At 63.9% G+C, this 57,204-nt stretch carries 49 protein-coding genes and 1 other RNA gene (1 of these 50 only partly in view); 22 read left to right on the top strand and 28 right to left on the bottom strand.

Going from position 1 to position 57,204, the window contains the following annotated elements; genetic code table 11:
• From AC1DS5_RS22985 to AC1DS5_RS22905, 17 genes are all read right to left on the bottom strand, one after another.
• Positions 1-411: the 5' portion of a cell division protein FtsQ/DivIB gene (locus tag AC1DS5_RS22985; RefSeq protein WP_477720570.1), read on the bottom strand. Its footprint begins 381 nt before the window's first position; the window shows 411 of its 792 coding nt (coding positions 1-411); the start codon lies at positions 409-411; its stop codon lies beyond the left edge, outside the window.
• Between the two features lie 8 nt (positions 412-419).
• The gene (locus AC1DS5_RS22980; RefSeq protein WP_477720569.1) at positions 420-1,436 is read right to left on the bottom strand and encodes a D-alanine--D-alanine ligase; all 1,017 of its coding nucleotides are present in this window, start codon (positions 1,434-1,436) and stop codon (positions 420-422) included.
• Positions 1,433-2,836 carry a UDP-N-acetylmuramate--L-alanine ligase gene (murC, locus tag AC1DS5_RS22975; RefSeq protein ID WP_477720568.1) on the bottom strand — a complete coding sequence of 468 codons (1,404 nt, stop codon included), beginning with the start codon at positions 2,834-2,836 and terminating at the stop codon, positions 1,433-1,435. The genes AC1DS5_RS22980 and murC overlap by 4 nt, the downstream gene beginning before the upstream one ends.
• Positions 2,833-3,915: an undecaprenyldiphospho-muramoylpentapeptide beta-N-acetylglucosaminyltransferase gene (murG, locus tag AC1DS5_RS22970; protein WP_477720567.1), complete on the bottom strand. Its 1,083-nt coding sequence runs from the start codon at positions 3,913-3,915 to the stop codon at positions 2,833-2,835. Before murG ends, murC begins: the two co-directional genes overlap by 4 nt.
• Complete coding sequence (gene ftsW / locus AC1DS5_RS22965) at positions 3,912-5,174, bottom strand: putative lipid II flippase FtsW (protein ID WP_477720566.1); 1,263 nt, start codon at positions 5,172-5,174, stop codon at positions 3,912-3,914. The genes murG and ftsW overlap by 4 nt, the downstream gene beginning before the upstream one ends.
• On the bottom strand, positions 5,171-6,946 hold the full coding sequence (gene murD, locus AC1DS5_RS22960; protein ID WP_477720565.1) for a UDP-N-acetylmuramoyl-L-alanine--D-glutamate ligase: 1,776 nt from the start codon (positions 6,944-6,946) through the stop codon (positions 5,171-5,173). The genes ftsW and murD overlap by 4 nt, the downstream gene beginning before the upstream one ends.
• Before the next feature lie 3 nt (positions 6,947-6,949).
• Complete coding sequence (gene mraY / locus AC1DS5_RS22955) at positions 6,950-8,128, bottom strand: phospho-N-acetylmuramoyl-pentapeptide-transferase (RefSeq protein ID WP_477720564.1); 1,179 nt, start codon at positions 8,126-8,128, stop codon at positions 6,950-6,952.
• A 51-nt stretch (positions 8,129-8,179) separates the two neighbouring features.
• On the bottom strand, positions 8,180-9,559 hold the full coding sequence (locus tag AC1DS5_RS22950) for a UDP-N-acetylmuramoyl-tripeptide--D-alanyl-D-alanine ligase (protein ID WP_477720563.1): 1,380 nt from the start codon (positions 9,557-9,559) through the stop codon (positions 8,180-8,182).
• The gene (locus AC1DS5_RS22945) at positions 9,556-11,061 is read right to left on the bottom strand and encodes a UDP-N-acetylmuramoyl-L-alanyl-D-glutamate--2,6-diaminopimelate ligase (RefSeq protein WP_477720562.1); all 1,506 of its coding nucleotides are present in this window, start codon (positions 11,059-11,061) and stop codon (positions 9,556-9,558) included. The genes AC1DS5_RS22950 and AC1DS5_RS22945 overlap by 4 nt, the downstream gene beginning before the upstream one ends.
• The gene (locus AC1DS5_RS22940; protein ID WP_477720561.1) at positions 11,058-12,791 is read right to left on the bottom strand and encodes a peptidoglycan D,D-transpeptidase FtsI family protein; all 1,734 of its coding nucleotides are present in this window, start codon (positions 12,789-12,791) and stop codon (positions 11,058-11,060) included. Before AC1DS5_RS22940 ends, AC1DS5_RS22945 begins: the two co-directional genes overlap by 4 nt.
• The gene (gene ftsL / locus AC1DS5_RS22935) at positions 12,784-13,077 is read right to left on the bottom strand and encodes a cell division protein FtsL (RefSeq protein WP_477720560.1); all 294 of its coding nucleotides are present in this window, start codon (positions 13,075-13,077) and stop codon (positions 12,784-12,786) included. Before ftsL ends, AC1DS5_RS22940 begins: the two co-directional genes overlap by 8 nt.
• A gap of 220 nt (positions 13,078-13,297) precedes the next feature.
• Positions 13,298-14,215: a 16S rRNA (cytosine(1402)-N(4))-methyltransferase RsmH gene (rsmH, locus tag AC1DS5_RS22930; RefSeq protein ID WP_477720559.1), complete on the bottom strand. Its 918-nt coding sequence runs from the start codon at positions 14,213-14,215 to the stop codon at positions 13,298-13,300.
• Between the two features lie 9 nt (positions 14,216-14,224).
• A complete protein-coding gene (mraZ, locus tag AC1DS5_RS22925) occupies positions 14,225-14,653 on the bottom strand; it encodes a division/cell wall cluster transcriptional repressor MraZ (protein WP_477720558.1) in 429 nt (142 codons plus the stop codon).
• 540 nt (positions 14,654-15,193) lie between these two features.
• On the bottom strand, positions 15,194-17,029 hold the full coding sequence (locus AC1DS5_RS22920; RefSeq protein WP_477720557.1) for an STAS domain-containing protein: 1,836 nt from the start codon (positions 17,027-17,029) through the stop codon (positions 15,194-15,196).
• A gap of 39 nt (positions 17,030-17,068) precedes the next feature.
• Positions 17,069-17,875 carry an RNA polymerase-binding protein DksA gene (gene dksA / locus AC1DS5_RS22915; protein WP_477720597.1) on the bottom strand — a complete coding sequence of 269 codons (807 nt, stop codon included), beginning with the start codon at positions 17,873-17,875 and terminating at the stop codon, positions 17,069-17,071.
• Positions 17,876-18,467: 592 nt separating this feature from the next.
• Positions 18,468-19,526: a CobW family GTP-binding protein gene (locus AC1DS5_RS22910; RefSeq protein ID WP_477720556.1), complete on the bottom strand. Its 1,059-nt coding sequence runs from the start codon at positions 19,524-19,526 to the stop codon at positions 18,468-18,470.
• 302 nt (positions 19,527-19,828) lie between these two features.
• On the bottom strand, positions 19,829-21,034 hold the full coding sequence (locus tag AC1DS5_RS22905) for a class I SAM-dependent rRNA methyltransferase (RefSeq protein WP_477720555.1): 1,206 nt from the start codon (positions 21,032-21,034) through the stop codon (positions 19,829-19,831).
• 255 nt (positions 21,035-21,289) lie between these two features.
• Between AC1DS5_RS22905 and AC1DS5_RS22900 the strand changes: the two genes are divergently transcribed.
• Positions 21,290-23,032, top strand: a complete 1,743-nt coding sequence (locus AC1DS5_RS22900; RefSeq protein WP_477720554.1) for a sensor domain-containing diguanylate cyclase — start codon at positions 21,290-21,292, stop codon at positions 23,030-23,032.
• An 89-nt stretch (positions 23,033-23,121) separates the two neighbouring features.
• Here the strand turns inward: AC1DS5_RS22900 and AC1DS5_RS22895 are convergent, their stop codons facing one another.
• The 3 genes from AC1DS5_RS22895 to dapF all read right to left on the bottom strand — a co-directional run bounded on the left by AC1DS5_RS22895 (position 23,122) and on the right by dapF (position 26,181).
• Positions 23,122-24,201: a tyrosine recombinase XerC gene (locus AC1DS5_RS22895; protein ID WP_477720553.1), complete on the bottom strand. Its 1,080-nt coding sequence runs from the start codon at positions 24,199-24,201 to the stop codon at positions 23,122-23,124.
• 9 nt (positions 24,202-24,210) lie between these two features.
• Complete coding sequence (locus AC1DS5_RS22890; protein WP_477720552.1) at positions 24,211-24,906, bottom strand: DUF484 family protein; 696 nt, start codon at positions 24,904-24,906, stop codon at positions 24,211-24,213.
• Between the two features lie 399 nt (positions 24,907-25,305).
• The gene (gene dapF, locus AC1DS5_RS22885; RefSeq protein ID WP_477720551.1) at positions 25,306-26,181 is read right to left on the bottom strand and encodes a diaminopimelate epimerase; all 876 of its coding nucleotides are present in this window, start codon (positions 26,179-26,181) and stop codon (positions 25,306-25,308) included.
• Positions 26,182-26,277: 96 nt separating this feature from the next.
• Here dapF and AC1DS5_RS22880 point away from each other — a divergent pair, with 96 nt between their 5' ends.
• The gene (locus AC1DS5_RS22880; protein ID WP_477720550.1) at positions 26,278-26,823 is read left to right on the top strand and encodes a carboxymuconolactone decarboxylase family protein; all 546 of its coding nucleotides are present in this window, start codon (positions 26,278-26,280) and stop codon (positions 26,821-26,823) included.
• 197 nt (positions 26,824-27,020) lie between these two features.
• Here AC1DS5_RS22880 and AC1DS5_RS22875 read toward each other — a convergent pair whose 3' ends face one another.
• Entirely contained in the window at positions 27,021-28,022 is a 1,002-nt protein-coding gene (locus tag AC1DS5_RS22875; RefSeq protein ID WP_477720549.1) for a tripartite tricarboxylate transporter substrate binding protein, read from the bottom strand.
• A gap of 187 nt (positions 28,023-28,209) precedes the next feature.
• Between AC1DS5_RS22875 and AC1DS5_RS22870 the strand changes: the two genes are divergently transcribed.
• Positions 28,210-29,862: an MBL fold metallo-hydrolase gene (locus AC1DS5_RS22870; RefSeq protein ID WP_477720548.1), complete on the top strand. Its 1,653-nt coding sequence runs from the start codon at positions 28,210-28,212 to the stop codon at positions 29,860-29,862.
• Here the strand turns inward: AC1DS5_RS22870 and AC1DS5_RS22865 are convergent.
• The gene (locus AC1DS5_RS22865) at positions 29,859-30,035 is read right to left on the bottom strand and encodes a hypothetical protein (RefSeq protein WP_477720547.1); all 177 of its coding nucleotides are present in this window, start codon (positions 30,033-30,035) and stop codon (positions 29,859-29,861) included. The two genes, AC1DS5_RS22870 and AC1DS5_RS22865, sit on opposite strands and share 4 nt — an antisense overlap.
• 486 nt (positions 30,036-30,521) lie before the next feature.
• Here AC1DS5_RS22865 and AC1DS5_RS22860 point away from each other — a divergent pair, with 486 nt between their 5' ends.
• From AC1DS5_RS22860 to AC1DS5_RS22845, 4 genes are all read left to right on the top strand, one after another.
• The gene (locus tag AC1DS5_RS22860) at positions 30,522-31,448 is read left to right on the top strand and encodes a polysaccharide deacetylase family protein (protein WP_477720546.1); all 927 of its coding nucleotides are present in this window, start codon (positions 30,522-30,524) and stop codon (positions 31,446-31,448) included.
• Positions 31,445-32,191: a GntR family transcriptional regulator gene (locus AC1DS5_RS22855; protein ID WP_477720545.1), complete on the top strand. Its 747-nt coding sequence runs from the start codon at positions 31,445-31,447 to the stop codon at positions 32,189-32,191. The genes AC1DS5_RS22860 and AC1DS5_RS22855 overlap by 4 nt, the downstream gene beginning before the upstream one ends.
• Positions 32,192-32,311: 120 nt before the next feature.
• The gene (locus AC1DS5_RS22850) at positions 32,312-32,953 is read left to right on the top strand and encodes a flavin reductase family protein (RefSeq protein ID WP_477720544.1); all 642 of its coding nucleotides are present in this window, start codon (positions 32,312-32,314) and stop codon (positions 32,951-32,953) included.
• 133 nt (positions 32,954-33,086) lie between these two features.
• Complete coding sequence (locus AC1DS5_RS22845; RefSeq protein WP_477720543.1) at positions 33,087-33,956, top strand: basic amino acid ABC transporter substrate-binding protein; 870 nt, start codon at positions 33,087-33,089, stop codon at positions 33,954-33,956.
• A 60-nt stretch (positions 33,957-34,016) separates the two neighbouring features.
• Here the strand turns inward: AC1DS5_RS22845 and rnpB are convergent.
• Positions 34,017-34,357: RNase P RNA component class A (gene rnpB / locus AC1DS5_RS22840), an RNA gene on the bottom strand.
• A gap of 86 nt (positions 34,358-34,443) precedes the next feature.
• On the opposite strand from rnpB, the gene AC1DS5_RS22835 reads away from it, so the two are divergent.
• From AC1DS5_RS22835 to AC1DS5_RS22785, 11 genes are all read left to right on the top strand, one after another.
• Positions 34,444-36,141, top strand: a complete 1,698-nt coding sequence (locus tag AC1DS5_RS22835) for an NAD(P)/FAD-dependent oxidoreductase (RefSeq protein WP_477720542.1) — start codon at positions 34,444-34,446, stop codon at positions 36,139-36,141.
• Positions 36,142-36,575: 434 nt separating this feature from the next.
• On the top strand, positions 36,576-37,544 hold the full coding sequence (locus tag AC1DS5_RS22830) for an ABC transporter substrate-binding protein (RefSeq protein WP_477720541.1): 969 nt from the start codon (positions 36,576-36,578) through the stop codon (positions 37,542-37,544).
• A gap of 16 nt (positions 37,545-37,560) precedes the next feature.
• Positions 37,561-38,397, top strand: coding sequence for an ABC transporter permease (locus AC1DS5_RS22825; protein WP_477720540.1), 837 nt, complete (start codon positions 37,561-37,563; stop codon positions 38,395-38,397).
• Positions 38,397-39,176 (top strand): ABC transporter ATP-binding protein, encoded by a 780-nt coding sequence (locus AC1DS5_RS22820; RefSeq protein ID WP_477720539.1) that lies wholly within the window; start codon positions 38,397-38,399, stop codon positions 39,174-39,176. The genes AC1DS5_RS22825 and AC1DS5_RS22820 overlap by 1 nt, the downstream gene beginning before the upstream one ends.
• Positions 39,177-39,213: 37 nt before the next feature.
• On the top strand, positions 39,214-40,023 hold the full coding sequence (hutC, locus tag AC1DS5_RS22815; protein ID WP_477720538.1) for a histidine utilization repressor: 810 nt from the start codon (positions 39,214-39,216) through the stop codon (positions 40,021-40,023).
• A gap of 98 nt (positions 40,024-40,121) precedes the next feature.
• On the top strand, positions 40,122-41,666 hold the full coding sequence (gene hutH / locus AC1DS5_RS22810) for a histidine ammonia-lyase (protein WP_477720537.1): 1,545 nt from the start codon (positions 40,122-40,124) through the stop codon (positions 41,664-41,666).
• Positions 41,667-41,730: 64 nt separating this feature from the next.
• Entirely contained in the window at positions 41,731-43,470 is a 1,740-nt protein-coding gene (gene hutU / locus AC1DS5_RS22805) for a urocanate hydratase (RefSeq protein ID WP_477720536.1), read from the top strand.
• Positions 43,471-43,474: 4 nt separating this feature from the next.
• Entirely contained in the window at positions 43,475-44,071 is a 597-nt protein-coding gene (locus tag AC1DS5_RS22800; protein WP_477720535.1) for a HutD/Ves family protein, read from the top strand.
• A gap of 133 nt (positions 44,072-44,204) precedes the next feature.
• Positions 44,205-45,482, top strand: coding sequence for an imidazolonepropionase (gene hutI / locus AC1DS5_RS22795; RefSeq protein WP_477720534.1), 1,278 nt, complete (start codon positions 44,205-44,207; stop codon positions 45,480-45,482).
• Positions 45,479-46,930: a formimidoylglutamate deiminase gene (locus AC1DS5_RS22790; protein WP_477720533.1), complete on the top strand. Its 1,452-nt coding sequence runs from the start codon at positions 45,479-45,481 to the stop codon at positions 46,928-46,930. Before hutI ends, AC1DS5_RS22790 begins: the two co-directional genes overlap by 4 nt.
• Positions 46,931-47,083: 153 nt before the next feature.
• A complete protein-coding gene (locus tag AC1DS5_RS22785; RefSeq protein WP_477720532.1) occupies positions 47,084-47,848 on the top strand; it encodes a ProQ/FINO family protein in 765 nt (254 codons plus the stop codon).
• Positions 47,849-47,941: 93 nt separating this feature from the next.
• On the opposite strand, the gene htpX is transcribed toward AC1DS5_RS22785, so the two are convergent.
• Positions 47,942-48,817 (bottom strand): protease HtpX, encoded by an 876-nt coding sequence (htpX, locus tag AC1DS5_RS22780; RefSeq protein ID WP_477720531.1) that lies wholly within the window; start codon positions 48,815-48,817, stop codon positions 47,942-47,944.
• 145 nt (positions 48,818-48,962) lie between these two features.
• On the bottom strand, positions 48,963-49,766 hold the full coding sequence (locus AC1DS5_RS22775) for a DUF3025 domain-containing protein (protein WP_477720530.1): 804 nt from the start codon (positions 49,764-49,766) through the stop codon (positions 48,963-48,965).
• 168 nt (positions 49,767-49,934) lie between these two features.
• Between AC1DS5_RS22775 and AC1DS5_RS22770 the strand changes: the two genes are divergently transcribed.
• From AC1DS5_RS22770 to AC1DS5_RS22760, 3 genes are read left to right on the top strand one after another with little or no spacing between them, the layout of a single operon-like run.
• Positions 49,935-50,648 (top strand): GntR family transcriptional regulator, encoded by a 714-nt coding sequence (locus AC1DS5_RS22770; protein ID WP_477720529.1) that lies wholly within the window; start codon positions 49,935-49,937, stop codon positions 50,646-50,648.
• Positions 50,649-50,687: 39 nt separating this feature from the next.
• Positions 50,688-51,551 (top strand): isocitrate lyase/PEP mutase family protein, encoded by an 864-nt coding sequence (locus AC1DS5_RS22765; RefSeq protein ID WP_477720528.1) that lies wholly within the window; start codon positions 50,688-50,690, stop codon positions 51,549-51,551.
• Positions 51,541-52,017, top strand: a complete 477-nt coding sequence (locus AC1DS5_RS22760) for an HIT family protein (RefSeq protein ID WP_477720527.1) — start codon at positions 51,541-51,543, stop codon at positions 52,015-52,017. The genes AC1DS5_RS22765 and AC1DS5_RS22760 overlap by 11 nt, the downstream gene beginning before the upstream one ends.
• Positions 52,018-52,254: 237 nt before the next feature.
• Here the strand turns inward: AC1DS5_RS22760 and AC1DS5_RS22755 are convergent, their stop codons facing one another.
• A complete protein-coding gene (locus tag AC1DS5_RS22755; RefSeq protein WP_477720526.1) occupies positions 52,255-53,409 on the bottom strand; it encodes an ABC transporter substrate-binding protein in 1,155 nt (384 codons plus the stop codon).
• A 126-nt stretch (positions 53,410-53,535) separates the two neighbouring features.
• Here AC1DS5_RS22755 and AC1DS5_RS22750 point away from each other — a divergent pair, with 126 nt between their 5' ends.
• A complete protein-coding gene (locus tag AC1DS5_RS22750; RefSeq protein ID WP_477720525.1) occupies positions 53,536-54,972 on the top strand; it encodes an FAD-binding oxidoreductase in 1,437 nt (478 codons plus the stop codon).
• A 45-nt stretch (positions 54,973-55,017) separates the two neighbouring features.
• Here AC1DS5_RS22750 and AC1DS5_RS22745 read toward each other — a convergent pair whose 3' ends face one another.
• Together AC1DS5_RS22745 and pyrC are read right to left on the bottom strand one after the other, a co-directional pair.
• The gene (locus tag AC1DS5_RS22745; protein ID WP_477720524.1) at positions 55,018-55,800 is read right to left on the bottom strand and encodes an NYN domain-containing protein; all 783 of its coding nucleotides are present in this window, start codon (positions 55,798-55,800) and stop codon (positions 55,018-55,020) included.
• Positions 55,800-56,867 (bottom strand): dihydroorotase, encoded by a 1,068-nt coding sequence (gene pyrC, locus AC1DS5_RS22740; protein WP_477720523.1) that lies wholly within the window; start codon positions 56,865-56,867, stop codon positions 55,800-55,802. Before pyrC ends, AC1DS5_RS22745 begins: the two co-directional genes overlap by 1 nt.
• Between the last annotated feature and the right edge of the window lie 337 nt (positions 56,868-57,204).

The raw sequence follows: 57,204 nt of genomic DNA, 5'->3' as shown, positions 1-57,204 counted from the left end.
GTTCGCTTCGAACACCTCGCCAAAACTGTTGACCAGGCGGGCCTCGCCTTCCGGGCCCCAATAGGCGATGGCCTTGTGCTCCTGCAGCACCACCTTGAGCCGGTTGGGAAACTCGCGCTGCACCAGCGCGCGGCGAACCCAGGGTACGGCTTCGAAGGCCGTCCGCGTATGGGCCAGGTCCACCGTGAAAAAATTGCCGCGCAACTTGGGCGCCACATTGGCGCGCAGGGTGACCGCGTTGTTGTGGGCCAGATCACCCTGCACGCGGATGCCGTTCAGGTTGAAAAGGGGCTGCCGCATCAGCCACGCCACGGCCAGCGCCAACACCATGGCCGCAAACACCAGGCCAAAAAGCACCGAAAAGGTGTTCATCAGCTTGATGTCCGCCGGCAGGGCGACTGGCATTGGCATGGTGCGGCTCAAGGGGTGCCTCCCCCTTGCGTTTGATGATCGAGCGCGGTGGTCTTCAGCACCTCGAGGCACAGGTCCTCATAGGAAATTCCGGCCGCCCGTGCCGACATGGGCACCAGCGAGTGGCCGGTCATGCCGGGCGAGGTATTGATTTCAAGCAGGTAGGGCTTGCGCGTTGCCTTGTCAATCATCACGTCGGCGCGCGCCCAGCCGCGGCAGTTGAGCGTGCGGTAAGCCTGCAGGACCAGCTGCTGGATGACGGCCTCTTCGCCTTCAGGCAGGCCGCAGGGCACCAGATACTGCGTAGTGTCGGTGAAGTATTTGTTCTGGTAGTCGTAATTGCCGTCGGGCGCAACGATGCGGATGACAGGCAGGGCGCGTGCCTCGCTGCCGGTTCCCAGTACCGGGCAGGTCACCTCGTCGCCACTGATGAACTGCTCGCACAGGATGTCGGCATCCAGCTTTTCAGCCTGCGCCACCGCATCTGCCATGCTGGCCCGCTCGGTCACCTTGGTCAACCCGATCGATGAGCCTTCCCGTGCGGGCTTGACAATCAGCGGCAAGCCCAGCTTGTCAGGGACGGCGCTCACGTCGGCGCTGCCATAGCTGCCCCGGCGCAACAGCACATAGGTGGGGGTCGGCAGGCCTTCGGCGAGCATGACCCGCTTGGTCATCACCTTGTCAATGGCCATGCTGGATGCCATAACGCCGGAGCCGGTATAGGGTATGCCCAGCAACTCCAATGCGCCCTGCACCGTGCCGTCTTCGCCGAACCGGCCATGCAGTGCGATGAAACAGCGCGCAAACCCGTCCTTTTTCAACTCGCTGATGTCGCGCTCGGCCGGGTCAAACGCATGGGCGTCCACACCGCGGGAACGTAACGCCTGCAACACGCCACGGCCCGACATCAGGGAGATCTCGCGCTCGGCCGACATGCCCCCCATGAGGACGGCGACCTTGCCAAACGTGGCCCCCGCGCTTGTCCCGGCGCTCACGGCCTGGGATGTGTCTGAGTTGCTACTCACTGCGCACCTTCCAGTTCCAACAATTTGCCGGGCACGAGCCCAATCGATCCGGCACCCATGCACATCACGACATCGCCTCCCAGTGCGTTATCCAGGATGGCTTGCGGCATCGCGTCGATCTCGCTCACAAATACCGGCTCCAGCTTGCCCGCCACGCGCAGCGCGCGCGCCAGCGAGCGGCCGTCAGCCGCCACGATGGGCGTCTCGCCGGCGGCATAGACTTCGGCCAGCAGCACGGCATCGGCCTGGCCGATGACCCTGACGAAGTCCTCAAAGCAGTCACGCGTACGGGTATAGCGGTGCGGCTGGAATGCCAGCACCAACCGTCTGCCCGGGAAGGCGCCGCGCGCAGCAGCCAGCGTCGCCGCGACCTCGACCGGATGGTGGCCGTAATCCTCGATGACCGTGAAATGGCCGCCGCCTTTGGCGGGCACATCGCCGTAGCTCTGGAAGCGCCGGCCCACGCCCCGGAATTCAGCCAGCGCTTTTTGCACCGCCGCATCCGGCACGTTGAGCTCCACCGCCACCGCAATGGCCGACAGGGCATTGAGCACGTTGTGCTCGCCAGCAAGGTTGAGCACCACCTCCAGGTCGGGCAGCGTGACACCGTTGCGGCGCTGCGCCGTGAAGTGCATTTGCGCGCCCACCGGCCGTACATTGACGGCCCGCACCTGTGCGTCTTCACCGAAGCCATAGCTGGTGATCGGGCAGGAGACATGCGGGACGATGTCGCGCACGGCGGGGTCGTCGGTACACAAAATCGCCGTGCCGTAAAAGGGCATGCGGTGCAGGAAATCGACAAAGGCCTTCTTCAGGTTGCCGAAATCGTGGCCGTAGGTTTCCATGTGGTCGGCGTCGATGTTGGTGACGACCGCCATCACGGGCAGCAGGTTCAGGAAGGAGGCATCCGATTCGTCGGCCTCGACCACGATGTAGTCGCCCGAGCCGAGCTTGGCATTCGCGCCGGCGCTGTTGAGCCGGCCGCCGATGACAAACGTCGGGTCCAGCCCGCCTTCGGCCAGCACACTGGCCACCAGGCTGGTGGTGGTGGTTTTGCCATGCGTGCCGGCAATCGCAATGCCCTGCTTCAGGCGCATCAGCTCGGCCAGCATCAGGGCACGGGGCACCACGGGAATGCGCTTTTCGCGCGCTGCCAGCACTTCGGGATTGTCGGGCTGCACGGCGGTGGAGGTCACCACCGCATCCACCATGGCCAGGTTGTCGGCGGCATGCCCGACAAAGGTCTTGATGCCGAGCCTGGCCAGCCGCTGCAGCGTGGCGCTGTCCGACAGGTCAGACCCCGAAATGACGTAGCCCAGGTTGTGCAGCACTTCGGCAATGCCTGACATGCCGGAGCCGCCCAACCCGATGAAGTGAATGTTTTTAATGGCGTGTTTCATCTTGCAAGCTCCTCGCAAGCGGCCACAACGCGCGTTGTGGCATCAGTTTTTTGCATGGTTTTGGCTTTTAGCGCGCATTGAAGCAGCGCGGATCGCTCAGTTTTTTGTAGCAAGTCGGCCAGTGCGGCGGCGCTCATGTCGCGCTGCTGCAGCAACCAGCCGCCCCCCTGGTCGACCAGGAACCGGGCATTCGTCGTCTGGTGGTCATCGACCGCGGAAGGAAAGGGCACAAACAGCGCTGCAGCCCCCACGGCGGCAATTTCAGTGACCGTGCTGGCGCCAGCGCGGCAAATGATGAGGTCGGCATCGGCAAATGCCTGTGCCGTGTCCTCAATGAAGGGCGTCAGTTCTGCCTGCACGCCGGCGGCTGCATAGTTGGCACGCAATTCGTCGATCTGGCGGATCCCGCTTTGATGCGTGACGTCGGGGCGCAGGGCTGGCGGCATCAGGGACAGGGCTTTGGGCACCAACTCATTCAGGGCCCTGGCCCCGAGGCTGCCACCGACCACCAGCAGCTTCAAGGGCCCTGCCCGGCCGGCAAATCGGGTTGCGGGATCCGGCTGGCGGGTGAAGGCGGGGCGCAGGGGGTTGCCGATCCATTCGGCTTTCCTGAACACGCCGGGGAAGGCCGTGAAGACGCGATCGGCCACGCCGGCCAGCACCTTGTTGACCATGCCCGCCACGGAGTTCTGTTCATGCAGCACCAGCGGCTTGCCCAGCAGCACGCTCATCATGCCGGCCGGAAAGGCGATGTAGCCGCCCAGCCCGACCACCACATCAGGCTTGACACGCCGCACAACCTGGATGCTCTGCCAAAAGGCCTTGAGCAGGCGCAGCGGCAGGAACACCAGGGTGACCGGGCCCTTGCCGCGCACGCCGGAGAAATCGATTGACTCGAAAGCGAAGCCGCGTGGTGGCACCAGCTGGCTTTCCATGCTGGGGTGGCCCGCATTGCCCCGGCCGCCCAGCCAGTGCACCCGCCAGCCGCGCTCGCGCAAGGCCTCGGCCACGGCGAGGCCCGGAAAAATATGGCCCCCGGTTCCGCCGGCCATCACCAAGGCGCAGTGTTGCTTGCTCATGCCCGGCCTCCGCGCATCAACAGTCGATTCTCATAATCGATTCTTAACACCACGGCCAAGGCAATCAGGTTCATCAAAATGGCCGAGCCGCCATAGCTCATCAGCGGCAGGGTCAGGCCCTTGGTGGGCAAGGCACCGAGGTTCACGCCGATGTTGATGAAGGTCTGGAAGCCCATCCAGATGCCGACACCTTGTGCCACCAGCCCGGCAAACAGACGGTCCAGTGCGATCGACTGGCGGCCGATGTGCATGATGCGGCGGGTCATCCACATGAACAGGCCAATCACCACGAGCACACCCAGCAGGCCGAACTCTTCGCCGATCACGGCCATCAGGAAGTCGGTGTGCGCCTCGGGCAGCCAGTGCAGCTTCTCGATGCTGCCGCCCAGGCCCACGCCAAAAATCTCGCCGCGCCCGAAAGCGATCAGCGAATGCGACAGCTGGTAGCCCTTGCCCATGGAGTACTTGTCGCTCCAGGGATCCAGGTAGGCAAAAATCCGCTCGCGGCGCCATTCGCTGAGCATCACCATCAGGCCAAATGCGACCACCACCACGGCCGCAATCACGAAGAACATGCGCGCATTGACGCCGCCGAGAAAGAGGATTCCCATCGCGATGACCGAGATCACCATGAAAGCGCCCATGTCAGGCTCGGCCAGCAGCAGCAGGCCCACGATGCCAATCGCCACCGCCATGGGCAACACAGCGCGAAAGAAGCGCTCCTTCACTTCCATCTTGCGAACCATGTAATCCGCGGCGTAGAGCAGCACCGCAAACTTCGCCAGCTCCGAGGGCTGGAAATTCATGAAGCCCATTGAAATCCAGCGCCGCGCGCCATTGACGCCCTTGCCGATAAAGGGCAGCAGTACCAGCATCAGCAGCAGCAGGGACAGCACAAACAGCCAGGGAGCCAGCTTTTCCCAGGTCGCCATGGGAACCTGAAACGCCAGATACGCCACGATGAAAGCCACCACCAGTGACAACACATGACGCAGCAGGAAATGCGTGTGCGCATAGCGGGAAAACTTGGGGTTGTCGGGCATCGCCACCGATGCCGAATACACCATGACCAAGCCCCACATCAGCAAGGCCACCGTCACCCAGACCAGCGCCTGGTCAAACCCCGCCATGCGAACAGGCGCAGCCGGGCTTCGGGACAGGCTCTGCCGACCGAGGCGAACGGGCAGCACATCCGCAGCGACCGCGCCGACGCCGCCGAGACCGGAAAGCCAACCCCAAAGGCGTGCAGCCACGGTCACAACACCACCCCCTGTTCCTGGGCCAGCGCCTGCACCGCATCACAAAAGACCTGGGCGCGGTGTTCGTAGTTGTCAAACATGTCAAAACTGGCGCAGGCGGGCGACATCAGGACAGCGTCACCGGTATGGGCCTGCGCGGCCGCCAGGCTCACCGCCTCCTGCATCGACGCGGCGTCCAGCAGCGCCACCTGGCTGGCCTGCAGGGCAGACCGGATGAGGGGCGCGTCCTTGCCGATCAGCACCACGGCGCGGGCATGGCGCGACACGGGCTCGGCCAGCGGCGAAAAATCCTGCCCCTTGCCTTCGCCGCCCAGAATCACCACCAGCTTGCGTTCGGCCCCCAGACCCACCAGTGCCGCCGCGGTGGCGCCGACATTGGTGCCCTTGCTGTCGTCGAAATATTCGACATCGTTCACCACCGCGATGGATTCCACGCGGTGCGGCTCGCCCCGGTACTCGCGCAGACCATGCAGCATGGGCGCAAGGCTGCAACCGGCCGCGACGGCCAGCCCGAGCGCCGCCAGCGCATTGGTGGCGTTGTGGCGGCCGCGAATGCGCAGGGCATCCAGCGGCATCAGGCGCTGGATGTGCAGCTCCACTTCTTCACCCTTGCGGCGCTTGATGGTTTCATCGGCTTCCGCGGCGCGCACCAGCCACGCCATGCCATTGACGGTTTCGATGCCGTAGTCACCGGGTCGCTGGGGCTCCCCGGCGCCAAAAGTCGAATGCGGGCGAACCTGCGGAGGCCGCAGGCGTACCTTGACGGGCGGCGGAAGCATCTCCATCACCCGGGGATCGTCACGGTTAAGCAGCATGAAGGTGCTGCGTCCAAATATCCGGGCCTTGGCCGCGACGTAAGCATCCATGTCGCCGTGCCAGTCCAGATGATCCTGGGTCACATTCAACACCACGGCAGCCGTCGGCTCAAAGTCCTGCGCATCCGCGAGCTGGAAGCTGGACAGTTCCAGCACCCACACCTGCGGCAGGGTGTCCGCGTCAAGACGCGCAGACAGCGTATCGAGCAGCGTCGGGCCGATATTGCCTGCAACGGCAACAGTTTTTCCGGCCCGTTGCACCAGTTGGCCGACCAGGGAAGTCACCGTGGTTTTGCCGTTGGTTCCCGTGATGGCCAGCACCACCGGCCTGTAGCCAGCGGGCTGTTCGGCCGGCGCGGGGGCGAGCAGAGCGGGCAACGCAGCGTCTTCGCCGGCATCTTCCGAGGCAGGCGCGCTTTCCGCAGCATCTGGCGCGGGCATCTCTTCCAAGTCGCCGGAGGAATCAGTCACCACAGCGGCTTCGCCCTCAAGCGAGCCGGCGGCATCCGTTACATCGGATACATCGGATACATCGGGCAATGGCGATTCAATCACCGGTTCAGGCGATTCAAGAGGCTGGGGATTTTCTTCCACCACCTCCGTTGTCAGCACCTCGCGGAGATCGGCCAGGGCCCGAGAGAACAGATCAAGTTCACCCCCGACAGGCAAGCCCATGGCACGCGCGGCATCGACCACAGGAGCGATCACGGCAGGCGCCAATCCTGGCGAACGATAGACTGCGCGCACGGCGCTACCCTGCACGAGGTCCGGCGTAAAAGCGCCTCTCACAAACTTCACCCCGGGAAGTTCCTGCCGAAGCGTCGCGAGCAATGCGGGCGCATCGCGTGTGTCAGCGACCGTCACCAATGCCCCATGGCGGACGCACCAGCGCGCCATGGCCAAGCCGGACGCGCCCAGGCCCAGGATCAGCACGGTTTGGTCTTGTAAATGCCTCATGCCTTACCTGAGCTTCAAGGTTGACAGGCCGACCAGGCACAGCAGCATGGTGATGATCCAGAAGCGGACGACCACTTGCGTTTCTTTCCAGCCGCTTTTCTCGAAGTGGTGGTGCAGCGGCGCCATCTTGAAGAGGCGCCGGCCTTCGCCGTAGCGCTTCTTGGTGTACTTGAACCAGGTCACCTGCATCATCACGGACAGGGCCTCGACGACAAAAATGCCGCCCATGATGGCCAGCACAATTTCCTGGCGCACGATGACGGCGATGGTGCCCAGCGCCGCCCCCAGCGCCAGTGCGCCGACGTCCCCCATGAACACCTGGGCCGGGTGCGTGTTGAACCACAGGAACGCCAGCCCGGCCCCCGCCATGGCCGAGCAAAAGATCAGCAGCTCACCGGAGCCGGGAATGTGCGGAAAGAAAAGGTATTTGGAGTAGACCGCGCTACCGGTCACATAGGCGAACACGCCCAGTGCAGACCCCACCATGACTACCGGCATGATGGCCAGCCCGTCCAGGCCGTCGGTCAGGTTGACGGCATTGCTTGAGCCAACGATTACCAGGTAGGTCAGAATCACAAAACCAAACACACCCAGCGGATAACTGATTTCCTTCACGAAGGGCACCAGCAGACCGGCCTTGGGCGGCAGGTTGACGTCAAATCCCGACTGCACCCAGCTGAAAAACAGTTCCAGCACGCGCAGGTTGGAACTCTCCGAGATGCTGAACACCAGGTACAGCGCCGCCACCAGGCCAATCAGCGATTGCCACAGGTATTTTTCACGCGATCGCATGCCTTCCGGATCTTTCAGCACCACCTTGCGCCAGTCGTCGGCCCAGCCGATGGCACCGAATCCCAGGGTGACGAGCAGCACAATCCACACGAAGCGGTTGGACAGGTCAAACCACAGCAGGGTCGAAATGCCGATGGACATCAGGATCAGCACGCCCCCCATGGTGGGCGTTCCGCTCTTGCTCAGGTGTGTCTGCATCGCATATTCGCGGATGGGCTGGCCGATCTTCAGCGAAATCAGCCGGCGAATGACAAACGGCCCGGCAAGCAGGCCGATCAGCAGCGCCGTGAGCGCGGCCATGACGGCACGGAATGTCAGGTACTGAAACACCCTGAACGACCCGAATTCAGGGGAAATCGACTGGAGCCACTGGGCCAGGCTAAGCAGCATGAAATGCCTCCTGCCGAGCCGCCGGCAGCGAACGCATGTAAGCGTGGGGGCTCATGTTTCTTCCTTGTAGTTTTGTGTGTTATCTGCAATGGCCTGGACCACCTGCTCCATCTTCATGAAGCGGGAGCCCTTCACCAGCACGCTGCCGGCCTGCGGCAATTCAGCCAACACGGCGGCGGCCAGATCAGCCATCTGGTTGAAATGGCGTCCCGCGCCGAAAGCGGTGCCCGCCCCTTGGGACTGGGCGCCCAGCGTGAAAAGCTGCTCGATGCCCCGCGCGCGAGCATACCGGCCGGCTTCTTCGTGGAACTGGGGGCCCTGGTCGCCCACCTCACCCATGTCGCCCATGACCAGCAGGCGCGGCGCCGGCAACTCGGCCAGCACCTCGATGGCCGCGCGCATGGAGTCGGGATTGGCGTTGTAGGTGTCGTCGATCAATGTCACCACACGATTCGCCAGGCGCACGGTCACGGCGCGGGAACGCCCCTTGACCGGGGCGAATTCCGGCAAACCCGCCGCGATGGCTGGCAGGGGAACGCCGGCGGCCAGCGCACAGGCGATGGCGGCCAGCGCATTCTTGACGTTGTGCCGGCCCGCAATATGCAGGGAAAAATCAAGCGGACCTGAGGGTGTCCGGGCCGCAACCTGCCAGCAGTCGCCGCTCCACTGCGCCTGGGCCGTGACATCGGCCGGACCCGTTTGTGCAAAAGTCAGCACGCGGCGCGCCCCCGCGAGGCCGCGCCAGATAGCGGTGTAGTCATCATCGGCAGGAAAAACGGCAATGCCATCCGTGCCGAGGGCCTGCAGGACGGAGCCGTTCTCCCGGGCGACGGCTTCCACCGTGGCCATGAATTCAAGGTGCTCGCGCTGGGCGTTATTGACCAGCGCCACGCCGGGCCTGACCAGTGCGGCGAGGTAGGCGATTTCTCCGGGATGGTTCATGCCCAGCTCCACCACGCCCACCTCATGGGAGGCACGAAGGCGCAACAACGTCAGGGGCACCCCAATATCGTTGTTGAGATTGCCTTCCGTGGCAAAAGCCTGCGTGGATTTCCAGGCCCGCAGGATAGCCGCGATCATCTGCGTCACCGTCGTTTTGCCGTTGCTTCCCGTCACCGCAATGAGGGGCAAGCTGAATTGCGAACGCCAGCCGGCCGCCAGCTGGCCGAGCGCCAGTTTCGAGTCAGCCACCTCCAGACCCGGCAGACCTGCCGCGGCCAGGCCATGGTGGGCAATCGCCGCCACGGCGCCCTGCGCCTTGGCCTGCGCCAGAAATTCATGGGCGTCAAAGCGCTCGCCCTTGAGCGCCACGAACAGGTCGCCGGCCTGCAGGCTGCGGGTATCGGTGTGCACGCGCAGAGGCTTCACGCTGCCATCACCCACCAGCCGGGCCGACGGCAACCAGCCCAGCGCCTGTTGCAAGGTCATCATGCGGAGCCTCCCCCGGCCTGGCGTGCCACGCGCGCCGCATTCAGGGCGAGGGCGGCTTGCGCCTGCGCCCTGTCGGAAAACGGAAGCTTCACGCCCTGGATCTCCTGATAACTTTCATGCCCCTTGCCCGCCAGCAGCACCACATCATGGGCTTGCGCCACGCTCAGCGCATGCGCAATCGCCGAACCCCGGTCTGCCTGCACGTGCACGGCGTCGCGGTGATTCAACCCCCTCAGCACCTGGTCGATGATGGCCAGTGGGTTCTCACTGCGCGGGTTGTCGCTGGTGACCACCACTTTGTCGGCATTTTTTTCCACCACCGCAGCCATCAGCGGACGCTTGCCGGCATCGCGGTCTCCGCCACAGCCAAAGACGCACCAGAGCTGGCCACCGCGGCTGCGCGCGACCGGCTGGAGCGCTGTGAGTACTTTTTCCAGGGCGTCGGGCGTGTGCGCGTAATCGATGACGACCAGCGGCAGGCCTTCTTCCGCCAGCGTGTCCATGCGCCCCGGCACCGGCAGCAGGTCGGCACACGCGCCCACCGCGTCGGCCAGCGGTATGCCCATGGCACGCAGGGCCGCGATGACGCCCAGCAGGTTGTACACGTTGTACTGGCCGACCAGCTTGCTGGACACTCGGTGCTGCTCCGCGCCTTCGACGACATCAAAACTCACGCCATTCATGCCGTGGTGGATTTTTTGTGCATGAATCCGGGCCGGCCCTGTGCAGGACAATGTCCAGACATCCAGGTCCGAGCCGGCCAGCGAAGCGCTCAACTCAAGGCCTTTGCCATCGTCCACGTTGATGACTGCCGCCTTCAGGCCAGGCCAGCTGAACAGCATTTTCTTGGCCTCCCAATAGGCCGGCATGGACGGGTGGTAGTCGAGATGGTCCTGCGTGAAGTTGGTGAAGATCGCGACCTGTATGGTGGTGGCATCCAGACGCCGCTCCACCAGCCCTATCGAGGAAGCCTCCAGGGCGCAGGCGGCGAAGCCCTCGTCCACAAAACGGCGCAGTTGCTGCTGGAGCAGCACAGGATCAGGTGTGGTCAACCCCGTGAAAACCACCGCACCGGGCTCCCCGATGCCCAGGGTTCCCACGACACCGCATTTGCGCCTCAGCCTGCCCAGCGCCTGGGCCAGCCACCATGTTGTCGATGTCTTGCCATTGGTGCCGGTGACGGCTGCGACCTGCAGGTGCCGGCTCGGCTCATCAAAATAGGCAGCGGCGATGGGGCCGGTTGCCGCCTTGAGTCCCGCGTAAGCGGCCACCCTTTCATCTTCCGGGCCACGGGGCTCAAAGCCCTGCAACTCCACCAGGCAGGCGCGAGCGCCCGAAGCCAGTGCGTCACCAAGATACTTCCGGCCATCCGTCGCAGCGCCGGGCCATGCAATGAATCCGTCACCGCCGCCCACCATGCGGCTGTCCGTCCGCAGGCTGCCGGTCACGCGCTCACGCAACCAGCGGGCCGCCTGCTCGGGGGTATGGAGCTGGGTTGTCAAAACGACTCCTCGACAGCCTGCGTCACGATTTGCGGCTTGACGCTCACGTCCGGCTGAACGCCCATCATGCGCAGCGTCTGCTGCACCACTTCACTGAAAACCGGCGCCGCCGCAACGCCGCCAAAATACTGGCCATCACTCGGCTCGTCGATCATCACCGCGACGATGATGCGCGGTGCCTCGATAGGCGCCATGCCGGTGAACCAGGCACGGTATTTGTTGCTCGCATAGCCCTTGCCGACCTGCTTGTGCGCCGTGCCCGACTTGCCGCCAACCGAATAGCCGACCGTCTGTGCCAGTTGGCCGGTGCCACCCGGTGCCGCAGCCATCTGGAGCATCCTTCGCACCGCATGCGCGTTCTCGGCAGAAAACACCCTGACGCCGACGGCGGGCTCAGTGCTCTTGAGCATGGTAACCGGAATGATCCGCCCATCGTGCGCAAACGAGGTATAGGAATGCGCCATCTGGAACAGCGAGGCCGAGAGCCCGTAGCCATAAGCCATGGTCGCCTGCTCAACAGGCCGCCAGCTTTTCCAGGGTCGCAGCCGGCCTGTCACGGCGCCGGGAAACTGGATCTGGGGCTTCTGCCCGTAACCGAGCGCGGTGTAGGTATCCCACATCTCGTGCGGACTCATTTTTTGCGCGATTTTCAACGCCCCGACGTTGCTCGACTTCTGGATCACGCCCTCGACGGTCAGCGTGCCGTAGTTGTGGGTATCGCTGATGGTGAAGCCGCCGATGCTGAAGCGGCCAGGCCCGGTTTCGACGAGGGTCTGCGGTTTGACCCGGCCGGCTTCCAGCGCCATGGCGACCGTGATCGGCTTCATCGTTGAACCGGGCTCGAAGGTGTCAGTCAGCGCGCGGTTGCGCAGTTGCTCGCCCGTGAGGTTCTGCCGCTTGTCAGGCACGTAGCTCGGGTAGTTGGCGAGCGCCAGCACCTCGCCGGTGATCGCATCAAGCACCACCACGCTGCCGGCCTTGGCCTTGCGCGCGGTCACGGCGTCGCGCAGCTTCTGGTAAGCGAAGAACTGCACCTTGCTGTCGACGCTTAACTGGATGTCTTTGCCCTCGATCGGCGGCACCTGCTCACCAACGCCCTCAACCACGCGACCGAGCCGGTCCTTGATGACACGCCGTGAGCCCGCCTTTCCGGCGAGCTCCTTGTTGAACGTGAGTTCGATGCCTTCCTGGCCGTTGTCTTCGACGTTGGTGAACCCAACCACATGGGCAGCCGCCTCGCCTTCAGGGTACTTGCGCTTGTATTCCCGGCGCGCATAGATCCCCTTGATGCCCATCGCATGGATTTGCTGGGCTATCGGCTCGTCGACCTGGCGCTTGAGCCAGACAAAAGTTTTGTCCTCGTTACCCAGTTTTTTCTTCAGATCAGCCTGCGGCATTTCCAGCAGCCTGGCGAGTTCTGCAAGCTGGGCCCTGCTCGCTTCGACGTCTTCCGGGATGGCCCAGATACTGGGAGCAGGCACGCTGGAAGCCAAAATCAGGCCATTGCGATCGAGAATACGGCCGCGATTGGCCGGCAACTCCAGCGTTCGGGCAAAGCGGACTTCACCCTGGCGCTGGAAAAATTCATTGCCGAAAACCTGGATGTACGCGGCCCGCCCCGCCAGCCCCACAAAAGCCAGGGCAATGGCCGCCACAATAAATTTGCTGCGCCAGACCGGCGTCTTGCTGGCCAGCAAGGGGCTGGAGCTGTAGAGAACGCTCCTACTCATGCGGCACCCCGGCAACCGCAGCATCCCGATAGGTCACATACTGCGTGATGGCCGGCGTTGCCGTGCGCATCTGCAGGCGATCCCTGGCGAGTTTCTCAACCCGAAGAGGCGTGGCCTGGGCACGCTTTTCAAGCTGCAGGCGTTCATTATCCGTTTCGATTTGCCGGCTGTGGGCGGTGGCCTTTTCAAGCTCCACATACAGGCGACGCGACTCGTACTGAGTGCTCACCAGATAAAGCGCACTGGCCAACACGGCCAGCAGCAGGACGAGGTTCAGGCGGAGCATCTGATGGCCCCCACGCTTGTCACTGCGTGTACTGCGCTGCCCCCCGAGGGGGCCGCTGCGCCTGCGGTCTGGCAAAGCCAGTCCCGCGGCCCCTGCTGGGATGAAGAGTCCCCACGCTTGCTCACTCCGTGTAGCTCCCGAGGCCCTGCAGGCCGCGGCTCGCGGGACGCTTCACCTCTGTCGTTCAACCCCCGAGGGGCTAGGAGCAGTTTTGCGGTATTCATGCGCTCACCTCGGTGCGCTCGGCCACCCGCATCACGGCGCTGCGGGAACGGGGGTTGGCGGCAATCTCCTCTTCGCTGGGCTTGATGCGGCCCAGGGCCTTGAGCCTCATGGCCTTGGGCGCGGCAAACGGGGCGCGGCGGTCAAACACTTCGCGCGACTGCCCGGCGATGAATTGCTTGACGATGCGGTCTTCGAGCGAATGAAAACTGATCACCACCAGACGGCCTCCCGGTTGGAGTACTTTCAGCGAAGCTTCTAACGCCTGTTGCAGCTCTTCAAGCTCGGCGTTGATGAAAATCCGAAGAGCCTGAAATGTGCGCGTTGCAGGGTCCTTGCCCGGCTCGCGGGTTTTGACCGCGCCAGCCACGACTTCGGCCAGCTCAGCGGTGGTTCGAAGAGGGCCCCGTTCCTGTCGGCGACGATCAATCGCCTTTGCAATCTGTTGAGCAAACCGTTCTTCGCCATATTCACGAATCACCTCCGCCATTGTTTCTATGGATGCGTCTGTCAGCCACTCGGCCACACTCTGGCCACGCGTCGTATCCATGCGCATGTCCAGAGGCCCCTCCGAACGAAAGGAAAAGCCGCGCAGCGGGTTGTCGATCTGGGGTGAGCTCACGCCAAGGTCCATCAGCACGCCCGCTGCGCTGGCAGCGGGCAGTTGACCCAGGTGCATGAAGCCTTCGTGGCGAATTGAAAAGCGCGGGTCGGCGATGGTTTGCGCTTCCGCGATGGCGTCGAGGTCCTTGTCGAAGGCCGTGAGACGCCCTTGCGGCGAAAGCCGGGACAGCAAGAGGCGCGAATGCCCGCCGCGACCGAAAGTCGCGTCGATGTAGTGGCCGTCCGGGTTGATGTGAAGCGCCGCTATGGCTTCGTTCAACAAGACGGTGCGATGTGTCCATGTGTCTTGCACCGTCTTCTTTCAGAATGAAAAGTCTCTGAAGACATCGGGCATTTCACCCTTCATCTGCTCGGCCTCCTGGGCGGCATACGTCGCAGCGTCCCAGAGTTCGAAGTAGCTACCCATGCCGAGCAGCACCGTATCCTTGCTGATGCCGGCAGCTTGCCGAAGTTCAGGCGAAACCAATACACGGCCAGTCGCATCCATGTCCACATCCATCGCATTACCCAGGAAAATCCGTTTCCACCATTGGGCCTGCATGGGCAGCGAGGCGATGCGGTCGCGGAATTTCTCCCATTCGTTGCGTGGGAAAATCATAAGGCAGCCGTGCGGATGTTTGGTGATGGTGAGCTGGCTGGAGGCAGTGGCGCTCAGCACGTCGCGATGCCGGGTCGGCACAGAGAGCCGCCCCTTGGTATCGAGAACTAGAGATGAAGCACCTTGAAACACCGTTACAAACCTTTAGAGAACACTTTTCACCACTAAATTGCACTTTTTCCCACTTTATCAGGAAACATTCCGCAAGCAAGAGGTTTGACACAAATTTTTTCAATGAAATCAAGGACTTAGAAGCATCTTCAGAAGTCATATGGAATTTAAAAAGTGTTCTAAATTAAGCACTTAGCAAAGCCAATGAAAGTGTTGCATTAAGGGACGCGCAGGACGGCATGCCAATGGATGGACTCCCAGGCCATGCCTGATGACGCCCCGGCGATGTCAAGACAGTGCGAAAGGTAAGTATCAGCAACGTTCCTGTTTTTTTGAAAACAGTCGGCAGGTCACTCACTCATGACGACCGGTCATAGCGAACGATATAAGCCGCAAGCAGGTCGCAAGCAATATGGTTTCCGGCCCGGGGCACGGGTGTGGACCCGGTCAAAGACAGAGGTAGCAAGGGGGCAGACAGGTTACGCGGGCTGCGGACAATCGTTTCGCAAGTGCCCCAGATGCAGAAGCACCCCTCGCAGGGCGGGACACGATGAGTGGACCTCAGTCAACTCGAGCAAGCACCCTGGCATGTTCCGTGATTCCGATCACATTGAAAAAAGCAACCACCAGGCGATTGACGTCCGAGAACTGTACGGAGCGGTTTTCAGTCTCGCGGGCCGACACCCAGTTAAGCAACGTTCCTGCGGCAGAAAAATCGACGCGTATGAGCTTGGCGCAGGAGATCAGCATCACGTCTGCCCCCATCAGCTTGGCCCCCAGCTTGTCCAGCACTTCAATGGCATCGCCCTGGATTTGCCCGGACAGTTCCACTGACGCCTGCTGGCTCATCACCGAGCTTTGTCCGTCGATCTGGGTATCCCCCTCCAGACTACTTATGCCGGAGTGTGTGGAGTCGCGAAACACCTCCCCAATGATGGCCTGCCCGCCCATCGAGCCGCCTTTTGTATCCAGCGGCTTGTACTTGCAACGTGCGGCGCCCCAGGCGGGCGGCGAAACCTCGTAAGTCACGCAAAAATCAAGGGCTGCGAGTTCAAAGTCGTCAGGCCGGTGCATGACACGCAGCGCCTCCAGGCGAAGGTGCCACCAGCTGTGAGCTGTATCACGACTGCCCGAAGGTGTGGCGTTTTGCAGGACGTTTAGCAATTTCGCATCGCCAATAAAACCCAGCTGAACAGGCTGTGCCGCCCAACTACTGAATACCCCGGTCAAAGGCCCGAGAGCAGCCAGTTCAATGGTTTTGAGGTTGCTCCAGTCCAGGCGCCACGGCATAGGCGCCTTGGCGGTGGCCGCCTTGAGGGCCGCAACGGTCTGGATGCCCAGCGCCGAAGGACATACCCAGTCGGCAGCAGGCGCGTTGCTTGCCTTGCCAGCCGGGGCACTGAGCTTTTTCACCATGTCCGGCATGGAGAACCACTGCGGAGCCGAACGGTCAAACCGCTCCACAAACTGGATCGCGGCCGTCTCGAATTTTTCCTGCTGACCCGTGGCACGGTACAAATCAAACAGCGCCAGCCATGTTTCAGTGTGCTCCGCGCGAACACCGCCCGGCCCCAATATCTCAAGCAGGCCCGCTTCGGCGCCGGCATCATCGCCATTGGCAAAGCGGATGGCGGCTTCTTCCAGTTCCGCATCGTGCACCCCGTGCCGGGCCCCGTCCTCCTCCACATCCACCGCTGTGAGCTTGGAAGGCGAAAAACCCGATGTACTGCCGTCGTAATCACCCCCAACGCCCGCGAGGCCGCCAATGGCATGGGGCTTCGCAGGAAGGCTGGCTGGCTGGGTAGGTGCGGAGGAGGCTGCAGGCACCGTGAGCAAGGCATCGGGCTGGGTCGGCATCAACTCCTGTGCTGACATTGGAGTTGCCGCTTTTTGGGCGGCAGACTCCAGTCCGTTGGGTTCCGTGGCCTTGTAGGCGGTAGGCAGGGCGTTATCCAGCAGCGAGGTCTGCGTCGCGGCAGGCTTGCCACGGGCCCCAAGGGGTCCTTGAGCAGAATTGCCCTGAACAGTGCCATTCTTGGTTTTCCACCACTGCATGGACATCTGCGCCTCGATCTCATCGATCTTTTTCAGCGTGGATGCACGGTCATCTGGCCTGGAAGGCATGCTGCTCTGGAAAAACGACGGTCGGCCGCCCGGGTCCTGGCCCACGCCCACCATGGCTTCGCGCTTGCGCATTTTGCGCAGCATGTCGAATTCGCGCTTGCGCACAAAGTCGTTGCGCCGCTTGCGCTCAATCATCTCCTTGAGCAATTGCTTGCTCATGGCTTCGTTCCGGTCTGACTGCGCGGAGTCCAGATCCGACCAGTTCGTCGCAGGATTGCGGACGAACTTCACCATCTTGGAGAGCAAGCCGGATTCGGTATCTTCTTTGGACATGACGGGACGGTTAAAAACGTTCAACCAGCAAACCGGCCGTTAGTCACCAAACATCTTTTGCTTGAGCTCACGGCGCTGCTGCGCTTCCAGCGACAAATTGGCGGTGGGACGCGCGATCAGCCGGCCCACACCGATCGGTTCACCGGTTTCGTCACAGTAGCCGTAGTCACCGGAATCGATGCGGGCGATCGACTGCTCGATCTTCTTCAGCAGCTTGCGTTCGCGGTCGCGGGTACGCAATTCAAGGGCATGCTCTTCTTCAATGGTGGCGCGGTCTGCCGGATCGGGCACGACAACGGTGTCTTCGCGCAGGTGTTCTGTGGTTTCACCGGCACTGTTGTGGATTTCCTGCTTGAGCACCGACAGCTTGTGGCGGAAAAATGCCATCTGCTTTTCGTTCATGTACTCGGAATCCGGCATAGCCTTGACTTCCTCGTCGGTCAACTGCTCTGCGGACTTGGTCTTCCAGTTGTTGGCAAGCTTGGGGTCTTTTTTGGCAGCCGCCTGAATGGGCGGCGCGATCACACGTTCGGTCATTATGGAGTAGCTGGCTTTGGCTGCGTCGGGCGCATGGGTTGGCACCATAGGTGCGGGCGGGGGTGATTGGGTCGCCGTCCGGGGGGAACTTCTTCGCCCCGGTTTCAGGGGCGGCGGGGCCCTCAGCACCGATTGCGGGGCAGGTGCCGGAGCAGGGGGAACAGGCATGGCCACAGGCGGTGCTTTCAGGGTGCCGGATACCTTGACGACGGTGTCGTCTTTGGCAACTGGCTTGGTGGGCGCTTTGGCAGCGGGCTTGGTAATCGATTTGGCCACGGGTTTGGAGGATTTGGCAGGCTTGGCGGCCACCTTGGTTTTGGCTAGCGGTTGGGCCACTACCTTTTTGCTGGCGACAGGGGCCGACTTTTTCGGGGACGACACCTTGGCGGACTTTTTGGCAACGGGCGAGGAAGCCGGCTTGGCTTTGGCAGCAGGTTTGACGGCTTTTTTCACGGCCCTGCCCACCGCCGTCGCTGCGGCCTTGGGCGCCGATTTGGCTTTCACCGCTGCTTTGGCAACTGCCTTGGCTGGCGCTTTGGACTTCTTCGCTGGGGCTTTCACAATATGTCTCCTCTCGGAAGCAGCCTTGGGAGAATCCCCGGACTGTCTCCTGGTCAAACTGCTGTCGGACAGTCCGGCCTTACCTTGTGCCGAACGACCCGTTGCCAGATCGCCCGGTTTGTCTGCCGCCTTGCCAGTTTGCACAGGAGCTACTTTAACGCTGCTTGCGGCCTGTTTTCTGCCTGGCTGGCCTCCCGATTCAGCTTTCCGGGTATTTTGGTCGGCGCGCGATTGTAGCGGCTCGCCGGCATGCTGTGACACCCTGAAACCAAATCGTTGGAGAATCGAGACAATCATGAATCCCTCCTGCTTTTTATAAGTTGCAGGAAAACAGCCTACCTCAAACCAGGCACTGCTCCAGGCCCTGCACGAAAATATCTTTGGGCAGATCGATTCCAATGAAGACCATCTTGCTGTTTTTCTGCTCGCCCTCAGCCCAGGCTGGACCCAGGTCACTGCCCATGAGTTGATGCACCCCCTGGAAAATCACCTTGCGGTCGGTCCCCTGCATATTGAGCACGCCCTTGTATCGCAACATGCGCGGGCCGTAGATATTCACGACGGCGCCCAGGAAGTCCTCCAGCTTGGCCGGGCTGAAGGCCTTGTCTGAACGGAACACAAAGCTTTTGACGTCGTCGTCATGGTGATGGTGGTGACCCTCGCCCCCTTCGTGTGCATGTGAGGGATGGTCGCAATGCTCGCCGTGCTCATGGTCGTGATGATCATGCGCCGCGTGCTCTTCGGCTGTGAGGAAGTCGGGATCGATATCGAGCTTGGCATTGAGATTGAAGCCGCGCAGGTCAAACACATCCGCAATCGCCACCTCTCCGAAATGCACGCTCTTCTGGGGCGCGCGGGGATTCATGTGCGTCAGGCGATGCATTAGCGCCTTCACCTCGCCTTCGGCCACGAGGTCGGACTTGCTGATGAATATCTGGTCGGCAAAACCAACCTGGCGGCGCGCTTCCTGGCGGTCATCGAGCTGGGCCTGGGCGTGCTTGGCATCGACCAGGGTCAGGATGGAATCCAGCAGGTACTGCTCGGCAATTTCTTCGTCCATGAAAAAGGTCTGGGCCACCGGCCCCGGGTCAGCCAGGCCGGTGGTTTCAATCACCACGCGATCAAAGTCGAGCAGCCCTTTGCGCTTCTTGGCGGCCAGCAACTGCAGCGTTTCGCGCAAATCCTCGCGGATCGAACAGCAAATGCAGCCGTTGTTCATCTGGATGATGTTTTCCCTGGTGTCATTGACCAGGATTTCGTTGTCGATGTTTTCCTCGCCGAACTCGTTCTCGATGACGGCGATTTTCTGCCCGTGCGCTTCGGTCAGCACACGCTTGAGCAAGGTGGTTTTGCCCGAGCCCAGGAAGCCGGTGAGGATGGTGACGGGGATCAAGCTCATGGTGTCTGCCTAAAAAACGGAGAAATGCAAAAAATGCGCAAAGCGGGAATAGAAACCAAGCTGGGGAGTTTAGCGGTCTGTTCAAGCCCCTGAAACGCTTCGGCCAATCCCACTTTGGCAGCAGTTACTTTACAGGCGGTGTCAAGCCTCCCCCGGGGCATTCGCGCGAGCCGGAATGCGGCTCCCTGCATTGCCAATTGCTACTATATTAGTAGCAAACTACGCTCCTGTCACATGGGCACATGGGAATAAGGGCACGAGGGCACGAGGGCAGCAAGCTGAATGATCCATTGCCGGACCGGTCAAACGGCCAGGCTAGGCTTTTTGACCAGCACCAGCCCCTTGAGGTATTCACCCTCCGGAAACGCCACCGTCATGGGGTGGTCGGGCGCGCCGCCCATGCGCTCGGAAATAAAGGCGTCCACACCCGCATCGGTGCCGGCCGAGGCGACGATCTTGTGAAACAGGTCTGCACTGATGCCACCGGAGCAGGAATAGGTGAACAGCACGCCACCAGGCTCCAGGATGGCCAGCGCCAGCCGGTTGATGTCTTTGTAAGCCCGCGCCGCGCGCTCGGCATGGGTCACCGTGGGCGCAAACTTGGGCGGGTCGAGCACGATGGCGTCAAAGGTTCGGCCTTCTTTCTGGTACTGGCGCAGCGAAGCGTTCACATCGGCATCCAGCATGGTGGTCCGGCTGGCCTCAAAACCGTTCAGGGCCACATTGGCCTTGGCACGGTCCAGGGCTGGCCCGGACGAGTCGATGGATGTCACATGCTTCGCGCCGCCCGCCAAAGCGGCCACGGTAAAACCGCCGGTATAGCAGTAGCAGTTGAGCACCCGCTCAAACTGCCGGCGCCGCGTGTACGCGGCAAACTTGTGCCGGCTGTCGCGCTGGTCGAGGTAAAAGCCGGTTTTGTGGCCCTGCGCCACATCCAGGCTCAGTTTCCAGTCATGTTCGGTGATGATGATTTCGGTGTCGCCCGGGGACGCTGATGGAGTCAGCCATCCCGTCGCCTCCGGCAGGCCTTCAAGCGAGCGCACGCTGGCATCTGATCGCTCATACAGGCGCGTCAGGCCGGTTTGCGCCAGCAGGGCATCCACAATCACGCTTTTCCAGCGCTCGGTACCGCAACTGGAGAACTGCGCCACCAGTGTGTCGGCATAACGGTCCACGACCAGACCGGGCAAGCCATCAGACTCCCCATGGACCAGGCGCCGGCCATCACTTTGAATGTCGAACAAGTCTCTGGCCTTGATGGCTTCAGCAATACGCGCTACAAAAAAAGAAGCGTCTATGCGCTGGTTTTCGTCAAAACTCCAGACCCGCGCCCGGATTTTGGAACTCGGACTGAAGGCAGCCCAGCCCAGGAACTGCCCGTCATGGCTTTCCACCCTGACTGTTTCACCAGCATCGCCGCCGCCTTTGGCGATGGCTCCGTCAAAAATCCACGGGTGGCGGCGCAGCAAAGACCGCTCTTTGCCTTCCTTCAGTCGAATTATTTTCATGACGCTATTGTCGCGGCTTGAAGGGGGAGCCCTGCGACCCACCGCGGCGGGCCGCAGGTCCGAAAACCACGCTGCACGCACTTTCTGCACTTTCCCCTCAATTCAGGGGATGTCGTTGTCGGGAAAATTTGCGACAATCGCCGGTTAATGATTTTTAATTACTTTTCAGAACAATTAAGGAATTGCAAGCCACTCCCGGGCTTCGCAAGCCGTCTTTTCACCCCGGCTGTTCGGGCCCGGCTGGCGGCTCTGGCATTGAGCCTGCTGGCGGGATCGCTGCTGGCGCTGACCTCCGTGGACGCGCACCCGCGCACCGTACTCGACCTGGACACGCAGACCCAGCCGGTTCCCCTGGCCGACTGGGGTGACTACTGGATAGACACCAGCGGCCGGTTCACGCCGGAACAAGTCTTCAATACCCCCGAGATTCCCTGGCGGCCGACAAACGGGGAGGCCATCTATCCGGTGACCAGCGACTCTCCCCTGTGGATCCGCTTCAACGTGCCGCCCGCACCGGACGCCGAGCGCTGGTACCTTGAAGTGCCCTACCCGTCCGTCAACCGCGCCTCGCTCTACACACTGGACAGCGCCGGCAAGTGGAACGAACAGCGGGCGGGCGATCTCGTGGCCGTGAACAAATGGCCGGTGCCGCACCGCCATCCGCTGCTGCCAATTGCCCTGTCTGCAGAAGTGCCCACCAAGTACCTGCTGCGCCTGGAAAACGGACACGCCCTGAGCGCCCCCCTGCGATTCATCAGCGAAGGACGCCTGAGCTACTCCGAGCAGCGCATCTCGCTGATCCTCGGCATCTTCTTCGGACTGACGGGTCTGGCTGCACTTGTCTCCCTGCTGAGCGCCATCTCGCTGCGTGACACGGCCTACGGCTTGTACGCACTGTGCGTCACGCTGATGGGCCTCACGCAAGCCACCCTGACCGGCATAGGCGGCCTGCACCTGTGGCCCCACTGGCCCTGGTGGAACGATGTGTCCACGTCGGTCCTGCCCATGCTGACGGCCTCGACCACGCTGCTTTTCATCTCGGCGACCGTGGCGCTGCCCGAGCGCTTGCCCCGGCTGCACTGGCTGATGGTCGGCCAGGCGGCGCTGGGCATGGCGGTCGCGGTGGTGCTGTCGCTGGTGCCAGCCGCATCGCGCATGGACTTGTTCATCCCTACTCTTTTGCTGCTGGAGTTCAGTGGCATGCTGGTCATGGCCTGGGCCTGGCGGCGTGGGGACCGGTTTGCGCCCTGGCTGATGCTCGCCTACCTGCCCGTGATTACTGCCGCCGGCTGGAGCGTGGCGCGCAATGCCGATCTGGTGCCCATAGGCTTTTTCACGCAGCACGGCATGCAGCTGGGCGTGGCCCTGCACCTGCCGATCGTCATGGTGCTGCTGATGTTGCGCAGCCAGCACCGACGCGAAAATACCCGCCGCATCCAGGGCCTGGACCGGGTCGACCCGGCGACCGGCCTGATCAATAACCATGTGTTTGGTGAAAGACTGATCCGCATGATTGCGCGCTCCGAGCGGCTGCAGCACCAGAGCGCCGTGATGCTGATTGACGTGATCAACGGCGCGCAGATTCAGGAAGATTTCGGACGCACGGCGGCCGATGAGCTGCCACTGCGCGTTGCCGAGCGGCTGCTGTCCGCCTCCCGCGAAATTGACAGCGCGGCGCGGCTTTCGGAGCAGCGCTTCGGCATGCTGGTGGAAGGCCCCATCAGCCCGGAAGACGCCGCCATTCTCGCCCAGCGCATCGTCGCGCGTTGCCTTATGCCCTACAAGGGGCTGCATGTGAACTGCGTGGCCCAGGTTCACGTGGCTTACGCCATCGTGCCTTCCCAGGGCTCGTACGCGCAGGGCCTGCTGACCCAGTTGCAGGAGCGGCTGGCCGCGGCGCCCGCGCAAAGCAAGCGTGCGGTTTTCCTGCTGGGTGAAACGCCGCCAGCGATGCCTGTGCGGCAAGCCTACAGCCGCAAAGTCGCCAAAGTCGCCTGACCTCGCAAGGGGGCAAATCACGGCAGGGGCGCGGGCAGTTCAGGGAGCTCGGGGGCTCATGGCTTGTCGGGCCCGCCCCCTCCCCTGGTTCACGGTTTGGACTTGACCTTCACCACCGCCGGGGCGGGAGCTGTTGCGGGCAGCGGGGCAGCCCGCGAAGCCACGCCGGCCGATGTGGCGCGCGGATGGGCGGCGTCATAGACCTTGGCCAGATGCTGGAAATCAAGCCGCGTGTAAACCTGCGTCGTCGTGATGTTGGCGTGGCCCAGCAACTCCTGCACCGCGCGCAAATCACCGCTGGACTGCAGCACATGGCTGGCAAACGAGTGGCGCAGCATGTGCGGATGCACGGGGGTTGCCAGCCCGGCCTTGAGCGAACGCCGCTTCAGGCGCAGGCGGATATGCTGTGGTGTCAGCCGCGCGCCGCGCCGGTTGATGAAAAGCGCCTCGCCGTCTGACCCCACGCCGGCGATGCCCTCGCCGGCCCAGTCGCTACGCAAGGCGAGCCAGCTGTTGAGCGCCTGCAGGGCCTGACGGCCGACCGGCACGCTGCGCCGCTTCGATCCCTTGCCCAACACATGGGCTTCAGCCGCCTCCATGTCGATCCAGCCCCGTGCCTGGCCGCTGGCCCGCACGTCCAGCCCCACCAGTTCGCCAATACGCAACCCGCAGCCGTACAGCAGCTCCGTGATGCACTGGTCTCGCGCTTCCAGGTGCGGATCGTCCTCATCATGGGACTGGTAACTGGCCAGCTGCACCGCCTCATCCACGCTCAAGGCCTTCGGCAGGGGCTTGGCGACTTTGGGCGAGCGCACATCCTGCACCGGGTTGGCCGCCACCAGGCCTTCACGGCCCAGCCAGGTATAAAAACCGCGCCAGCCCGACAAAATCAGCGCAATCCCGCGACCGCTGCGCCCCGCGCCATGCATCTGCGCGACCCAGCGCCGCATGTGGGTGTTGTGCACATCGGTCAGCGCGACACCGGCCTGGCGGACGTTGGCCTCCAGCTTTTGCAGGTCCAGCGCGTAGAGTTCCACGGTGCGCATCGCCAGGCGTTTTTCAACGCGCACATGCTCGAGGTAACGCTCCACCAGCGGATGCGACGCCACGGGCGCGGCCTCAGGCCTGGATTCAGGAACTCCGGACGCAATTGGCGGCGTCTGCGTCATGGGTTGTGTTCAGGCGGTGCTGGTCTGCTGCGCCCGCAAACGCGAGAGCGCGGCACCGGCCAGTTCGCCCAGGCGTTCCAGGAAGTCGGTGCCCATGCCGCTGTGAAAGCGCTCGGGATCGGGCGAGGCCAGCACCAGCAGGCCCGACGCCTGGGCGCCGGTAGCCGCGCGCAGCGGAATCAGGGCAATCGACAGCGCCATCGCAGGCTCGGGCAGCCAGTTGACGGATTCAAAACCGGAATTGACACCGCAGTAAGGCGTGGTCAATGAGGAGGCGAAGGTCTGGGCATCCTCGCTCACGCCAGTCGCAAAGCTTTCGTCCGAGAAAATGCCGTTCACGCCCCAGACCTTGATGGCGGCCTGCGGAATCTGGAACTCGGTGGTGATGCCTTCCACCATGGTGCCGGGCAGCTCGCGCGCCTGCGCCGTCTGCAGCAGCTTGCGGGTCCAGCGCTGCATCTTGTCGGCGATCAGCACATTGTCCTGGCCGTGGCGAATCATCTCGACCACCTTGGTCTCCAGGCCCTTGATCTTGTCGCGCAACATGCCAGCCTGGCGCTCCTGCAGGCTGACGGCACGGTTGCCGTGACCACTGGAGAGCTGCACCGATGCCAGCAGTTCCGCGTGACGCTCGAAAAAGTCGGGCGTGTTGGCCAGGAAATTGGCAATGTCGTCTTCGGTGATGGGATGTTCAGTTGGATTCATGTCGGCATTGTAGGGAAATAGCCGAGAAATAGGCCCCCACGGTCGTTCACTTCGTGTAACTCCCTGCCCCCCGAGGGGGCCGCCCGCCTGTGGCCCGGCAAAGCCGGTTCCACGGCTCAGACTGAAGCCCCCACAGTCATTCACTGCGTGTAACTCCTTGCCCCCGGGGGGGGCCGCCCGCCTGCGGCCCGGCAAAGCCGGTCCTGCGGCTCATGCTGGGTTGAAGAGTTCAGTGGACACACGAGTGGGGGCCGCGGAACCGGCTTTGCCAGACCGCAGGCGCCGCCCCCTAGAGGGGGGAACAAGCTACACGCAGTGAGCTTGGACGGGGGTGAGCCAATTTCTCCGCCCCCTGAGGGGGGAACAGGCTACACGCAGTGAGCCTGGACGGGGGTGGCTTTATAACTCGGGAACTTCAATCTCGGACTCGAACACCGTGGTGGCCGGGCCGGTCATCATGACCGGGGAATCCAGGCCGCCCGCCCATTCAATCGTCAGCTGGCCGCCGCGCGTCTGCACATCCACGCGCGCATCGAGCAGCCCCCAGCGTATGCCGGCCACGACCGCCGCACAGGCACCGGTGCCGCAGGCCAGGGTCTCGCCGGCGCCGCGCTCGTACACCCGAAGGCGGATGCGGCTGCGCGAGACGACCTGCATGAAGCCCGCATTGACGCGTTTGGGAAAGCGCACGTGACGCTCGATCAAGGGGCCGGTCTCCAGCACCGGCGCCGTATCCACGTCATCGACGAGCTGCACCGCGTGGGGATTGCCCATGGACAGTGCCGCTATAAAAACAGAAGCAGAAAGTGCCTTCTCTTCAAGGGCCAGAGGCCATTTTTCCCACGAACCAGAGGGCTGCGCCGTCAAGCCCGCGGCATCGAAGGGAATGCGCGCCAGCTCAAACACCGGCGCACCCATGTCCACCGTCACGCGGCCATCGGCCTGCATGCGCGGCTCGATCACGCCGCTCAGGGTTTTGACTTTTACGACGTCCTTGGTGGTGAGCCCCCGCTCGCGCACAAAACGCACAAAGCAGCGCGCGCCATTGCCGCACTGCTCGACTTCACCGCCATCGGCGTTGTGGATCACATATTCAAAATCAATGCCCTCCGCCGGGGAAGGCCGCACCGACAGGATCTGGTCGGCGCCAACACCGAAGTGCCGGTCGGCCAGAAAACGGTACTGTCCGGGCGACAGGTTCAGGCGCTCGCGGGTCTCGTCGAGCATCACAAAATCGTTGCCCGCACCCTGCATTTTTGTAAAACGGATTAGCATCGCCACATTATCCGCCGACGCTGCGCTTTGCCACCTCACCGCTTCACCGCTTTGCGGCGCCGTTCCTCGATCCATCAACCCGGCAGAAAGACAAGCATGCGCATTCCCGAATGGACTCCCAGCCTCAAGGCCCAGCCACAGGACCTGGTGGACGCCATCCTGGCGCGCCGGGGCGGTACCATGATCAACCTCGACAAGGCGCTGCTGTGGAGCGAGCCGTTGGCGCGGGCCTGGAATATCTATCTGGGTGCGGTGCGCACCGGGCTGCCGACCAGCCGCAAGCTCCGCGAACTGGGCATTTGCACCGTGGCACTGCTGACCGGTGCCGACTACGAATACCGTCACCATGCACCGGACTTCCTGGCCGCCGGCGGCAGCCAGTCCGAGCTGGACGCACTCCAGGCCCTGGTCAAAAACGATGCGCGCCAAACCACGGCGCACCCGGCGCTGGGTACAGTGGAGCAACTGGTGATCCAGTACGCCGCGCAGATGACGCTGGACGTCAAGGTCAGCGACCAGGTGTTCGCGGCACTGCGCGAGCATTTTGATAACACCGAACTGGTCGAACTGACCAGCGCGATTGCCACCTACAACATGGTGGCGCGTTTTCTGGTGGCGCTGGGCGTGTCGCCGGAGGAATGAGCCGGGTCACAGCGAGATACCAGGCCGCGCACACACTGAAAAGCGAAGGGCCCCTGGAGGGCAGAGAGCTACACCCAGCGACCGGGGGAGGTTCCCCACCCAGCAGGGGCCGCGGAACCGGCTTTGCCGGGCCGCAGGCGCAGCGGCCCCCTCGGGGGGCAGGGAGCTACACGCAGTGAGCGACCGTGGGGGCCAACCTAATCCGCTTTGATCCCATTCTCCTTGACAACCTTGGCCCAGATGTCGATCTGCTTGTCAATGAAGACACGGGCCGACTCCGGTGAGCCGCCGACGATGTCAATGCCTTGTGCACTGAGTTTTTTTGCAATCTCGGGGTTCTTCAAGGCCTTGTTCACTTCTTCATTCATGCGCTTGAGTACTTCGGGCGGCGTTTTGGCCGGCGCCACGATGGCCCACCAGGCCGGCGCATCAAACCCGGCAAAACCGCTTTCGGCCACGGTCGGTACATTGGGGAGATCAGGCGAGCGTTTGCTGGTCGTCACGGCCAGCGGGCGCAGGCGGCCGCTGTCAATGTGCGGTTTGGTCACAAACACCGAGCCAATGGACAAGGGCACATGGCCGGCCACCGCATCGGACATCAGCGGGCCGCCGCCCTTGTAGGGCACATGCTGCCAGTCGATGTTGCCGCTTTTGCTCAGCAGCGCCATCGCCAGGTGGCCGAGACTGCCCGAGCCGATGCTGCCGTAGTTCACATTCTTTTTGGCCTTGGCCGCTGCCACCACATCGCCAAAGGTCTTGTATTCGGACGCTGAAAAAGTCGCCAGCACCATGGCCGAGGTGCCAATCAGCGAGACCGGCGCCAGATCCTTGCGCGTGTCAAACGGCAAACCGGGAATCAGGCTGGGGTTGACGCCGTGGGTGTCGAACACCACCGCAAAGGTGTAACCATCCGCCGGGGCTGCGGCCACGGCCGCGGTACCGATGGAGCCCGACGCGCCGCCCTTGTTTTCCACAATGATGCTCTGGCCCAGTTGCTGCGACAGCGGCTGCGCCAGAATGCGCGCCACCTGATCGACCGAGCCGCCGGGCGGAAACACCGCCACGAACTTGATGGGCTGCCGGGACGGCCAGGCTTGCCCTGCGCCAGCCGGGGTGGTCTGCGCAAAGGCGCTGAGGCTGCAGGCACACAGCATGGTGGCGGCCAGCGCCAGTGCGGTCCTGAAAATGGGATGCGTCATGGTTGAAGCCTGCAAATTGAATGGGTGCCAGTATCGGCATCGCCCCGCCGCCGCGCCATTGCGGTTAACACTTAGCACGCTACCAATTCGAATTCCAATTTCAATTCCAATTGTCGAACGCCGCTGGCCGGACCCTATGTAAGCTGGCGGGACAGCGCCGCCCTCTCTTTCACTGCAAAATCAGGCCATGACCAGACCCTCCCAACTCCTTTACCCCCAGCGGGACCCCGTCCCCACCCGCCCGGCGGCCACGGTGCTGTTGCTGCGCGACACAGCGCAGGGCCTGGAAGTGCTGATGACACGGCGCTCGATGACCGCCAGCTTTGCCCCCGGCGCCTATGTGTTTCCGGGCGGCGGCATTGATGCGGCGGATGCCCAGGCGCATGGCCAGTCCACGCGGCGGCCCGGCCAGAGTGACCTGCACCTGACGCAGGCGATTGCCGCCATCCGGGAGAGCTTTGAAGAACTGGGCGTGCTGCTGGCGCGCCATGCCGACGGCCGCTACGCCAGCACGGCCGACATCGCGGCGCTGGACCGCAAGGCCCCGTTTGCCGCCCAGTGCGGCCAGCGCGGTCTCACGCTGGCCGGTGACCAGGTGTTTGTGCTGGCCCACTGGGTGACCGACCGCGATTTGCCGCGCCGCTTCGATGTGCCCTTTCTGGTGGCGCGCATGCCGGAGGGCCAGAGCCCGGTGGCAGACGAAACCGAGCAGTTCGAACCGGTCTGGGTGCGCCCCGCCGAGGCACTGGCCCGGCACCATGCCGGCGGCTTCTTCATGATCTTCCCGACCCTGCGCACGCTGGAAAGGCTGCAGCATTACCCCGATGTCGATGCGGTGCTCCAGGCCTGCGCGCTGGAGACGCCGCTGTGGACATCCTGCCCGCGCGCCGGCTTGCTGGCCGGCAAGGAGGCGCGGTACATGGAACACGAAGCGCCCTATGGCGAGCTGGCGCTCACCTCTCCCGACGGGCAGATCGTACACATGCTGGACTGGCAAACCGCGCAGCCCGTGATGCTGTTGAGAAACCTGATGCGCCTGACCGCACCCAACCCCGGCGTGATGACCGGCCCGGGCACCAACAGCTACCTCGTCGGCGAGCCCGCCACTGGCTACATCGCGATTGATCCGGGACCGGCCGATGCGGATCACCTGGACCGGCTGTACCGGGCGGCCGGCGGCGACATCCGCATGATTGTGTGCACCCATTCGCACCCCGACCACTCCCCGGGCGCGAAACCCCTGCAAGCCCTGTGCAACACCCGGCCCGCCATCCTCGGCTTGCCCTCCGAGCCCACCGCGCGCGCCCACAGCGCGTTCACGCCGGACCGGGCGCTGGAGCATCAGGAGTTGCTCGCGCTGGTGGCGCCTGGGCCCGAGGGCGACATAACGCATACCCTGAAAGTGCTGCACACCCCCGGCCATGCCGCCAACCATGTGTGCCTCGTGCTGCTGGAAGACGGCATCCTGTTCAGCGGAGACCACATCCTGAACGGCAGCACCACGGTGGTGGACCCGCCGGACGGCAACATGAGCGCCTATCTCGACTCCCTGGATTTGCTGAGCAGCGCCTGCGATCAGCACCAGATTGAATTCATCGCCCCGGCCCACGGTTATGTGCTGGGGCACGCAAAAGCCGCCATTGCCCAGCTCAAGGCGCACCGCCTCAAGCGCGAGGCCAAGATCATCGGCGTGATGCAGGCGCAGCCCGAGGGAACCCTGGACGACTGGGTCGCCCAGGCCTACGACGACGTCGATGCACGTATCTGGCCGGTGGCCAAGCGCTCCCTGCTGGCGCATATCGAGCGGGTGCGCGAACTGGGGCTGGCTGGCCCGCTTTAACACCCTTTACAACCAGGTCCAGGCCGCACCACCCAGGTAGGCCTTGACCAGCAGCGAGCCATCGGCGACTGCGCCGCACCCCGCGCCACCACACGCCCCGCCTCCTGCACATAGGCACGGTCGGCCAGCGACAGGTCCAGCGCGGCCATCTGGTCAACCATCAGCGCGGCCATGGACCCTAGCGCAGGGCGTCCAGCGCGGCAAACAGCTCTTCCATGACCTTGGGTGCCAGGCCCAGCAAAGGTTCGTCCGACAGCAACACCACCGGCTGGCTCATCAGGCCGCGCGCCACGGTCAGCGATCTGCTGCTCGCCGCCCAAGAGCAGGCCGGTGAATGAACGTCGAAACAAGGACCTGGCGTTTCTCCTGAAAAAGAAAGGGCTCGATCGAAAAAACTCCCTTCGCCAACGCAAGCGTCGTACCACGTCGTCAAAATGGTCAACACCCATCCGGTCGATTTTAGGTACAATTTATTGTTAATATTGTTGACAATTTATAAGCCATCTTGACACAAAAACTGCTCAAGCCAGTCCATTGATTCACCCTTCCCGGCACCTCATGCGTCCGCACCAAAACCAGACAGCCAGGCATACCATCCATGCAACAGCCCGCACCCAGCCGCATGAGAGCCTGGACTCCTGCCTCAGGGGCCTGTCCCGATGAGCCCGGCATCCGCCAGCGACATGGCGACCCGCCTGCTTCCCGGACACGGTCTGTTCGACTTCCAGGGCATCCATCACCGGCCGGACTACCACTGGCCGCAGGGGCGGCGCCTCGCGGTCTATCTGGGCTTTAATCTGGAGCATTTCGCATTTGGCGAGGGCCTGGGCGCCAACCTGGGCCCGGCCTCGCCGCAGCCCGACGTGCTGAACTACGCCTGGCGCGAGTACGGGAACCGGGTGGGCGCGTGGCGCTGCCTGGAGCTGTTTGACGCGCTGGGCCTGCCGACCGGCACGCTCATCAACACCGCGCTGTACGACCACTGCCCCGAACTGGTCGCCGCATTCGCGGCCCGCGGCGATGAACTCATTGGCCACGGCCACACCAATGCCGAGCGCCAGGCCGACATGGCCGAGCCGCAGGAGCGTGAATTGCTCGCGGCGTGCAGGGCGCGCATCGCCCAGTGCAGTGGTACGGCGCCTGCCGGCTGGCTGTCGCCCTGGATCTCCGAAAGCCGGGCAACACCGCACCTGCTGGCGCAAACCGGCTACCGCTACACCCTGAACTGGTGCCACGACGACCAGCCGGTGCCCCTGCGCACACGCGGCGGGCCGCTGTGGTCCATTCCCTACCCGCAGGAGCTCAATGACATTCCGATGATCATCGCGCGCCAGATGGACGGCAAGGATTTCGCGCAGATGGTGATCGACAACGTGGATGAAATGCTGGAGCAATCCAGCCGCCAGCCGCTGGTGATGGGCATCGCCCTGCACCCCTACATCGTTGGCCAGCCCTACCGCCTGCGCCATCTGCGCGGGGCGCTGGAACATCTGGCGCGCCTGCGCGATGAGGGCCGCATCTGGTTCACCACGCCCGGCGCCATCTGCGCCCACATGAACGAAGTTTTCCCCGGAGCAGACGCATGAGTACCGCCAGAAAACGCGCGCCCGTGCCCGCCACCGGCATGCCAGCTGGCGCCTCCGTCCCCCTGCTGCCCGGCCTGTCGGAAACGGAAAGCCGCATCTACCACTCGGTGTTTGAGAGTGTGATGAACCAGCGCATCGCGCCGGGCACCAAGCTGCCGGAGCAGGCGCTGTGCGAGCTGTTCTCGGTGAACCGCGCCACGGTGCGCAAGGTGTTGCAGCGGCTGGCGCATGATCACATCGTCGACCTGCGCCCGAACCGCGGCGCGGTGGTGGCCGCGCCCACGCCCGAAGAAACGCGCCAGATCTTCCAGGCGCGGCGCCTGCTCGAGGCCGCCATCGTGCCGCTGGTGGCACAGCGCGTCACCAAGGCCGAGATTTTGCTGTTGCGCAAACAGTTGCGCGACGAGCATGCAGCATTGCACCGCGCGGACCAGCCGGCCTGGGCGCGCCTGGCAAGCGCCTTCCACCTGCGGCTGGCCGAACTGTCGGGCAACGCGGTGCTGCACGGCTACCTGCATGAACTGGTGTCCCGCTGCTCGCTGATCGTCGCGTTGTACGAGCCGCCCGGCAACGCCGCCTGCGAGCATGACGAACACGCGCGCATCGTGGACTACCTGGAAAACGGGGAACCCGCCAAGGCGGTGCGCGTCATGAACGAGCACCTGCTCGACCTGGAACGCCGCATCTGCCTGGACAAACCCCAGGCCGAAAAAAACCTGGCCCAGATGCTGGGACTGGCCTGACATGCTGCGCTTCACGCTGGCGGCCCTGCCACTATACCGCCCGCTAAACCACCCGCCGCACCGCCCGGTGCGCGGCCCGGACCCATCCGCCATCGCAAGCCAACCGACAAAGAACTGACCATGGACATTGATTTCTCAGCCATCACCGAATACCAGCGCTACAAGCTCATGGCCAGCCTGATCGTGCCGCGGCCGATTGCGCTGATCACCACACTCAGCGAGGACGGCGTCGTCAATGCAGCGCCCTTCAGCATGTTCAACATGCTCGGTGAAGAGCCGCCCATCGTGATGGTCAGCATCAACCGGCTGCAGGACGGCCAGCTCAAGCACACGGCGGCCAACATCGTGCGCACCGGCGAGTTCGTCGTGCACCTGACCGATGAAGCCATGGCCGGGCAGATGCACCGCTGCGGCGAGCGCTTTCCGGCCGATGTCAGCGAGCTGGCCGAGGTGGGCCTCAGCACGGCGCCCTCACGGCATGTGAAGCCGCCGCGCATCGCGGAGGCGCCCGCGGCCTTTGAGTGCACGCTGTACGAGCTGCTGGAGACGCCCAGCCGGCAGATCTTCATCGGACAGGTGCACTGGCTGCATGCCCGCGACGGACTCATTGACACCGATCTGTGGCGCGTCCGCTTGCAAAACTACTTTCCGGTGGCGCGCTTTGGTGCCAGCTTCTACATCAACACACGGGAACGCTTCTCGCTGGAAGCCGCCAGTGCACAGGCCCAGCCCGCGCTGTTCACCAGCATTGACGAGATCTGACAGCGCGAGACCTGGCAGCGGACCTGACAGCGGGGGGTGCCGCAAGGCGCAGGGGGTAAACCCGGGGGATGGCCGGTTTATACTTTTTTGACCTGGCCTGCAGGCCCCATCAACTCAACCCAACGAGGTCTTCATGCCTTTCATCACGACACGATATTTCCTGCAAACTGCCGGCACCCTGCTGGCCAGCCTGGTGCTGGTGGCCTGCGGCAAGCAGGAGCCGCCGGCACCGACAGCCACCGCGCCAGCACCCGCCGCCTCGGCTCCGGCACCGGCAGCCCGGGCCTATGTAGTCGGCACCGATGCCGCCTATGCCCCTTTCGAATCACAGAACGAAAAAGGCGAGATCGTTGGTTTTGATATCGACGTGGTCAAGGCAGTGGCGCAAAAAGCCGGCATCGAGGTGAAATTTGTGAACACGCCCTGGGAAGGCATCTTCAACTCGCTGAACCAGGGCGATCGCGACTTGCTGGTTTCGGCGATCACGATCACCCCCGAGCGCAAGCAGACCATGGATTTTTCGTCACCTTACTTTGACGCGCAACAACTGATTGCGGTGAAGAAAGACTCCAAAATCGCCGACTTCAGCCACCTGAAAAAACTCAAGGTGGGCGTGCAAAACGGCACCACCGGCGACGAGGTGGTCACCAAGCTGCAAGGCAAGGGAAGCGCCAACATCAAACGTTTCGAGTCCACCCCCCTGGCCCTGAAAGAGCTGGAAGCCGGCGGCGTGGACGCCGTAGTGGCTGATAACGGCGTGGTGGTGCACTACGTCAACAACAACCAGGGCGTCAAGTTCAAGACCATTAGCGACGCCAGCTTCGCGGCCGAACAATACGGTCTGGCAGTGAAAAAAGGCAACGCCGACTTGCTGGAAAAACTCAACAAGGGCCTGGCCGACATCAAGACCGACGGCACCTACAACAAGATTTACACCCAGTATTTTGGCGCGGCACCGGCTGTTGCTGCTGCTGCGGCCCCTGCACCCGCAGCGTCGAAATAAGCGAACCGCAAGCAGAACGGGCCCCGTTCGCTTCGGCGTACGGGGCCCGTTTTTTTATAAGTGTGAAGCCCGCCGATAAGCCGGATTCTGTGCGCCGGATTTGCCTTGCGGCAAACCCGGTGTGACCGCCATTAATCTGGGCCGGGGGTCGCCCACCCGGCTCGGTGCTACCTACCCGCCAGCTCTGCGGAGCTACATCAACGCTGGCCTACTTGGTATTGCTGCGCGTAGAGATTGCCCGTTTCACCCGCTTTTGAGTTACCCAAAAACGACTCGTCTCTGTTGCTCTGATCCTCACCTCACGGTGGAGAGGTATTACCTCCTACGCTGTCCTGTGCAGTCCGGACGTTCCTCCAGTGCCTGGTTTCCCAGATTGCACCAGCGGCGGTCTGGCAGGCTTCACGGGACCTATTATCCGTTATCCGCCAGCGCGGCGTATGACGGGGACCCTTTAAAATAGGGGCTGCTTGATCAACACGAGCCCCTGATGATTCGCCTGACTGAACTCAAACTTCCGCTGGACCACGCGGAAGACGCCCTGCCTGCCCTGATCGCCCGTACGCTGGGCATCGCCGCCCCCGATATCGCGGCTGTCCAGGTCCACAAGCGCAGCTTTGACGCCCGCAAGGCGGAGCTGCTGCAGGTGTACATCGTCGATGTGGAGTTGGCCCCCACGCTCGGCACTGACGTGTCCTCGCTGCCCCCCGAGGGGGCCCTCCCGGCTAGGGGCGGCCCGTCGCCGGTCGAGGCTGCTCTGCTTGCGAAGTTTGCCGGCAACCCGCACATCCTGCCCTCACCCGACATGGCCTACCACCCGGTGGGAACGGCACCGGAAGGCCTGCCGCTGCGCCCGGTGGTGATCGGCTTTGGCCCGTGCGGCATCTTTGCGGCCCTGCTGCTGGCGCAGATGGGCTTCAAGCCCATCGTGCTCGAACGCGGCAAAACCGTGCGCCAGCGCACCAAGGACACCTGGGGCCTGTGGCGCAAGAACGTGCTGAATCCGGAGTCCAACGTGCAATTTGGCGAAGGCGGCGCGGGTACGTTTTCCGACGGCAAGCTTTACAGCCAGATCAAGGACCCGCGGCACCTCGGCCGCAAGGTCATGAACGAATTTGTCAAGGCCGGGGCGCCTGCCGACATCCTCTACGAAGCCCATCCCCACATTGGCACCTTCAAACTGGTCAAGGTGGTGGAAAACATGCGCGAGCAGATCATCGCGCTGGGCGGCGAAATACGCTTTGAGCAGCGGGTAACGGACGTGCTGATCGAGGCCGGCCCCGGCGGCAAGCACATCCGCGGCCTCACGGTGCAGAACCAGGCCACGGGCGAAAGCCACGAGCTGCGCGCCGACCACGTCGTGATGGCGCTGGGCCACAGCTCGCGCGACACCTTTGCCATGCTGCACGCCCGCGGCGTGTACATCGAGGCCAAACCCTTTTCCATCGGCTTTCGCGTGGAGCACCCTCAGGGCATCATCGACCGCGCACGCTGGGGCCGGCATGCCGGCCACCCTGCTCTGGGCGCGGCCGAATACAAGCTGGTGCACCACGCCAGCAATGGCCGCTCGGTCTACAGCTTTTGCATGTGCCCGGGCGGCACGGTGGTGGCCGCCACCTCGGAGCCCGGACGCGTAGTGACCAACGGCATGAGCCAGTATTCGCGCAACGAGCGCAATGCCAACGCCGGCATCGTGGTGGGCATAGACCCGCGCGATTACCCGGGCGATGCGCTGGCCGGCATCGACCTGCAGCGCCGGCTGGAGTCGCATGCCTATGTGCTGGGCGGCAGCAATTACCAGGCGCCGGCCCAGCTGGTCGGCGACTTTGTGGCGGGCCGACCATCCACCGCGCTGGGCAGCATCATGCCCTCGTACAAGCCCGGCGTGACCGTCGGTGATCTGTCGTCAGCCTTGCCCGGCTACGCGATTGAAGCCATGCGCGAAGCCTTTCCCGCCTTTGGCCGCAAGATCAAGGGCTTTGACACGCATGACGCCGTGCTGACCGGCGTGGAGACGCGCACCTCCTCACCGATCAAGATCAGCCGCGGCGAAGACCTGCAAAGCCTCAATGTGCGCGGCCTCTACCCTGCCGGTGAGGGCGCCAGTTACGCCGGCGGCATCCTGTCGGCGGGCGTGGATGGCATCAAGGTGGCCGAGGCCGTGGCGCGCAACCTCCTGAGCGCCTGATCAGCAGGCTGCCCGCCTGGGCTACAACCCGGTCGCCCGGCACGGCACGGCGCGAGCGATGATGGTGCGCTGATTTCAGACGGGCCCTCCTGCTTCGTCAATACGCGATAGGCGGGCATCGCGCGCGCAAAACATAGTCGCCGGGATACACAGGGCCTTTCCAGCTGGCCCCGAATTTGCTCTGCCCTCTCCGTCAACATAGAATACCTGTATAGACAGCATATCACGCCCAGAGCGGGGTGTAATTTCACCATTTTCAGGGGAAAAATCCCAAATACAGTGCATTTTTCGGACTCGCTCATGGCGATTCACCTAGAGTTAGGGTTTACCTGTATATACAGGTTGTTCCATGTTGGCAAAATTCTCCCTGCCCGGACTTTGCTGTGCAGGGATCTTGGGATCAACCGATTTTCTGAATCAAACAGGAGTACGCAATGGGTAAGACAACCGTCAAGAAATTGGCTTCGCTGCTGGCGGCAGGCGCTTGCGCGGCCGGCATGGCCTCAGCCGCCGGAGCACAGGAAACCAAGCTGACGCTGGGCATGTCTGGCTGGACGGGGTTTGCCCCGCTGTCGCTGGCTGACAAGGCCGGCATCTTCAAGAAAAACGGCCTGGATGTGGAAATCAAGTTCATTCCGCAGAAAGACCGCCACCTGGCGCTGGCCGCCGGGGCCATCCAGTGCGCAGCCACCACCGTGGAAACCCATGTGGCCTGGAACGCCAACGGCGTGCCCATCGTGCAGATCTTCCAGATGGACAAATCCTATGGCGCCGACGGCTTGGCCGTGCGTAACGATATCAAGAGCTTTGCCGACCTGAAGGGCAAGACCATCGGCGTGGACGCTCCGGGCACCGCACCCTACTTCGGCCTGGCCTGGATGCTGAACAAAAACGGCATGACGATCAAGGACGTGAAGACCACCACCTTGTCGCCGCAGGCGTCTGCCCAGGCCTTTGTCGCAGGCCAGAACGACGCGGCCATGACCTACGAGCCCTACCTCTCCACCGTGCGCGACAACCCGGCCGCCGGCAAGATCCTGGCCACCACGCTGGACTACCCCATGGTGATGGACACGGTGGGCTGCGCACCGACCTGGCTCAAGGCCAATCCCAAAGCCGCGCAGGCGCTCACCAACTCCTATTTCGAGGCGCTGGCCATGATCAAGGCCGACCCCGTCAAGTCCAATGAATTGATGGGCTCGGCCGTCAAGCAGACCGGCGAGCAGTTTGCCAAGTCGGCAGCCTACCTGCGCTGGCAGGACAAGGCGGCCAACCAGAAGTTCTTCGCCGGCGAGATCACCGCATTCATGAAAGACGCCGAAAAGATCCTGCTGGAGTCCGGCGTGATCCGCAAGGCGCCCGAGAACCTCGCGGTCACCTTTGACGCCAGCTTCATCAAGTAACGCCATGGAACACGTCATGGAACATATCCAGGCACCGCCTCACCTGCCCGAAGCACCGGTGCGCCAGCGCAGCCAATGGCTGGCGCCGCTGGAGCCTGTGGGCACCAACTCGCGCTGGCTGCTGGGCCTGGGCTTCTTTGTGCTGTTCGTGCTGGCCTGGGCGATCTTCACGCTGGGCGGCTTTGTGTCGCCCACCTTCCTCGCCAGTCCCGTGACGATGGCCAGGGAAGGCTGGCTGCTGTTCACCGAGCTCAACTTCATCCACGACATCGGCATGACGGTGTGGAGGGTCTTCGGCGGCTTCATCCTGGCCAGCCTGATCGCCGTGCCGCTGGGCATTGCGATGGGCACCTACAAGGGGGTCGAGGCCTTTTTCGAGCCCTTCGTGTCGTTCTGCCGCTACCTGCCCGCGTCGGCCTTCATCCCGCTGCTGATCCTGTGGGCCGGCATTGGTGAAACGCAGAAAATCCTGGTGATCTTCATCGGCTCGGTGTTCCAGATCGTGCTGATGGTGGCGGTTACCGTAGGCGGCGCGCGGCGCGACCTGGTGGAAGCGGCCTACACGCTGGGCGCCTCCGACCGCGGCATCATCAACCGCGTGCTGATTCCCGGCGCGGCACCCGGCATTGCCGAAACGCTGCGCCTGGTGCTGGGCTGGGCCTGGACCTATGTGATCGTGGCGGAGCTGATCGGCTCGTCCAGCGGCATTGGCCACATGATCACCGACAGCCAGGCCCTGCTCAATACCGGGCAGATCATCTTCGGCATCATCATCATCGGGCTGATTGGCCTGGTGTCCGACTTTGCCTTCAAGGCGCTGAACCGCCGCCTGTTTGCCTGGAGTTCTATCTGATGAGTCAACTGTCCATTCAAGGGGTGTCGCGCGTTTTCGAAACCGCCAAAGGTCAGCGCACGCAGGCGCTGTTGCCGGTCGACTTCGAAGTGAACGACAACGACTTCGTCACCATCCTCGGCCCCTCGGGCTGCGGCAAGTCCACGCTGCTACGCATCGTCGCCGGGCTGGAGCGGCCCAGCACGGGCCGGGCCATCCTCGACGGCCGCCCGGTCGAAGGTCCGGGCGCCGACCGCGGCATGGTGTTTCAGAGCTACACGTTGTTTCCGTGGCTGACCGTCGCACAGAACATTCGCTTTGGCCTGCGCGAGCGCGGCATGAACGAAGCCGATCAGAAGGACCGCAGCGCCTACTTCATGGCCAAGGTGGGCCTGCGCGGCTTTGAAAACCACTTTCCCAAGCAGCTCTCCGGCGGCATGCAGCAGCGCACGGCAATTGCACGGGCGCTGGCCAACGACCCAAAAATCCTGCTGCTCGACGAGCCCTTTGGCGCACTCGACAACCAGACCCGCGTGCTGATGCAGGAGTTGCTGCTGGGTATCTGGGAGTCGGCGCGCAAGACGGTGCTGTTCGTCACCCACGACATCGACGAAGCGATCTTCATGGCCAACCGGGTGGCGGTGTTCAGCGCGCGCCCCGGACGCATCAAGTCCGACATTGCGGTGAACCTGCCGCACCCGCGGCACTATACGATCAAGACCTCGCCGGAGTTCATGGAACTCAAGGCGCGCCTGACCGAAGAAATCCGCGCGGAGTCGATGGCATCAGCCGAACATTGATATGCATTGACCCGCGCCACCTACCGACCCTGACACCATGAATTCCAATCTGCACCTCCTGCCAAAACCAGCGCGCGAAGCTGACTCCAAAATCGGCACCCCGGCCAGGGCCGACCAGTTGTCGCCCAATGTCGCGCGCTACCAGCAGGTCAAGGACTTTGTGTCGCGCAAGATCCAGGACGGCACCTGGAAGGCTGGCGACCGCCTGCCTTCCGAGCACGAGTTGGTGGTGCAGTTCGGCCTGTCGCGCATGACCGTCAACCGGGCCTTGCGCGAACTGGTGGAGCAGGGCCGCATCAAGCGCATTGCCGGGGTGGGCAGCTTCGTGGCCGACGACAAGCCGCAAGCCAACCTGCTGCAGATCGCGCGCCTGTCCGATGACATCCGGCGCCGCGGCCACGACTACCAGTGCCGGGTCATCACGGTGGAGCGCGTCTCGGCCTCACTCGATATCGCCTCCTCGCTGGGCCTGCACACCGGCGAGTCGGTGTTTCACTCGGTCTGCGTGCACCTGGAAGACGACGTGCCCATGCAGCTGGAAGACCGCTATGTCAACCCGCGCATGGCGCCCGCTTTCGGGCAGCAGGATTTCACGCTGGAGCAGCCTTCGGACTTTCTGGTGCGCACGGTGCTGTTCGACCAAATGGAACATGTGGTCGATGCCGTGCTGCCCACGCGCGAACAGGCCGCGCTGCTGCAGATGGACGCCGGTCAGCCCTGCCTGCTGCTGACCCGCCGCACCTGGATGCGGGAGGACCCCATCACCCTGGTGCGCTGCCTGCACCCGGGCATGCGTTACCGCCTGGGCAGCCGTTTCCGCACCGACGGCAATGCCGTCACCGGCTGACGCGACGGGCTACCCCGGCGAGCCAGCCAGCAAGTAAACAAACGAATAAAAACTTCTTTATCATCGATTCCGACAACTTGTATATACAGGACTAGACAATGACAACATCCCCCCACATCCTGCAACCCGGCCGCGTCAGCCTGGCCCTGTTGCGCAGCATTCACGCCGGTGGCGTGCAGCTGGCCCTGGCGCCCGAGGCCCGTGCCGGCCTGCTGGCCGCCCAGGCCACCGTGCAACGCATCGTCGATGAAGACCAGGTCGTCTACGGCATCAACACTGGCTTCGGCAAACTGGCCAGCACCAAGATTGCACCCGGCCGCCTGGTCGAACTGCAGCGCAACCTGGTGCTGTCGCACAGCGTGGGCACCGGCGAGCCGCTGCCGGCCGCCGTGGTGCGCGTGATCCTCGCCACCAAGGCGGTGAGCCTGGCGCGCGGCCACTCCGGCGTGCGGCCCGAGCTGGTGGACGCCTTGCTGGCACTGGCCAACGCGGGCGTGATGCCGCGCATCCCGGCCAAGGGTTCCGTGGGCGCCTCCGGCGACCTGGCGCCGCTGGCGCACCTGGCCTGCGTGCTGATCGGCGAAGGCCAGGCCACCACCGCCGATGGCGAAGTCATTTCCGGCGCCCAGGCCATGCGCCGCATCGGCGTGGCGCCGTTTGTGCTCGGCCCCAAGGAAGGCCTGGCACTGCTCAACGGCACCCAGGTCTCCACCGCCCTGGCGCTGGCCGGCCTGTTCGGCGCCGAACAGGTATTTGCCGCGGGCCTGGTGTCCGGCGCGTTGTCGCTGGAGGCCGTGCAGGGCTCGATCAAGCCGTTTGACGCGCGGGTGCATGCCGCGCGCGGCCAGCCCGGCCAAATGGCCGTGGCCGCGGCGGTGCGCAGCCTGCTCGAAGGTAGCGAGATCGTGCCGTCGCACCCCGACTGCGGCCGTGTGCAGGACCCGTATTCGATCCGCTGCGTGCCCCAGGTCATGGGCGCCTGCCTGGACAACCTGCAGCACGCCGCCAGGGTGCTGCAGATCGAGGCCAATGCCGCCTCCGACAACCCGCTGGTCTTCGACAATGGCGACGTGATCTCCGGCGGCAACTTCCACGCCGAGCCGGTGGCCTTTGCCGCCGACATCATCGCGCTGGCCGTGGCCGAGATCGGCGCGATTGCCGAGCGCCGCCTGGCGCTGCTGCTCGACACCGGCCTGTCCGGCCTGCCGCCCTTCCTGGTGCGCGATGGCGGCGTCAACTCCGGCTTCATGATTGCCCAGGTCACCGCTGCGGCGCTGGCTTCGGAAAACAAGTCCCTGGCGCACCCGGCCAGCGTGGACAGCCTGCCCACCTCGGCCAACCAGGAGGATCATGTGTCGATGGCGACCTTTGCCGCACGCCGCCTGGGCGAGATGGTGAACAACACCGCCGTCGTCGTCGGCATCGAAGCCATGGGCGCTGCTCAAGGCATAGAACTCAAGCGTGGCTTAAAAAGCTCCCCGCTGATCGAAGCCGAGTTCGCCCGCATCCGCGAAAAGGTGGCCTTCCTCGACCAGGACCGCTTCCTCGCGACCGACGTCGAAGCCATGCGCCAGTGGGCCTTGCACAGCGACTGGCCCGCCGCCCTGCAACAGATCCTGCCCAGCCACGCCACTGCGGCCTGAGCCCGGCCCTGAACCCAACCCCGACCTGAGCCTCATTCCAACCGTTTTATCCCAGGAGATCGCCATGAACGCCACGGATTCCTTCATCGCCCCAACCGATGTCCAAAGCGACGCCCTTGCCGACCCGCGCGTCGACCCTACCCGTGTGATCCGCGCACCGCGCGGCAGCCAGCTTCATTGCAAAAGCTGGCTCACCGAAGCAGCCTTTCGCATGATCCAGAACAACCTCGACCCCGAGGTTGCCGAGAACCCGCAAAGCCTGGTGGTCTATGGCGGCATCGGTCGCGCCGCACGCGACTGGGCCTGCTTCGACCAAATCCTGGCCACGTTGAAAGAGCTGGGCGACGATGAATCCCTGCTGGTGCAATCGGGCAAACCGGTCGGCGTGTTCAAAACCCACGCCAACGCGCCCCGCGTCCTGATCGCCAACTCCAACCTGGTGCCCAAGTGGGCCAACTGGGAACACTTCAACGAGCTCGACCGCAAGGGCCTGTTCATGTATGGCCAGATGACGGCCGGCAGCTGGATCTACATCGGCAGCCAGGGCATCGTGCAGGGCACCTTCGAGACCTTCGTCGAAGCCGGCCGTCAGCACTACAACAACAGCCTCGCTGGCAAATGGATCCTGACCGCGGGCCTGGGCGGCATGGGCGGCGCGCAGCCGCTGGCGGCCACGCTCGCCGGCGCGGTGTCGCTCAACATCGAGTGCCAGCAAAGCAGCATCGACTTCCGCCTGCGCACCCGCTACGTGGACAAGCAGGCCAGGGACATCGACGACGCGCTGGCGCTGATCAAGCACCACACTGAGCGCCAGGAGGCCGTGTCCATCGCCCTGCTGGGCAATGCCGCCGACGTGCTGCCCGAGTTGGTGAAACGCGCCAGGGCCGGCGCCATCAAGCCTGACTTGGTCACTGACCAGACTTCGGCCCACGACCTGATCAACGGCTACCTGCCCAGCGGCTGGAGCGTGGCGCAGTGGAAGGCCGCGCAGCAGGATCCGGCGCAACACAAGCGCCTGACGGACGAAGCCGCCCGCAGCTGCGCCGTCCATGTGCAGGCCATGCTGGACTTCCAGGCCATGGGCATCCCGACCGTGGACTACGGCAACAACATCCGCCAGGTCGCGTTCGACCAGGGCGTGAAAAACGCCTTTGATTTCCCCGGCTTCGTGCCCGCCTACATCCGCCCGTTGTTCTGCGAAGGCAAGGGCCCGTTCCGCTGGGTCGCGCTCTCCGGCGACCCGGAAGACATCTACAAGACCGACGCCAAGATCAAGGAGCTGTTCCCCGAGAACAAGCACACGCACCGCTGGCTCGACATGGCGCGCGAGCGCATCGCCTTCCAGGGCCTGCCCGCGCGCATCTGCTGGCTCGGCCTGGGTGAACGCCACATTGCGGGCCTGGCCTTCAACGAGATGGTGAAAAACGGCGAGCTCAAGGCCCCGATCGTGATTGGCCGCGACCACCTGGACACCGGCTCGGTCGCCAGCCCGAACCGCGAGACCGAGGCCATGAAGGACGGCACCGATGCCGTGTCCGACTGGCCGCTGCTCAACGCACTGCTCAACGCCTCGGGCGGCGCCACCTGGGTCAGCCTGCACCACGGCGGCGGCGTGGGCATGGGTTACTCGCAGCACGCGGGCATGGTCATCGTGGCCGATGGCACCGATGCTGCCGCCGAGCGGCTGGCGCGCGTGCTGGTCAACGACTGCGGCTCGGGCGTGATGCGCCATGCCGATGCGGGTTACGAGATCGCCATTGCCACCGCGAAGAAGCAGGGGCTGCACCTGCCAATGGTGAAATAAGCTCATGACCGTGCTGCAGCGCTTCGCCATCGACGACCTGAAGCCCATGCCGTGGAAGAACGGCGGCGGCACCACACGCGAAATCGTCTGCCGGCCGCCGGGCACCGGCATGGACGGCTTCGACTGGCGCGTCAGCATCGCCACCATCGCCGCGGCCGGGCCGTTCTCGGCCTTTCCCGGCGTGGACCGCGTGATCATGCTGCTGGAGGGCGCAGGTGTGCGCCTGCACGCCCGCGCGTCGGGCGTGGACCACCGGCTGGACACGCCGCTGCTGCCCTTTGCCTTTGCCGGCGATGTGGCCCTGGACTGCGATCTGCTGGGTGGCCCCTCCACCGATTTCAACGTCATGACCCGGCGCGGCAAGCTGCGGGCCGAGGTACAGGTGCTGCACGCGGCCGGCAACATCGACCCGGCCGGGCGCGGCCTGCTGCTGGCACTGCTTGGGCCGTGGCACTTGCAAACAGAAGTCGAACCCTCTTTGACATGTGAGGCCGGCACGGGCGTCTGGTGGACCAGCACGATGCAGGGCTGGCAGGCGACGCCGCAGACACACGATGCGGCATTGGTTGTGGTGCGGCTGCTGCCGGTACAGCAGCCTTGAACACGACCGGCCACAGGCATCAAAATAGCCTCCAGACGAGATATCGGTCCAACAAGCAGCTATTTATTTCATAGCAAGTCGATTTTCAAAGTACGTTTCCATAGCCCGTTTCAACAACCCGCTGGTGAACCCCATGACCACAGCCCCCCACCCTTGTGCCGACGGCATCTGGGAGCATTTGCGCCTGATGCCCGGCTCCTTGGCCGACGGCAACGACCTGGCGACAGACACCGAGGCCGCCATCGTCGTCGCGCAAGGCCATATCCGCTGGATCGGCGCCAGCACTGCGCTGCCCGCCGGGTTCAGCGCGCTGCCGCGTTTTGACGGCGGCGGCGCGCTGGTGACGCCCGGCCTGGTCGATTGCCATACCCATCTGGTGTACGGTGGCCAGCGCGCCAACGAGTTCGCGATGCGCCTGGCCGGCGCCAGCTACGAGGAGATTTCCCGGGCCGGAGGCGGCATTGTCTCCAGCGTGCGCGCCACCCGTGCGGCCGATGAAGACATGCTCTATGCGCAGGCCGCGCCGCGCCTGGAACAACTGCTGGCCGATGGCGTGTGCGCCATCGAAATCAAGTCCGGCTACGGTCTCGCCCTCGAACACGAGCGCAAGCAGCTGCGCGTGGCACGGCGCCTTGGCGATCACTATGGCGTGACGGTGCGCACCACCTTCCTCGGCGCGCATGCCCTGCCGCCCGAGTATGCGGGCCGCAGCCAGGACTACATCGACCTGGTCTGCCGCGAGATGCTGCCCGCGCTCGCCGCCGAGGGCCTGGTCGATGCAGTGGACGTATTTTGCGAACGCATCGCGTTTTCACTGGCCGAGACCGAGCAGGTGTTCCAGGCCGCGCAGCGCTTAAGCCTGCCGGTCAAGCTGCATGCCGAACAGCTCTCCGACATGGGCGGCGCCGCGCTCGCCGCGCGTTACGGCGCGCTGTCGTGCGACCACATCGAACACCTGTCGCAGGCCGGCATCGACGCCATGCGCGCGGCCGGCACGGTGGCCGTGCTGCTGCCCGGCGCCTACTACACGCTGCGCGACACCCAACTGCCGCCAATCGCCGCGCTGCGCGAAGCCGGTGTGCCCATGGCCGTCTCGACCGACCACAACCCCGGCACTTCGCCCGCACTCAGCCTGCTGCTGATGGCCAACATGGCCTGCACACTGTTTCGCCTGACCGTGCCGGAAGCGCTGGCCGGCATCACGCGCCACGCAGCCCGTGCGCTCGGACTGCAGGACACACACGGTGCGCTCGGCGTGGGCCGGCCCGCCAACTTCGTGCTGTGGCGGCTGAATGACAGCGCCGAGCTGGCCTACTGGCTGGGCCAGCAGGCGCCACGCACCATCGTGCGGCAGGGGCGCGTGGTGCTCGACGGGCTTCAGACCGCCCCCAACGCCGAGACCACCCCATGAGCGACATCGCCCCCCTCGCCGCCCCGACTTCCCATGCGCAAGCCACGGGCAGCCTGTTTGCCACCGATGCACTGCTGCCCGACGGCTGGGCGCGCAACGTGCTGCTGGAATGGAACGCCGCCGGCCAGCTGCTGGCCGTCACGCCGGACAGCAGCGCCCCGCGCAGCACGCCCCGGGCCGCCGGCCCCCTCATCCCTGGCATGCCCAACCTGCATTGCCACGCCTTCCAGCGGGCCTTTGGCGGCCTGACGGAGTTTCGCGCCGAGGCGCAGGACAGCTTCTGGAGCTGGCGCACGCTGATGTACCGCTTCGCCGCGCAGGTCACGCCCGAACTGCTGGAAGACATCGCCACCTGGCTTTACATCGAGATGCTGGAGGCCGGCTACACCTCGGTGTGCGAATTCCACTACGTGCACCACGACCTGGACGGCCGGCCCTATGCCGACGACGCCACGCTGGCCCAATGCCTGTTGCGTGCCGCAGAGCGCGCCGGCATCGGCATCACGCTGCTGCCCGTGCTCTACCAGACCAGCGGTTTTGGCGGCACGCCGCCGAATGCGGGGCAACGCCGCTTCATCCGGTCTACCGACTCGATGCTGCGCCTGCTGGAGCGCCTGCAGCCTTGTTGCGAGGTGCAGGGCGCGCGCCTGGGACTGGCGCCGCACTCTCTGCGTGCCGTGCCGCCCCACAGCCTGCGCGAGGCCCTGGCCGGGCTGGACGCCATCGACCCCACCGCGCCCATCCACATCCATATTGCCGAGCAAACGGCCGAGGTGGATGCCTGCCTGGCCTGGAGCGGCCAGCGCCCGGTGGAGTGGCTGCTGGACCATGCCGCCGTCGATGCACGCTGGTGCCTGGTGCACGCCACGCACATGACCGACGCCGAATATGAGCGCGCCGCCCGCACCGGCGCCGTGGCCGGCCTGTGCCCCACCACCGAAGCCAATCTGGGGGACGGCATTTTTGACCTGCCGCGCTGGCGCGCCGCCGGGGGCGCCTGGGGCGTGGGCTCGGACAGCAACGCCTGCGTCAACGCGGCGGAAGAGCTGATGCTGCTTGAATACGGTCAGCGCCTGCAGGGTCGCCAGCGCAATGTGCTGGCCACCGCGCAGCAACCGCAAGTCGCCACCGCGATGACGCTGCAGGCCGTGCAGGGCGGCACCCGGGCCTCGGGGCGCGCTTTGCCGCGTGGCGCTGCCGGCCTGGTACCCGGCCAGCGCGCCGATTTTGCGGCGCTGGACGCCCAGCACCCGGCCTTGTGCGAGCTGAGCGCGTCCGACATGCTGTCGGCTCACGTATTCGCCAGCCACCGCACGTCCGCACTTGATGCAGTCTGGGTCGGCGGCGTTCAGCAAACCCGCCAGGGCAGCCGCCATCCGCTGCGCGAGACGGCCGCCGCGGCCTTCATCGCCGCCCGCTCACGCCTGCTGGCGCAAACCCAGGCCTGACTCGACGGGCCAGAGGTTGGCGGTAACGCAGTCCGGTAACCCGGTTCAGGTGGCCCGGGTTATCCGCGACAATCGCCTGTATCGCCATGATGCGCATGGAAGGGGGTGAAGCTTTGCCCCGCGCCCAAGCCCAAGACTTCACAGAACTCATTGATGACCGACACCGACACCAATACCCCTCCTGCCTCCTCTACAGTGGCTCCTGCGGCGACCCCGGCCAGCCCGGATACACCCGCCACCTCCACACGCCCTCCAAGGGCCGCTGGCCGGGCGCGCGGCAGGCAGCCCGGCAAGCAGCCCAGCACGCCGCCGCGGACCCGCCAGGTGCACCCGGCGCTGGAAAAACTTTTCGAGCTATATCCGAAGATGTTCGGGGCGCAGTTCCTGCCGCTCAAGCTTGGCGTGTTCCAGGAACTGCTCGCCCAGCACCCTGATGCATTCAACCGCGACGAGCTGAAAGTCGCGCTGGGCCTGCATGCGCGGTCAACGCGCTACCTCGAAAGCGTGGCGGCGGGTCTTCCGCGCCATGACCTGCAGGGCGAGCCTGTCGAGCCCGTGGCGCCCGAGCATGTGCACCATGCCATTCTCGAAGTGTTCCGGCGGCGCCAGGCACGCTCGCGCGAGGACTTGCGGCCCGCGCTGCGCCTGCGGCTGATGCAGGCCATCGAGGCCTCGGGCCTGAGCCGGGAAGACTATTCGCTGCGCGTGCAGACGCAGGATGAAGCGTCCAACGCGCTGCTGGACGATGCCTTCAGCGAACTGGGACGCCAGGCCGCGAAGCGCGAGGCCCTGATGAAGGCCTTCGAAGCCAGCGGGCGCACGGTAGAGCAGTTCGCCGACATGTACGGTATGGACCTGGCGGAAGTCAGCCAGGCCCTGGACGGCGCGCGCCGGGACCGGGGCGGCCAGGCGGCATAGCGCCATCACGGGTCAATGCCATGAAAAAAGCCGGTGCATGCACCGGCTTTCTTGTTGCGGAATCTTGAACCGCTCAGCCGAACCGCTCGGCGCTCAGCCTTGCGCGTTCTGCAGCGCGGCGATGCGCTCTTCAATCGGCGGATGCGTCGCGAACCATTTGCCGATGCCGCCGGTGATGCCCATGGCTTCCACGGCCTTGGGCAACTCGCCGGGCTGCATGCCGCCGAGGCGGGCCAGCGCATTCATCATGGGCTGCTTGCGGCCCAGCAGCTGGGCGGAACCCGCATCCGCTCGGAACTCGCGCTGGCGCGAGAACCAGGCCACCACGATGGCGGCGGCAAAACCCAGCACGATGTCCAGCACGATGGTGCTGACGTAGTAGCCAATGCCGGGGCCGGAGTTGCTGTCGCTGCCGCGGCGCAAAAAGCTGTCCACCGCATAGCCGATGACGCGCGACAGGAACACCACAAAGGTGTTCATCACGCCCTGGATCAGCGTCATGGTGACCATGTCGCCATTGGCGACGTGGGCGATCTCATGGCCGATCACGGCTTCGATTTCTTCGCGGGTCATGCCCTGCAGCAAACCGGTGGACACCGCCACCAGCGAGGAGTTCTTGAACGCGCCGGTGGCAAATGCGTTGGGCGCGCCTTCGAAAATGCCCACTTCGGGCATGCCGATCTGCGCCTTGTCAGCCAATCTGCGGACGGTCTCGACAATCCAGGCCTCGTCGGCGTTCTGGGCATCGTTGATGATGCGCACACCGGCGCTCCACTTGGCCACGGGCTTGCTGATCAGCAGTGAAATGATCGCGCCGCCGAAACCCATGATCAGCGCAAAGCCGAGCAGCGCCGAGAGGTTCAGGCCATTGGCCGTGAGGAAGCGGTTGACGCCGAGCAGGCTGGCCACAATGCCCAGCACGGCCACGACGGCAATGTTGGTCAGGATAAACAAAAAGATGCGTTTCATGAATTCTCCGTGGGGGGTCGATAACCAGGGGCAAGGGCAGCAGCCATGCTGCCGTGAGAGTTGCGTTCCGGACAAGTTGGGGGGTTTCCTCCCAAATCAAGCCGTTCGGGCCGGCTGCCGGCGCAGGATTTTTTATGTGTTGTTTCTACCTGCGTGGACGGAATACAAGGGAGTCATCATAAAAGGAAAAGTTCTCGTTTTCCGGCCACCAGCCCGGCACGCCCAGTACCGGCAAGGGTGCAAAGGGCTTGCCGGCCAGCTTGTCGGCGCTCAAATCAGCAGCCACCCAAGCATCCAGCTCTGCTATTGAATCAATAGCTGGTTGCGCCCGATACACATGGGCCGTGATCGGTTTTCGCGGATATACCAGCTTTTCGAGCAAGGCATGGCCAAAAAGCACCAGCTGCGTGTCAGCCCACAGCGGGCGCAAGCCGATGAAGAGTTGCTGCCAGTCCCGGGCGACCAAGGCATCCCACAGGGCTTGCGGCGCCAGCAGGAAGGCGGCGTTTTCATCAAACAGCGTCAGCGCATCGCGCACCGGGCCGCGCACCGGCCGGATGCCTGCCGCCTCAATCTCGGCCGCCTGCAGTTGGTTGAGCCGGGTCTTGGTCTCGGGAAACTGCAACCAGCACAGGCCATTGAAGAAGTCATGCAGTCCGTCGCGTGTCGGGCAATCGCGTGTGTTGAAGATATAGCGCTCGTAGGCCTCGCCGGGCGGCAAATCGCCCTGCGGCACAAAGCGCACGGGGCAATGTTCCCCATCGCCCGCCCGGATGACATTCGCATTCGCAGCCGCCGCGCCGTGCGTCTGGGCCACGGCATTGAGGGCTTGCGCAACACCGGCGCCCTGCAGCGCCAGCGCACCGGCCGCCTCGCCCGCACGGCGCAGGGGCGCAAACCAGGGTTGGGACCAGTCGATGGCCGCCAGCGGGCTCACGGCGTCAGGCATGGGGGCTCCGCAATATGCCGCAACGCCCGCAGCACCGCCATGGCGCTTGGCTCCCTGTACCGACAATAGCCCTTTCCGCATCTTGCATACAGAACCTTACGCTCAATAAAAATTACAATGCGGGGTGCTGCGGCAATGTGACGCGCCTTTTTCAGGATTCGAGGGTTCATGGCTAAAAAATTCGAAATAGAGATGCCGAAGTCGCTGACGGAGATTGTTGCGCAGCGCGTGCGGCAGGCGATTATTGACGGAGAGTTTGCCCTGGGCCAGATGATTTCGGAAGAAACCCTGGCCGAATCGTTTGGCGTCAGCCGCACGCCCGTGCGCGATGCACTGACGCTGCTGCAAACCACCGGGCTGGTGGACATCCGCTCCAAACGCGGCAGCTTCGTCTTCCAGCCGGATGAAGATGACGTACGCGCCATCTGCGACTTCCGCGCCACCCTGGAGCTGCACGCCGCCAAGCGCTCCCGCGCCGTGAACCGGCAGGCCACCATCGCCGCGCTGGAAGCGGTTTTTGCGCAGATGGAGGTCGCCAGCGAAGCCGACGACGAGATCGGCTATGGCCACTGCGACTCGGCTTTTCACGAAGCGCTGTTCACGCATTGCGGCAACGCCTATGTGGTCAATGCCTACGCACTCGTTTCCAGCAAGATCGCCGCCCTGCGCACCAACATGGCCAAGCAGTTTTCCGATGCGCGCAAGGTGTCGCTGCAGGAGCACCGCGAGATGATCCAGTACATCGACGACGGCGACTTTGACCGGCTGGAGCAACTGATCCAGAGCCATGTGGGCAGGACGGTCGAAGCCTTTCGCCTGGCCAGTGCTGCGGCACTGAAAGCCGCCCCCGCGCCCCTCAAGCTGAACGTCGCGGGCACCTGATCCACCTGAGCCACCTCCCGCCTCCTTTTTAAAGACACCATGACACCCGCCCAACAACTCCAGCAACTGCTCAAGACCGGCAACATCGTGATGGCGCCGGGCGCACCCGATGCCATCACCGCACGCATGATCCAGAAGGCGGGCTTTCCGGCCATCTACATGACGGGTTTCGGCGCAACCGCCAGCCGCCTGGGCACGCCCGACATCGGCCTGCTGAGCCAGACCGAGATGACCAGCCACGCGCGCGACATGGCCCGGGTGGTTGACATCCCCATCATTGCCGATGCCGACACCGGCTACGGCGGGCCGTCCAACATCCACCGCACGGTACGCGAGTACATCCAGGCCGGCGTGGCCGCCATTCACCTGGAAGACCAGGTCGCGCCCAAGCGCTGCGGCCAGATGGCCGGCATCCGGCTGATGGACGCGCAGGAAAACGTGCTGCGGCTGAAATGCGCCATCGAGGCGCGCGGCAAGGATGAGCTGCTCATCATCGGCCGCACCGATGCCCTGCCCGCGGCCGGCATGGATGAAGCCATCCGGCGCGCCCATGGGTACCAGGAGGCCGGCGTGGACCTGGTCTTTGTCGACGGCATCAAAAAAATCGCCGAAGTCGAAGCCATCGCCAGGGCGGTCCAGGGACCCAAGGTCGTCTCCATCGTCGATGGCAATGAAACCACCGCGCTGACGGCCAAAGACCTGCAGGACATGGGTTTTTCCGTGGTGTTTTATGCGGTGACGGCGCTTTTCACCGCGGTGAAAGCCGTCTCGGATGCGCTCGCCGAACTGCAGCGCTCCGGCACACCGAAGGCGAGCGAGCGCGCCATGGTGAGTTATGCCGAATTCAGCACGCTGGTCGACCTGGATTTCCACAAGGACCTGGATGACCGGTTTGGCGCCTGAGACAGGCACGCGGCCGAGCGGGGTGACGCCACCTTTCGACCCCGCCTGCCGCTACTGCACGGCGACGGTGGCGGAACTTGAGGACGTGATGTTCCATGTCGCCGACCTGGACCGTTCGCGGGTTTTCCTGTTCAGGGACCAGACGCACAGGGGCCGCTGCGTCGTGCTGCTGAAACAGCACGCGCGGGAACTGTTCGAGCTGGAGGACGAAAACCTGCGCATTTTCATGCGCGAGGTCGCCCGGGTGGCAGCCGCGGTGGCGCAAGTCAGCGCCTGCGACAAGGTGAACTACGCGCTGTATGGCGACAAGGCCAACCACCTGCATGTGCACGTCGTGCCGAAGACGAAAGGCGGCCCGGCCTGGGGCCAGCCCTTCATCCTCAACGCGGACGTTCCGGTAGAGCTTGCACTGCCAGAGCGGCAGGCCATGCGGTTAAAACTGAAGCACCTCCTGCAGTCTGAATAAGCGCCACAGCCACTTTTTCCTTAAATTTCAGGAACTCCTCAGCTCAATGCATGCGATACGCTTTTCTTGCTCCCTCGCCCTTTGGGAGAGGGTTGGGGTGAGGGCCAGCGGCGTATAAAAGGCTGCAGCCTTTTGCATCGGTCGCGGCCCCCATCCCAACCTTCCCCCAAAGGCGGGAAGGAGTAAAACAGGGAAACGTCGCCGTTCAAGACGGAAGGACTGAGTAGCTACAAATTTTCAGTTCTTGCCCAAGGGCGGCAGGACTTCCTTGACCACGGGTTTGCCGCCCTTGATCTCGATGAGGAAGCTCTCGCGGTCGATGTCGCCCTTGTCATCGAAGGTGACATCCATCAGCACGCCGGGTTCGTCCGCCACCTTGATGGTCATGCCGTGCAGTTGTTTGGCCACTGCCACGCGGTCGAACTTGCCCACCTTCTGGATCGCGGCCTTGAGCATGTAAACACCCTGGTAGCCCTTGATGCCGTTGTGGTCGGGAATGAAGTTGTATTCCTTCACAAACTTGTCGCGCACCATCTTCACCCCTGCGATGGGAGCGTCGGCCGACATTTCGGAGTGCCCGACCACGCCGTTGGCCGCGTCGCCCGCCAGGTCGATCACCTTCTGGCTCAGCAGCGTCACGTCGCCCACGATCGGCTTGTCCCAGCCCTGCTTGCGCAGTTCGCGCACCGCCCGCGCCGACTCTTCTTCGTTCAGGTAGACAAACACCGCCTCGGCGCCGGCCTGCTTCACCTTGATGATGGGCGCGGAGAAATCGAGCTGGCCTGCTTCGGTGGAAATGTCCGCCACTACCTCCACTCCATGGGTTTTCAGGGCACTGACGATGGCATCACGCCCGGGTTTGCCGAAGTCGTTGTTGACGAACAGCACGGCGATTTTTTTGACCTTCAGGTTTCGCGCGATGTAGCGCGCGGCCTTGGGCATGCTGTTGACCTGCGTCAGGCCGGTGCGAAAGATGTAGGGACTGCCCTGCTGGGTCACCAGGGCCCCGGCAGCGGCCGTGAAATTGGGCACCTCGGCACGCCGCGTCTCGGTCTGGCTGATCAGGATGGAGCCGCTGAAGACAGGGCCGAAGATGGCAAACGCGCCGTCATCAATGGCGCGCACCACCAGCGCCTTGGCAATGCCGGGATTGGTCTGGGTGTCCATGTTGGTCACCTCAAGCTTGCGTCCCAGGATGCCGCCGGAGGCATTGACGTCTTTGACCGCCAGTTCAATGCCGGACTTGAACATGGTGCCCGCCGTTGCCCCGGTGCCGGAGAGCTCGACCACGTTGAAAATTTTGATGGGCTGGGCCTGCGCCCACAGTTCAGGGCTGAGAAAAAGGGCCGAGGCCGCTACCGTGGCGATCATGGCTCTGCGCTTAAAGATCATGGCTGTCTCCATTGAGGGTCTGAAAGTTATCGGAATGCCGGAAATGAAGGCTCTTATACCGGCCTCGCCACAATAGTGTACAGTACCCGGTACCTTACATACATCATTTAATTTTGGTCGATTCTTATGTCCACTAACGTCACTGCCGCCACTGTCGCCACCCCCAACGCAATCGAACAAGCCTTGCAGGAGATCCGCAACCAGCTGGGCGAGGCCTGCGTATTCACCGCGGACGCCGTGCCCGCCCGAAACCGCAATGACTACAGCGGGATGAGCGCCACGCAGCCGCTGGCCGTGGTTCGCCCCGCCGACACGGCGGGCGTCGCCACCGCCCTGCGCATCTGCCACGCGCACGGCGTTGCCGTGGTGCCGCAGGGCGGCCTCACCGGGCTGTGCGGCGGAGCGCGCGCCGGCGCCCATGAGGTCGCGCTGTCGCTGGAGCGCCTGGCCGGCATCGAGGAGATCGACCCCAATTCCGCCACCATGACGATGCTGGCCGGCACACCGCTGGAGGTGGTGCAACAGGCCGCCGCGGCCGCCGGCTTCTTTTGCCCGCTGGACCTGGGTGCGCGCGGCTCCTGCGCCATTGGCGGCAACCTGTCGACCAACGCCGGCGGCAACCGGGTGATCCGCTACGGCATGGCCCGGGACATGGTGCTCGGGCTGGAAGCGGTGCTGGCCGACGGCACCGTCATGACCAGCCTGAACAAGATGATCAAGAACAACGCGGGCTTCGACCTGAAGCACCTGTTCATCGGCAGCGAAGGCACGCTGGGCATCATCACGCGCATCGTCCTGCGCCTGTTCCCCAAACCGGCCTCCACCATGGTGGCGCTGTGCGCGGCAGAGGACTACGGCACCGTGCTCAAGCTGCTGGCAGCAGCACGCGGCGAGCTCGGCCCGATGCTCTCCGCCTTTGAAGTCATGTGGCCCGACTACTGGGACATGGCCACCGAACGCGTCAAGGGCGTGCGCAATCCGTTCGCGGGCGACGGCCGCCGCTACGGCGCCTATGTGCTGGTGGAGGCGCTGGGCACCGACCCGGCCATCGACGGCCCGCGCTTCGAAGCGTGGCTGGAGCGGCTGCTGGAGTCAGGCACCGTGCCCAATGCGGTGGTGTCGCAGTCGCTCGCCGATGAAAAGGCTTTTTGGGGCGTGCGCGATGCCTGCGCGGAATTCCACCAGCTCTGGCCCGGCCACCTGGCGTTCGACATCGGCCTGCCGGTGGCAGCCATGGACACTTACGCCAAACGATGCAAGGCCGTGCTCAGCGAGCAAGTGCCGGGCTGCGAAGCGGTGTTTTATGGCCACATCGGCGACGGCAATGTGCACATCGTCGCCTACCAGCCCGGCGTGGCTGCGCAGCCCAAGGACGCCGTAGAAGAGGTTGTCTACGGGCTGGTGCGCGAATACGGCGGCACCGTCTCGGCCGAGCACGGCATCGGCACCCTCAAGCGCCGCTGGCTGGCCCATGCCCGCTCGCCGGAGGAAATCGCGTTGATGCGCACGCTGAAAGCGGCCCTGGACCCGAAGAACATTTTGAATCCGGGCAAAGTGATTTGAAAAGCTGCGGGGTCATTCACCCCTGCAGCCGCACCCGGCTCAACCTCAGGCCCGGGCCGTTTTGTTCAGCCGCTTGTCGCGCACCGCCACGGTGGACTTGCCTTCGTCGGCGATTTCAAACAGCTGCGTGGCGACCAGCAGTTTGGTCAGCGTCGCATAACCATAGTTGCGATGGTCAAACGAGGCCTGGTTGGCGATCTGGGTGCCGACCGCTCCCACGCGCGCCCAGCCCTCGTCGTCGGCCGCCGCCTGCACGGCATTGCGCAGCAGCATGACGAGCTTGGCGTCCTGCTTGAGCTGCGCCGGCGTGGCACGCAAGGGAGCCGCAGTCACCGCCTCGCCGTCATCGCGGGTGTCTCCGGCAGCGCCGCCTGCGGCATCGCCCACAGCCAGGGGACGCAACTTGTCCAGGAACAGGAACCTCGAACATGCATTCACAAAAGGCTCGGGCGTCTTCTGCGCGCCAAACCCATAAACGGCAGCACCCTTGGCACGCAAATGCATCACCAGCGGCGTGAAGTCGGCGTCGGACGACACAATGCCAAAGGCATCGGGCCGGTCGGTGTAGAGCAGCTCCAGCGCGTCAATCACCATGGCCATGTCACTGGCATTTTTGCCTTTGCTGTAGTCGAACTGCTGCATCGGGCGGATGGCATGCTCATGCAGCGCTTCTTCCCAGCCCTTGAGCTCGCTCTTTTTCCAGTTGCCGTAAGCGCGGCGGATATTGGTCTCGCCAAAGGTCGACAACTCGTTGAGGATCAGGTCGATTTTGGACGCCGGCGAATTGTCGGCGTCAATCAGCAGAGCAACGCGCGGCTTGTGGTCCATCATTCGCTCCGGGTGGTGTCAAGCTTCCATGGCAGGCTTTCACCCGAGCGCAGGGGCTTGAGTTCGGCCTCGCCAAACGCATAACTCTCGGGCGGCGTCCAGTTTTCTTTCTTCAAGGTAATGGTGCCCTGGTTGCGCAGCAGGCTGTAGAAGTCTGCGCCGTTGAAACTGGCAAAAGCCTCGAGCTTGTCCAGTGCACCGGCTGCTTCAAAGGCTTCGGCATACAGCTCCATCGCCGCATGGGCGGTGTAGCAGCCGGCGCAGCCGGTGGCATGCTCCTTGAGGTGGGCCGGGTGCGGCGCGCTGTCCGTGCCGAGGAAAAACCGGTTGTTGCCACTGGTGGCCGCCGCGACCAGCGCGACGCGGTGCGTTTCGCGCTTGAGCACGGGCAGGCAGTAGTAGTGCGGCCGGATGCCGCCGGTGAAAATCGCGTTGCGGTTGTACAGCAGATGGTGCGCGGTGATGGTGGCCCCCGTGAAACGGTCGGCGTCATGCACATACTGCGCGGCTTCCCGCGTGGTGATGTGCTCCAGCACGATTTTCAGTTCCGGGAAATCACGGCGCAGCGGAATCAGCTGCGTCTCGATGAACACCGCCTCGCGGTCAAACAGGTCGATGTCGGGCGAGGTCACCTCGCCATGCACCAGCAGCAGCAGGCCTTCGCGCTGCATCGCTTCGAGTGTTTTGTAGGTCTTGCGCAGGTCGGTCACGCCGGCGTCGCTGTTGGTGGTGGCGCCGGCCGGGTAAAGCTTGGTGGCGACCACGCCGGCCTCTTTGGCCCGCTTGATCTCGTCGGGCGGCAGGTTGTCGGTCAAATACAGCGTCATCAGCGGCTCGAAGCTCACACCCGGCGGCACGGCCGCCTGGATGCGCTCGCGGTAGGCCACGGCCTGGGCCGCGGTGGTCACCGGCGGGCGCAGGTTGGGCATGATGATGGCCCGGCCAAACTGGGCGGCGGTATGCGGCACCACCGTGCTCAATGCATCGCCGTCCCGCACATGCAGGTGCCAGTCGTCCGGGCGGGTGATGGTCAGGGTGAGGGCCTGGGGGGAAGTGGCTGAAGTCATGCATTGAATTGTCGCATTTGCGGGCCACCGCCTGCCCTCGGCGCTGCCAATCCGCCCACTTCGCAAGTGCGTTTAAGGAGAATGGCACTTACTTTGGCAGGTTGGCCTTCGGCGACGTGCGTAAGTGCTTGAAAGCAAAGGGAGATGGCTGACCAAAGGGTCGATAGGATGGTTGTTTACGAAGCACCCAAACCATCTTCCCAAAGGCCAGCCACCATGGATCGTAATGCCCAAAGCGTCTTGCATCAACGTTGCAGCAGCATTGGACGCCGGGCGAGATCGACCCAGGCGGTGGAATTCTTCAACGTTCTGACGAGTCCGGAGTTGCCGGAGTTGC

This window comes from Polaromonas sp. P4_H1 (assembly GCF_056400945.1).
The sequence above is the reverse complement of the archived record's forward strand: the minus strand, read 5'-3'. Positions and strand labels throughout refer to the sequence as shown.

What these genes read in the sequence shown, in the direction of transcription:
- murC (WP_477720568.1), bottom strand. Translation starts at nt 2,836, where the DNA reads ATGAAACACGCCATTAAAAACATTCACTTCATCGGGTTGGGCGGCTCC.
- murG (WP_477720567.1), bottom strand. Translation starts at nt 3,915, where the DNA reads ATGAGCAAGCAACACTGCGCCTTGGTGATGGCCGGCGGAACCGGGGGC.
- murD (WP_477720565.1), bottom strand. Translation starts at nt 6,946, where the DNA reads ATGAGGCATTTACAAGACCAAACCGTGCTGATCCTGGGCCTGGGCGCG.
- mraY (WP_477720564.1), bottom strand. Translation starts at nt 8,128, where the DNA reads ATGCTGCTTAGCCTGGCCCAGTGGCTCCAGTCGATTTCCCCTGAATTC.
- AC1DS5_RS22950 (WP_477720563.1), bottom strand. Translation starts at nt 9,559, where the DNA reads ATGATGACCTTGCAACAGGCGCTGGGCTGGTTGCCGTCGGCCCGGCTG.
- AC1DS5_RS22940 (WP_477720561.1), bottom strand. Translation starts at nt 12,791, where the DNA reads ATGAGTAGGAGCGTTCTCTACAGCTCCAGCCCCTTGCTGGCCAGCAAG.
- ftsL (WP_477720560.1), bottom strand. Translation starts at nt 13,077, where the DNA reads ATGCTCCGCCTGAACCTCGTCCTGCTGCTGGCCGTGTTGGCCAGTGCG.
- AC1DS5_RS22920 (WP_477720557.1), bottom strand. Translation starts at nt 17,029, where the DNA reads ATGTCCAAAGAAGATACCGAATCCGGCTTGCTCTCCAAGATGGTGAAG.
- AC1DS5_RS22910 (WP_477720556.1), bottom strand. Translation starts at nt 19,526, where the DNA reads ATGAGCTTGATCCCCGTCACCATCCTCACCGGCTTCCTGGGCTCGGGC.
- AC1DS5_RS22905 (WP_477720555.1), bottom strand. Translation starts at nt 21,034, where the DNA reads ATGAAAATAATTCGACTGAAGGAAGGCAAAGAGCGGTCTTTGCTGCGC.
- AC1DS5_RS22895 (WP_477720553.1), bottom strand. Translation starts at nt 24,201, where the DNA reads ATGACGCAGACGCCGCCAATTGCGTCCGGAGTTCCTGAATCCAGGCCT.
- AC1DS5_RS22890 (WP_477720552.1), bottom strand. Translation starts at nt 24,906, where the DNA reads ATGAATCCAACTGAACATCCCATCACCGAAGACGACATTGCCAATTTC.
- dapF (WP_477720551.1), bottom strand. Translation starts at nt 26,181, where the DNA reads ATGCTAATCCGTTTTACAAAAATGCAGGGTGCGGGCAACGATTTTGTG.
- AC1DS5_RS22880 (WP_477720550.1), top strand. Translation starts at nt 26,278, where the DNA reads ATGCGCATTCCCGAATGGACTCCCAGCCTCAAGGCCCAGCCACAGGAC.
- AC1DS5_RS22875 (WP_477720549.1), bottom strand. Translation starts at nt 28,022, where the DNA reads ATGACGCATCCCATTTTCAGGACCGCACTGGCGCTGGCCGCCACCATG.
- AC1DS5_RS22870 (WP_477720548.1), top strand. Translation starts at nt 28,210, where the DNA reads ATGACCAGACCCTCCCAACTCCTTTACCCCCAGCGGGACCCCGTCCCC.
- AC1DS5_RS22865 (WP_477720547.1), bottom strand. Translation starts at nt 30,035, where the DNA reads ATGGCCGCGCTGATGGTTGACCAGATGGCCGCGCTGGACCTGTCGCTG.
- AC1DS5_RS22860 (WP_477720546.1), top strand. Translation starts at nt 30,522, where the DNA reads ATGAGCCCGGCATCCGCCAGCGACATGGCGACCCGCCTGCTTCCCGGA.
- AC1DS5_RS22855 (WP_477720545.1), top strand. Translation starts at nt 31,445, where the DNA reads ATGAGTACCGCCAGAAAACGCGCGCCCGTGCCCGCCACCGGCATGCCA.
- AC1DS5_RS22850 (WP_477720544.1), top strand. Translation starts at nt 32,312, where the DNA reads ATGGACATTGATTTCTCAGCCATCACCGAATACCAGCGCTACAAGCTC.
- AC1DS5_RS22845 (WP_477720543.1), top strand. Translation starts at nt 33,087, where the DNA reads ATGCCTTTCATCACGACACGATATTTCCTGCAAACTGCCGGCACCCTG.
- AC1DS5_RS22835 (WP_477720542.1), top strand. Translation starts at nt 34,444, where the DNA reads ATGATTCGCCTGACTGAACTCAAACTTCCGCTGGACCACGCGGAAGAC.
- AC1DS5_RS22830 (WP_477720541.1), top strand. Translation starts at nt 36,576, where the DNA reads ATGGGTAAGACAACCGTCAAGAAATTGGCTTCGCTGCTGGCGGCAGGC.
- AC1DS5_RS22825 (WP_477720540.1), top strand. Translation starts at nt 37,561, where the DNA reads ATGGAACATATCCAGGCACCGCCTCACCTGCCCGAAGCACCGGTGCGC.
- AC1DS5_RS22820 (WP_477720539.1), top strand. Translation starts at nt 38,397, where the DNA reads ATGAGTCAACTGTCCATTCAAGGGGTGTCGCGCGTTTTCGAAACCGCC.
- hutC (WP_477720538.1), top strand. Translation starts at nt 39,214, where the DNA reads ATGAATTCCAATCTGCACCTCCTGCCAAAACCAGCGCGCGAAGCTGAC.
- hutH (WP_477720537.1), top strand. Translation starts at nt 40,122, where the DNA reads ATGACAACATCCCCCCACATCCTGCAACCCGGCCGCGTCAGCCTGGCC.
- hutU (WP_477720536.1), top strand. Translation starts at nt 41,731, where the DNA reads ATGAACGCCACGGATTCCTTCATCGCCCCAACCGATGTCCAAAGCGAC.
- AC1DS5_RS22800 (WP_477720535.1), top strand. Translation starts at nt 43,475, where the DNA reads ATGACCGTGCTGCAGCGCTTCGCCATCGACGACCTGAAGCCCATGCCG.
- hutI (WP_477720534.1), top strand. Translation starts at nt 44,205, where the DNA reads ATGACCACAGCCCCCCACCCTTGTGCCGACGGCATCTGGGAGCATTTG.
- AC1DS5_RS22790 (WP_477720533.1), top strand. Translation starts at nt 45,479, where the DNA reads ATGAGCGACATCGCCCCCCTCGCCGCCCCGACTTCCCATGCGCAAGCC.
- AC1DS5_RS22785 (WP_477720532.1), top strand. Translation starts at nt 47,084, where the DNA reads ATGACCGACACCGACACCAATACCCCTCCTGCCTCCTCTACAGTGGCT.
- htpX (WP_477720531.1), bottom strand. Translation starts at nt 48,817, where the DNA reads ATGAAACGCATCTTTTTGTTTATCCTGACCAACATTGCCGTCGTGGCC.
- AC1DS5_RS22775 (WP_477720530.1), bottom strand. Translation starts at nt 49,766, where the DNA reads ATGCCTGACGCCGTGAGCCCGCTGGCGGCCATCGACTGGTCCCAACCC.
- AC1DS5_RS22770 (WP_477720529.1), top strand. Translation starts at nt 49,935, where the DNA reads ATGGCTAAAAAATTCGAAATAGAGATGCCGAAGTCGCTGACGGAGATT.
- AC1DS5_RS22765 (WP_477720528.1), top strand. Translation starts at nt 50,688, where the DNA reads ATGACACCCGCCCAACAACTCCAGCAACTGCTCAAGACCGGCAACATC.
- AC1DS5_RS22755 (WP_477720526.1), bottom strand. Translation starts at nt 53,409, where the DNA reads ATGATCTTTAAGCGCAGAGCCATGATCGCCACGGTAGCGGCCTCGGCC.
- AC1DS5_RS22750 (WP_477720525.1), top strand. Translation starts at nt 53,536, where the DNA reads ATGTCCACTAACGTCACTGCCGCCACTGTCGCCACCCCCAACGCAATC.
- AC1DS5_RS22745 (WP_477720524.1), bottom strand. Translation starts at nt 55,800, where the DNA reads ATGGACCACAAGCCGCGCGTTGCTCTGCTGATTGACGCCGACAATTCG.
- pyrC (WP_477720523.1), bottom strand. Translation starts at nt 56,867, where the DNA reads ATGACTTCAGCCACTTCCCCCCAGGCCCTCACCCTGACCATCACCCGC.